The sequence below is a fragment of the Lactiplantibacillus sp. ME-2 genome, from assembly GCF_022549155.1.
GTDB classification, from domain to species: domain Bacteria; phylum Bacillota; class Bacilli; order Lactobacillales; family Lactobacillaceae; genus Lactiplantibacillus; species Lactiplantibacillus plantarum.
In genome coordinates this window covers 1-57,671 of the sequence record NZ_JAKZEQ010000016.1, presented here as the reverse complement: position 1 = coordinate 57,671, position 57,671 = coordinate 1, and the positions used below count along the sequence as shown (strand labels likewise).

General features: G+C 42.2%; 53 protein-coding genes, 1 tRNA gene and 2 pseudogenes (1 of these 56 running past the window's edge). 49 read left to right on the top strand and 7 right to left on the bottom strand.

Going from position 1 to position 57,671, the window contains the following annotated elements:
* From ligA to MMY95_RS07625, 13 genes are all read left to right on the top strand, one after another.
* Positions 1-540 carry the 3' end of an NAD-dependent DNA ligase LigA gene (gene ligA, locus MMY95_RS07685; RefSeq protein ID WP_202861310.1) on the top strand. 1,500 nt of this gene lie to the left of the window's left edge, so the window shows 540 of its 2,040 coding nt (coding positions 1,501-2,040); its start codon lies off the left edge, out of view; the stop codon is at positions 538-540.
* Positions 537-1,712 (top strand): CamS family sex pheromone protein, encoded by a 1,176-nt coding sequence (locus MMY95_RS07680; RefSeq protein ID WP_003641340.1) that lies wholly within the window; start codon positions 537-539, stop codon positions 1,710-1,712. The genes ligA and MMY95_RS07680 overlap by 4 nt, the downstream gene beginning before the upstream one ends.
* 40 nt (positions 1,713-1,752) lie before the next feature.
* A complete protein-coding gene (gene gatC, locus MMY95_RS07675; RefSeq protein WP_003641341.1) occupies positions 1,753-2,073 on the top strand; it encodes an Asp-tRNA(Asn)/Glu-tRNA(Gln) amidotransferase subunit GatC in 321 nt (106 codons plus the stop codon).
* Positions 2,073-3,536, top strand: a complete 1,464-nt coding sequence (gatA, locus tag MMY95_RS07670) for an Asp-tRNA(Asn)/Glu-tRNA(Gln) amidotransferase subunit GatA (protein WP_104795609.1) — start codon at positions 2,073-2,075, stop codon at positions 3,534-3,536. The genes gatC and gatA overlap by 1 nt, the downstream gene beginning before the upstream one ends.
* Positions 3,536-4,960, top strand: a complete 1,425-nt coding sequence (gene gatB, locus MMY95_RS07665; protein ID WP_003641343.1) for an Asp-tRNA(Asn)/Glu-tRNA(Gln) amidotransferase subunit GatB — start codon at positions 3,536-3,538, stop codon at positions 4,958-4,960. The genes gatA and gatB overlap by 1 nt, the downstream gene beginning before the upstream one ends.
* A 104-nt stretch (positions 4,961-5,064) precedes the next feature.
* Positions 5,065-6,087 carry a diacylglycerol kinase gene (locus tag MMY95_RS07660; RefSeq protein ID WP_003641344.1) on the top strand — a complete coding sequence of 341 codons (1,023 nt, stop codon included), beginning with the start codon at positions 5,065-5,067 and terminating at the stop codon, positions 6,085-6,087.
* Between the two features lie 333 nt (positions 6,088-6,420).
* Complete coding sequence (rlmD, locus tag MMY95_RS07655; protein WP_104795610.1) at positions 6,421-7,794, top strand: 23S rRNA (uracil(1939)-C(5))-methyltransferase RlmD; 1,374 nt, start codon at positions 6,421-6,423, stop codon at positions 7,792-7,794.
* A 453-nt stretch (positions 7,795-8,247) separates the two neighbouring features.
* On the top strand, positions 8,248-8,826 hold the full coding sequence (locus tag MMY95_RS07650) for a TetR/AcrR family transcriptional regulator (RefSeq protein ID WP_003641346.1): 579 nt from the start codon (positions 8,248-8,250) through the stop codon (positions 8,824-8,826).
* 266 nt (positions 8,827-9,092) lie between these two features.
* Positions 9,093-11,432: a cation-translocating P-type ATPase gene (locus tag MMY95_RS07645; RefSeq protein ID WP_202861311.1), complete on the top strand. Its 2,340-nt coding sequence runs from the start codon at positions 9,093-9,095 to the stop codon at positions 11,430-11,432.
* Between the two features lie 240 nt (positions 11,433-11,672).
* On the top strand, positions 11,673-12,989 hold the full coding sequence (locus MMY95_RS07640; protein WP_104795612.1) for a PTS transporter subunit EIIC: 1,317 nt from the start codon (positions 11,673-11,675) through the stop codon (positions 12,987-12,989).
* Entirely contained in the window at positions 12,982-13,866 is an 885-nt protein-coding gene (locus MMY95_RS07635) for an alpha/beta hydrolase (RefSeq protein ID WP_003641349.1), read from the top strand. The genes MMY95_RS07640 and MMY95_RS07635 overlap by 8 nt, the downstream gene beginning before the upstream one ends.
* Positions 13,867-13,990: 124 nt before the next feature.
* A complete protein-coding gene (locus MMY95_RS07630; RefSeq protein WP_003644133.1) occupies positions 13,991-14,869 on the top strand; it encodes a MurR/RpiR family transcriptional regulator in 879 nt (292 codons plus the stop codon).
* 24 nt (positions 14,870-14,893) lie between these two features.
* Positions 14,894-15,670: a GH25 family lysozyme gene (locus tag MMY95_RS07625; RefSeq protein ID WP_003641351.1), complete on the top strand. Its 777-nt coding sequence runs from the start codon at positions 14,894-14,896 to the stop codon at positions 15,668-15,670.
* Positions 15,671-15,825: 155 nt separating this feature from the next.
* On the opposite strand, the gene MMY95_RS07620 is transcribed toward MMY95_RS07625, so the two are convergent.
* The gene (locus MMY95_RS07620) at positions 15,826-16,191 is read right to left on the bottom strand and encodes a DUF4828 domain-containing protein (protein ID WP_003641352.1); all 366 of its coding nucleotides are present in this window, start codon (positions 16,189-16,191) and stop codon (positions 15,826-15,828) included.
* 343 nt (positions 16,192-16,534) lie between these two features.
* Between MMY95_RS07620 and MMY95_RS07615 the strand changes: the two genes are divergently transcribed.
* From MMY95_RS07615 to MMY95_RS07600, 4 genes are all read left to right on the top strand, one after another.
* Positions 16,535-16,735, top strand: a complete 201-nt coding sequence (locus MMY95_RS07615; protein ID WP_003638174.1) for a cold-shock protein — start codon at positions 16,535-16,537, stop codon at positions 16,733-16,735.
* Positions 16,736-16,921: 186 nt separating this feature from the next.
* Entirely contained in the window at positions 16,922-17,929 is a 1,008-nt protein-coding gene (locus MMY95_RS07610; RefSeq protein WP_003641353.1) for a Gfo/Idh/MocA family oxidoreductase, read from the top strand.
* Positions 17,930-17,941: 12 nt separating this feature from the next.
* The gene (locus MMY95_RS07605) at positions 17,942-19,276 is read left to right on the top strand and encodes a DEAD/DEAH box helicase (RefSeq protein ID WP_128536566.1); all 1,335 of its coding nucleotides are present in this window, start codon (positions 17,942-17,944) and stop codon (positions 19,274-19,276) included.
* A gap of 47 nt (positions 19,277-19,323) precedes the next feature.
* Positions 19,324-19,396: transfer RNA gene (locus MMY95_RS07600), tRNA-Arg, on the top strand.
* A 162-nt stretch (positions 19,397-19,558) separates the two neighbouring features.
* Here the strand turns inward: MMY95_RS07600 and MMY95_RS07595 are convergent.
* Complete coding sequence (locus MMY95_RS07595; protein WP_003643301.1) at positions 19,559-19,999, bottom strand: universal stress protein; 441 nt, start codon at positions 19,997-19,999, stop codon at positions 19,559-19,561.
* A 133-nt stretch (positions 20,000-20,132) separates the two neighbouring features.
* Here MMY95_RS07595 and MMY95_RS07590 point away from each other — a divergent pair, with 133 nt between their 5' ends.
* On the top strand, positions 20,133-21,440 hold the full coding sequence (locus MMY95_RS07590; protein WP_072535020.1) for a PTS transporter subunit EIIC: 1,308 nt from the start codon (positions 20,133-20,135) through the stop codon (positions 21,438-21,440).
* A complete protein-coding gene (locus MMY95_RS07585; RefSeq protein ID WP_016511261.1) occupies positions 21,433-22,299 on the top strand; it encodes an alpha/beta hydrolase in 867 nt (288 codons plus the stop codon). The genes MMY95_RS07590 and MMY95_RS07585 overlap by 8 nt, the downstream gene beginning before the upstream one ends.
* Positions 22,300-22,448: 149 nt before the next feature.
* On the opposite strand, the gene MMY95_RS07580 is transcribed toward MMY95_RS07585, so the two are convergent.
* Positions 22,449-22,649, bottom strand: a complete 201-nt coding sequence (locus MMY95_RS07580) for a hypothetical protein (protein WP_016511262.1) — start codon at positions 22,647-22,649, stop codon at positions 22,449-22,451.
* 199 nt (positions 22,650-22,848) lie between these two features.
* On the opposite strand from MMY95_RS07580, the gene MMY95_RS07575 reads away from it, so the two are divergent.
* Both MMY95_RS07575 and MMY95_RS07570 read left to right on the top strand, forming a co-directional pair.
* Positions 22,849-23,289: a hypothetical protein gene (locus MMY95_RS07575; RefSeq protein WP_003643305.1), complete on the top strand. Its 441-nt coding sequence runs from the start codon at positions 22,849-22,851 to the stop codon at positions 23,287-23,289.
* Positions 23,290-23,722: 433 nt separating this feature from the next.
* The gene (locus tag MMY95_RS07570) at positions 23,723-24,286 is read left to right on the top strand and encodes a hypothetical protein (RefSeq protein ID WP_003646269.1); all 564 of its coding nucleotides are present in this window, start codon (positions 23,723-23,725) and stop codon (positions 24,284-24,286) included.
* Between the two features lie 93 nt (positions 24,287-24,379).
* Here MMY95_RS07570 and MMY95_RS07565 read toward each other — a convergent pair whose 3' ends face one another.
* The 3 genes and pseudogenes from MMY95_RS07565 to gdhA form a co-directional block, all read right to left on the bottom strand.
* Entirely contained in the window at positions 24,380-25,534 is a 1,155-nt protein-coding gene (locus MMY95_RS07565; RefSeq protein ID WP_316043122.1) for an IS3 family transposase, read from the bottom strand.
* 174 nt (positions 25,535-25,708) lie between these two features.
* Positions 25,709-25,903: pseudogene (locus MMY95_RS16080) on the bottom strand (helix-turn-helix domain-containing protein); the annotation flags it as partial.
* 175 nt (positions 25,904-26,078) lie between these two features.
* Positions 26,079-27,434, bottom strand: a complete 1,356-nt coding sequence (gdhA, locus tag MMY95_RS07560; RefSeq protein WP_241277578.1) for an NADP-specific glutamate dehydrogenase — start codon at positions 27,432-27,434, stop codon at positions 26,079-26,081.
* Positions 27,435-27,692: 258 nt separating this feature from the next.
* On the opposite strand from gdhA, the gene MMY95_RS07555 reads away from it, so the two are divergent.
* The 21 genes from MMY95_RS07555 (at position 27,693) to MMY95_RS07455 (ending at position 50,244) form a co-directional block, all read left to right on the top strand.
* Positions 27,693-28,868: a serine hydrolase domain-containing protein gene (locus tag MMY95_RS07555; protein WP_104795616.1), complete on the top strand. Its 1,176-nt coding sequence runs from the start codon at positions 27,693-27,695 to the stop codon at positions 28,866-28,868.
* 188 nt (positions 28,869-29,056) lie between these two features.
* A complete protein-coding gene (gene wecB, locus MMY95_RS07550; protein ID WP_003646267.1) occupies positions 29,057-30,175 on the top strand; it encodes a UDP-N-acetylglucosamine 2-epimerase (non-hydrolyzing) in 1,119 nt (372 codons plus the stop codon).
* Positions 30,176-30,560: 385 nt separating this feature from the next.
* A complete protein-coding gene (locus MMY95_RS07545) occupies positions 30,561-31,490 on the top strand; it encodes a YihY/virulence factor BrkB family protein (RefSeq protein ID WP_003644143.1) in 930 nt (309 codons plus the stop codon).
* A 189-nt stretch (positions 31,491-31,679) separates the two neighbouring features.
* On the top strand, positions 31,680-32,396 hold the full coding sequence (larD, locus tag MMY95_RS07540; protein WP_003643315.1) for a D/L-lactic acid transporter LarD: 717 nt from the start codon (positions 31,680-31,682) through the stop codon (positions 32,394-32,396).
* 153 nt (positions 32,397-32,549) lie between these two features.
* Complete coding sequence (gene glf / locus MMY95_RS07535; protein ID WP_063490106.1) at positions 32,550-33,665, top strand: UDP-galactopyranose mutase; 1,116 nt, start codon at positions 32,550-32,552, stop codon at positions 33,663-33,665.
* A gap of 55 nt (positions 33,666-33,720) precedes the next feature.
* Positions 33,721-35,142: a flippase gene (locus MMY95_RS07530; protein ID WP_202861312.1), complete on the top strand. Its 1,422-nt coding sequence runs from the start codon at positions 33,721-33,723 to the stop codon at positions 35,140-35,142.
* A gap of 39 nt (positions 35,143-35,181) precedes the next feature.
* The gene (locus MMY95_RS07525; RefSeq protein WP_222843754.1) at positions 35,182-36,297 is read left to right on the top strand and encodes a hypothetical protein; all 1,116 of its coding nucleotides are present in this window, start codon (positions 35,182-35,184) and stop codon (positions 36,295-36,297) included.
* 24 nt (positions 36,298-36,321) lie between these two features.
* Complete coding sequence (locus MMY95_RS07520; RefSeq protein WP_063490109.1) at positions 36,322-36,921, top strand: hypothetical protein; 600 nt, start codon at positions 36,322-36,324, stop codon at positions 36,919-36,921.
* The gene (locus tag MMY95_RS07515) at positions 36,921-38,105 is read left to right on the top strand and encodes a hypothetical protein (RefSeq protein ID WP_241277577.1); all 1,185 of its coding nucleotides are present in this window, start codon (positions 36,921-36,923) and stop codon (positions 38,103-38,105) included. The genes MMY95_RS07520 and MMY95_RS07515 overlap by 1 nt, the downstream gene beginning before the upstream one ends.
* A complete protein-coding gene (locus MMY95_RS07510; RefSeq protein WP_063490111.1) occupies positions 38,102-39,259 on the top strand; it encodes a DUF1972 domain-containing protein in 1,158 nt (385 codons plus the stop codon). Before MMY95_RS07515 ends, MMY95_RS07510 begins: the two co-directional genes overlap by 4 nt.
* A gap of 3 nt (positions 39,260-39,262) precedes the next feature.
* Positions 39,263-40,429: a glycosyltransferase family 4 protein gene (locus MMY95_RS07505; protein ID WP_202861316.1), complete on the top strand. Its 1,167-nt coding sequence runs from the start codon at positions 39,263-39,265 to the stop codon at positions 40,427-40,429.
* A gap of 4 nt (positions 40,430-40,433) precedes the next feature.
* A complete protein-coding gene (locus tag MMY95_RS07500) occupies positions 40,434-41,363 on the top strand; it encodes a glycosyltransferase family 2 protein (RefSeq protein ID WP_202861317.1) in 930 nt (309 codons plus the stop codon).
* A gap of 21 nt (positions 41,364-41,384) precedes the next feature.
* Positions 41,385-42,254, top strand: a complete 870-nt coding sequence (locus MMY95_RS07495) for a glycosyltransferase family 2 protein (RefSeq protein WP_241277576.1) — start codon at positions 41,385-41,387, stop codon at positions 42,252-42,254.
* Positions 42,255-42,386: 132 nt separating this feature from the next.
* The gene (locus MMY95_RS07490) at positions 42,387-43,373 is read left to right on the top strand and encodes a hypothetical protein (RefSeq protein WP_202861319.1); all 987 of its coding nucleotides are present in this window, start codon (positions 42,387-42,389) and stop codon (positions 43,371-43,373) included.
* Entirely contained in the window at positions 43,339-44,469 is a 1,131-nt protein-coding gene (locus tag MMY95_RS07485) for an acyltransferase family protein (protein WP_241277575.1), read from the top strand. The genes MMY95_RS07490 and MMY95_RS07485 overlap by 35 nt, the downstream gene beginning before the upstream one ends.
* 31 nt (positions 44,470-44,500) lie before the next feature.
* Entirely contained in the window at positions 44,501-45,175 is a 675-nt protein-coding gene (locus tag MMY95_RS07480) for an SGNH/GDSL hydrolase family protein (RefSeq protein WP_063490117.1), read from the top strand.
* A 166-nt stretch (positions 45,176-45,341) separates the two neighbouring features.
* Positions 45,342-46,211, top strand: coding sequence for a glucose-1-phosphate thymidylyltransferase RfbA (rfbA, locus tag MMY95_RS07475; RefSeq protein ID WP_021730701.1), 870 nt, complete (start codon positions 45,342-45,344; stop codon positions 46,209-46,211).
* Between the two features lie 3 nt (positions 46,212-46,214).
* On the top strand, positions 46,215-46,796 hold the full coding sequence (rfbC, locus tag MMY95_RS07470; RefSeq protein ID WP_015825387.1) for a dTDP-4-dehydrorhamnose 3,5-epimerase: 582 nt from the start codon (positions 46,215-46,217) through the stop codon (positions 46,794-46,796).
* A gap of 9 nt (positions 46,797-46,805) precedes the next feature.
* Positions 46,806-47,834, top strand: coding sequence for a dTDP-glucose 4,6-dehydratase (gene rfbB, locus MMY95_RS07465; protein ID WP_202861321.1), 1,029 nt, complete (start codon positions 46,806-46,808; stop codon positions 47,832-47,834).
* Positions 47,835-47,903: 69 nt separating this feature from the next.
* Positions 47,904-48,746, top strand: coding sequence for a dTDP-4-dehydrorhamnose reductase (gene rfbD, locus MMY95_RS07460; protein ID WP_202861322.1), 843 nt, complete (start codon positions 47,904-47,906; stop codon positions 48,744-48,746).
* Positions 48,747-49,548: 802 nt separating this feature from the next.
* Positions 49,549-50,244, top strand: a complete 696-nt coding sequence (locus MMY95_RS07455; RefSeq protein WP_202861323.1) for a hypothetical protein — start codon at positions 49,549-49,551, stop codon at positions 50,242-50,244.
* Positions 50,245-50,281: 37 nt separating this feature from the next.
* On the opposite strand, the gene MMY95_RS07450 is transcribed toward MMY95_RS07455, so the two are convergent.
* The gene (locus tag MMY95_RS07450; RefSeq protein ID WP_202861324.1) at positions 50,282-50,875 is read right to left on the bottom strand and encodes a tyrosine-type recombinase/integrase; all 594 of its coding nucleotides are present in this window, start codon (positions 50,873-50,875) and stop codon (positions 50,282-50,284) included.
* Positions 50,876-51,231: 356 nt separating this feature from the next.
* Here MMY95_RS07450 and MMY95_RS07445 point away from each other — a divergent pair, with 356 nt between their 5' ends.
* The 7 genes and pseudogenes from MMY95_RS07445 (at position 51,232) to MMY95_RS07415 (ending at position 57,413) form a co-directional block, all read left to right on the top strand.
* Positions 51,232-52,002, top strand: coding sequence for a Wzz/FepE/Etk N-terminal domain-containing protein (locus MMY95_RS07445; protein WP_202861325.1), 771 nt, complete (start codon positions 51,232-51,234; stop codon positions 52,000-52,002).
* A gap of 11 nt (positions 52,003-52,013) precedes the next feature.
* Complete coding sequence (locus tag MMY95_RS07440) at positions 52,014-52,742, top strand: CpsD/CapB family tyrosine-protein kinase (RefSeq protein WP_062689130.1); 729 nt, start codon at positions 52,014-52,016, stop codon at positions 52,740-52,742.
* Positions 52,729-53,502, top strand: a complete 774-nt coding sequence (locus MMY95_RS07435) for a CpsB/CapC family capsule biosynthesis tyrosine phosphatase (RefSeq protein WP_241277574.1) — start codon at positions 52,729-52,731, stop codon at positions 53,500-53,502. Before MMY95_RS07440 ends, MMY95_RS07435 begins: the two co-directional genes overlap by 14 nt.
* A gap of 49 nt (positions 53,503-53,551) precedes the next feature.
* Positions 53,552-54,208: a sugar transferase gene (locus MMY95_RS07430; protein WP_241277573.1), complete on the top strand. Its 657-nt coding sequence runs from the start codon at positions 53,552-53,554 to the stop codon at positions 54,206-54,208.
* Between the two features lie 215 nt (positions 54,209-54,423).
* Complete coding sequence (locus MMY95_RS07425; RefSeq protein ID WP_202861327.1) at positions 54,424-55,293, top strand: glycosyltransferase; 870 nt, start codon at positions 54,424-54,426, stop codon at positions 55,291-55,293.
* A 24-nt stretch (positions 55,294-55,317) separates the two neighbouring features.
* Positions 55,318-56,565, top strand: a complete 1,248-nt coding sequence (locus tag MMY95_RS07420; RefSeq protein WP_202861328.1) for a hypothetical protein — start codon at positions 55,318-55,320, stop codon at positions 56,563-56,565.
* A 45-nt stretch (positions 56,566-56,610) separates the two neighbouring features.
* Positions 56,611-57,413 (top strand): annotated as a pseudogene (locus MMY95_RS07415) (sugar phosphate nucleotidyltransferase).
* The last annotated feature ends 258 nt before the right edge of the window (positions 57,414-57,671 follow it).

Sequence of the window (57,671 nt, the reverse complement as noted above, 5' to 3'; positions counted from 1 at the left end):
GCAATTGACCGTAGCCGTGATAATTCACTTGAACGGTTATTGTTCGGTCTTGGTATTCGGCACGTTGGTGCTAAAGTGGCGCGGTTAATCGCGCAGCATTTTGGGACGATTGAGGCGTTGATGGCAGCTAGCCAAGAAGAGATTGCGGCGATCGACTCGATGGGCGATGTGATTGCGAACGCAGTGGTTCAATATTTTGAGAGCGACGAAGTTCATACACTCATCCGCGAATTGCAAGCAGTCAACGTGAATACCACTTATCAAGGCCCTAGTGCCACCGTGGCAGAAGATAGTAACAGTTGGTTTGCAGGCAAGCGGGTCGTGTTAACTGGTAAGCTGGAAAGCTTTACGAGGCCAGATGCGACTCAATGGCTACAAGCTCACGGCGCCACGGTTACGGGAAGCGTCTCTAAAAAGACGGATCTCGTGATTGCAGGTAGCGATGCCGGAAGCAAGTTGCAAAAAGCACAGCAGCTGGACATTACTGTATGGGATGAAGCCCGGTTCAGCGAAACAATGAGGGAGGATGCACAAGCGTGAATGTTAAACGCATACGCACGATTGGCTTAGTGGCAGTAGCTGCCATTGTTCTAGCCGCCTGCGGTAATTTAAAGAATTCGTCCTTTGGGTCGACTAGTAGTAGCACCACAACGACCGGAACGAAAACAACGACCACCACTGGAACTGCTGATAGTGAGTTCTATCAAGGCGTCATCAAAAATGGCCGTTATCGGACGAGTAAGTCGCGAGGCGTGGTCGTTTCGCAAAATGATAACGTCATGAACTTGAAGAGCTTCGAAAGTGGCTTATTGGACGTGTCTAAAAAGGTCTTTCCAACGAGTAAGTATGTCTTTCAAGAAGGGCAGTATTTGAGCTCATCGACAGTTGAAAATTGGCTCGGACGGAAATCAAGCAGCAATTCGGAGGGCTTGAACCCAGAGAATAACGGTAAGAAAGATCCGAATACTCGGAATCCGATTTACTTACAACAGCTTGAAGAACAGGATTATATGGTTCAAAATGGTAGTAAGTTATCGCTTGGCGGGGTCACGATTGGCTTGGGAATGAACTCGGTCGATTATTATACTAAGGTCGAATATGGGGCAACATACGAAACGGACATCTCAACGACTGAGTTAACGGCGCAAGGTAAGAAGATGGCGAATACTGTCTTACAACGGTTGCGGCAACGCTCAGCTTTGAAGAATGTGCCGATTGTCTTGGCACTCTATAAGCAGTCTTCGAATGATAGTTTAGTTGGGGGCGACATGATTGCCTACGCGGTCTCTAAGAACGGCTCCACTTCGATCTCAAACTGGACGTCGTTGAATTGGAAGAATTATGTCTTCCCAGCGACCTCTGAGTCAAAGAACTCAGGTGCGAATAGTAATGATGAGTCGGACTTTAGTCAGTTTAAGTCCCACGTGCAGAATTTCTTCCCGAACTTGTCTGGCGTAACGGCGAATGCTCATTACAAGGACAAATCGTTGAGTAAATTAAGTGTCAACATCACGACTAAGTTCTACAGCGAAACGGAAATCATCAGTTTCACGCAGTACTTAGCAACGGCTGCTAAACGGTACTTGCCATCTGGTGTACCGGTTGAAATTACGGTTAAGAGTGCCAATGGTGACATTCAAAGCTTCTTAGCCAGAACGGCGAAGGGTAGTTCGTATTACACCCATGTCTTTAGTGACCAGGGCGACGATTAAACAATAATATTGAGTAAGATTTGAGAAAGAAGGAAATCTGATGGCTGAAGAACGAATTAATGCCGAACAAGTGCAACACGTGGCGAGCTTAGCCAAATTGGAGTTTACACCAGACCAATTAGCGATGTTCACACCGCAACTAGAAAAAATTATCGGCATGTTCGAAGAATTAAGCACAGTTGATACCACGGGTGTACCCGTTACGTCACGGATGAGTGATCATACGAATACGCTACGTGAAGACGTGGCAGTTAAGAGTGATGAAGCACTCCGGGAAGCATTGCTGAAGAATGCCCCAGAAACGGCCAATGGCTTGATCAAAGTGCCAGCAATTATTGATGAAAGTGGGGACGGTGAATAATGACTTATTTCGACCAAGATCTAACTAGTCTACACGCTGACTTGGTAGCCAAGAAGATCAGTGCCACGGAACTAGCGAAGGCCACTTTTGCGAATATGAATCAGGTTGACTCTAAGCTAGGGGCGTTCTTGAATTTAAATGAAGAACAGGCCTTACAACAGGCGGCTGCTTTGGATCAGAATGGCATCGACGCGAACAACGTTTTTGCTGGGATTCCGATGGCAGTCAAGGATAATATTGTGACGAAGGGCCTAACGACGACGGCGGCTTCTAAAATGTTGGAAAACTTCGTGCCGGTCTATAATGCCACGGTGGTTGACAAACTATTAGCAAGCAACGCGTTGATCGTTGGTAAGACCAACATGGATGAATTTGCCATGGGAGGGTCAACTGAAACGTCGGCGTTCCATGTCACTCGTAATCCTTGGGACATCAGCCGGGTGCCCGGTGGGTCTTCAGGTGGCTCAGCTGTCGCAGTGGCTTCTGGACAAGTGCCAGTTGCATTAGGTTCTGATACGGGTGGTTCGATTCGGCAACCATCATCATTTAACGGAATTGTCGGTATGAAACCAACGTACGGTCGGGTCTCACGCTGGGGGCTGATTGCCTTTGGATCTTCATTAGATCAAATTGGCCCAATGACACGGACAGTCAAGGATAACGCGGCCGCTTTGAATATGATTGCAGGTAACGATGTGCATGATACCACGTCATCCAAACAAACTGTACCAGACTTTACGGCTGGTTTGACGGGTGATATCAAGGGTATGAAGATTGGGTTACCAAAAGAATACATGGGCGACGGGATCGATCCTAAAGTTCGTGAAGTCATTCAACAAGCAGTCAAGCAGTTTGAAGACTTAGGTGCTACGGTTGAAGAAGTCTCCTTACCAAACAGTCGCTACGGTGTGGCTGCTTATTACATCATTGCGTCTTCAGAAGCTTCTTCAAACTTACAACGGTTTGACGGGATTCGTTATGGTTTCCGGGCTGACGATGTTAAGAATTTGGAAGATGTCTATGTCCGTAGTCGTTCCGAGGGCTTCGGTGATGAAGTTAAGCGCCGGATTATGTTAGGGACCTTCTCCTTGTCAGCTGGTTATTACGATGCGTACTTCCACAAAGCTGGTCAAGTTCGGACGATGATTATCAATGACTTTAATAAGGTCTTTGAAGATTACGATTTGATTATGGGACCAGTTGCACCAACACCGGCCTTTAAGTTGGGTGACGAATTATCTGATCCAATTACGATGTATATGAACGATGTCTTGACGATTCCAGTCAACTTGGCTGGGTTACCAGGAATGTCAGTACCAGCTGGGTTTGCAGACGGGTTACCAGTTGGCTTGCAATTAATTGGTAAGGCGTTTGATGAAAGCACAATGTATCGAGCGGGCTATGCCTTTGAACAAGCAACGCAAGTTTACAAGCAAACCCCGAAAGTCGGAGGTGCTAACTAATGAATTTTGTAACCACGATTGGTTTGGAAGTCCACGTTGAATTAAAAACGAACTCAAAAATCTTTAGTCCTTCACCCGTGCAATTTGGTTCCGAACCAAATGCCAACACGAACGTGATCGACTGGGGGTATCCGGGGGTATTGCCAACGCCTAACAAGGGCGTGGTCGAAGCTGGGATTAAAGCAGCAACGGCTTTACATGCTGAAATCGAACATCACACGTACTTTGACCGGAAGAACTATTTTTACCCGGATAACCCGAAGGCCTACCAAATTACGCAACATGAAAAACCAATTGCGCATGATGGTTGGATTGAAATCGAAGTTGATGGTAAAAAGAAAAAAATCGGTATCGAAGAGATGCATATTGAAGAAGATGCCGGGAAAAACACCCATGAAAACGACTATTCCTATGTCGATTTGAACCGGCAAGGGACGCCGCTAATTGAAATTGTTTCTAAGCCTGACATTGCCTCCCCAGAAGAAGCTTATGCTTACTGTGAAGCGTTGCGGCAACGGATCCAATTTACGGGCGTTTCGGACGTTAAGATGGAAGAAGGTTCAATGCGGGTCGATGTTAACATTTCAATTCGGCCGGCCGGTTCCGACAAGTATGGTGTGAAGACCGAAATGAAGAACTTGAACTCCTTCAACTACGTGCGCAAGTCGTTAGAATATGAAGAGCAACGCCAACAACAAGTTCTCATGGCGGGTGGCAAGATCCAACAAGAAACGCGGCGTTTTGATGAAACAACGGGCCAAACGATTTTGATGCGGGTCAAGGAAGGTAGCGATGATTACCGTTACTTCCCAGAACCTGATATTCCAGCAGTCGATATCGATGATGACTGGATTGCATCCGTTAAGAAGACCATTCCAGAAATGCCTGGTTCGCGGCGTGAACGTTACATCAATGAATTTGGTTTAACTGCTTATGATGCGGGTGTGTTGACCCAAACTAAGGAAATGTCTGACTTCTTTGATGCAACCGTTGCTGAAGGTGCGGATCCTAAATTAGCTTCAAACTACTTGCAAGGGGACGTTAACGCGTACTTGAACGAGCATAAAGTTGATTTGTTAGCGACTGACTTAACGCCAACTAACTTAGCTGGGATGATCAAGATGATTTCAGATGAAACCATCTCAAGTAAGATTGCTAAGAAGGTCTTTAAGGCCATTATGGCGGGCTCAGAACCTGTCCAATGGGTCAACGACAAGGGCTTAGTCCAATTGTCTGATCCGGCGAAGTTACAACCAATCGTTGACGACGTATTGGATAATAATCAACAATCAATTGATGACTTTAAGAACGGTAAAGACCGGGCCGTTGGGTTCCTCGTGGGTCAAATCATGAAGAAGACACGTGGTCAAGCTAACCCGAAAGTCGTCAACCAACTATTAATGACATCATTAAAAGCACGGTAGAAGCGTTGGTCGATAAGGTGTTGAGCCTCGATTGATGCATGTCCAGCGTTGGGGTAGAGATGAGACGCTGAACGCTTGACCGTGTGAGCGGAGGAATAGGAAACATGCGTAAACGGGCACGACTTATTTATAACCCGACTTCTGGACGTGAGGCATTGGCCCACGATTTAGTTGAAATTCTTGGTATCTTTGAACAAGCTGGTTATGAGACCAGTGCGTTCGCAACGACGCCCGCCCCTAATTCGGCGGCCGATGAAGCGCGACGTTGTGCCAAGGACGGGTTTGAACTGATTGTAGCAGCTGGTGGTGATGGGACCATCAATCAAGTAGTAAACGGGTTAGCCGGGTTAAAGCGGCGACCTAAGATGGCTATTATTCCGGCGGGTACGACCAACGATTATGCCCGGGCACTGCGGATTCCGCGCAATGATCCGGTTGCGGCGGCCAAGGTAGTCCTAAAGAACCAGACGGTTAAGATGGATATCGGTCAGGCTGGTGAACAGTATTTCATTAACATTGCGGCTGGGGGCATGTTAACGGAGCTGACCTATGACGTACCATCACAATTGAAGTCGATTTTTGGGTACGCGGCATACTTAGCCAAGGGTGCTGAGTTATTACCACGAGTAAAACCAGTTGAGATGGATTTGAAATATGATGGTGGTCATTATCAGGGCAAGGCTTCGATGTTTTTCTTAGCGCTGACTAATTCAGTTGGTGGCTTTGAGCAGTTAGTGCCGGACGCGTCATTAGATGATGGTAAATTTACCATGATTATTGTGAAGACGAGCAACCTTGCCAAAATGCTTCACTTAATGACATTAGTGCTCAATGGTGGCAAGCATATCAATGATCCAAGCATTATTTATGTGAAGACGAGCAAGGTCGTCGCCAAACCAGCTGATAAGGATCGCTTAATGATCAACTTGGATGGGGAGTACGGTGGTGATGCACCGATGACGTTCCGGAATTTGAAGCAACATATCGAAATGTTTGCCGATACGGATCGGATCCCCGATGAGGCAATCACGGATACGGATCCAGAGTTGGAAGACGCTGAGCGACACTTTGTCTCAGCCGTTGATCAGTTGCCAGCTGCAACTGAGGACGACGAAAAAACAGAATAACTTGCTTAAATTACCGTTTACCGATACAATGGTGGACGGTAATTTTTTTAAAAGTGTTACCGTCACAGGGACATGATTGAGCATTGCCTAACGATTTAATCGTTTGTCGGTTTAGCAATGATTTGTCAGTGGTGCAAAGCATGAGACAGCTCAAATTCGCGCGTTTTGACACTCACAGTAAACAACTTGAATAGCATGTTTAATCAGTAAATGTTAACGACACTGCCAAGTGTGGCAGTATTAATGGCCATATCACTCGCTGCCCGGAGCAGTGGCTACCAGGCAGTAACTAAAAAATAATAAGTCACTAACAAAGAAAGCAAGAGGAAACAAATGAAAGTTAATTTACCAGTGCACAAGGGTGAAGTTTTAGACGTCACTATCATGGATTTAACCTATCAGGGTATGGGTGTTGCTAAAGTCGATAATTACCCAATCTTTATCGAAAATGCATTGCCAGAAGAAAAAATTACGGTCAAGGTCACGAAGACGACGAAGAACTTTGCGTTTGGTGATGTGGAAAAGATTAACCAAGTGAGTCCTCACCGGGTTAATCCTAAAGGGCGCGTTTATCGTCAAACCGGGATTGCACCACTACAACACTTGGAATACAGTGAACAATTGAAGTTTAAACAGCACCAGGTGGCCGAATTATTTGCAAAGGTCCACATGGATGATGTCGAAGTCTTACCAACAATTGGTATGGTCAACCCGACGCAGTATCGGAACAAGGCCCAAGTACCCGTACGACAAGTCCAAGGACAACTAACGACTGGTTTTTACAAGAAGAACAGTCATCAATTGATGCCAATTGAAGATTATTATATTCAAGATCCTGCAATTGATAAGGCTATCGTGGTAGTTCGCGATATTTTACGGAAATATCACGAGGCAGCCTACGATGAATTCCATCATAGTGGGACGATTCGGACGATCATGGTACGGCGTGGGTATTACAGTCATGAGATGATGGTTGTTATTGTGACGCGAACGAAACACTTACCAATGGCTGACGTGGTCACACAAGAGATTCAAGCAGCGTTACCTGAAGTTGTCAGTGTGATTCAAAACGTTAATTCTAAGAAGACTAACGTGATCTTAGGGCCAGTTAACAACGTGTTAGCTGGTAAGGCCACTATCGATGATCAGTTACTGGGCCTGACATTCGCCATTTCAGCCCAGTCCTTCTATCAAGTGAACCCACAACAGACCGAAAAGCTTTATCAGTTAGCCATTGATCAAGCTGGTTTGACGGGGAATGAGACGGTGATCGATGCTTATTCCGGTATCGGAACGATTTCGTTAACGATGGCCCAACATGCCAAGCAAGTGTATGGTGTTGAAATCGTGCCAGCAGCCATCGATAACGCACGGCAGAATGCGGATAAGAATGGTATTACGAACGCGACCTTTGTTTTGGATAGCGCTGAAAAAGCCATGGCTAAATGGCAAGCAGATGGCGTTAAGCCGGACGTGATCGTCGTTGATCCGCCACGTAAGGGCTTGGACGCCGACTTTATCAAGAGTGCCGGTGAAATGGAGCCTAAACGGGTGGTTTACATTAGTTGTAACCCATCAACCTTAGTTCGAGACGTCCAACGGTTTGCAGAATACGGCTACCATATTAGTGCCCCGGTCCAACCCGTGGACCAGTTCCCACAAACACCACATATTGAATCGGTAACGGTGTTAGAACGCGAACAATAAGCATTTTAAAACTGGATTATTAATGAAATTATAAAAAGTGTGTTGGGTGCCTGATTATTTGTCGGGTAACCAACACACTTTTTTACTCAGCTTGAGGGCTAACTTTGAATTAGAAGCACAAAATAACCGTTTTTAAGCGCTGATATTGATTTGAATTCGTCCGATTTTAATAGACAGATCATTTAGAATCGGCTAATAAAACAGTTTATTGATAATTATAATTATTGCTTTAAATAATTTAATAAATAATGCGCTGTAATTGCTGTAAACTAGTTCACTGGAGCTGTTTGAGTCAAATTTAGCGTATTAAATTAAATAATTGTATTTATTGGTCAAAAAACACCCACAAAAACCATCAATTGTATTACTTTTGATAAAAGTATGTATTTCATCTCGGTTTTTGACCAGTTTGGGTTATAATGATAAGCGAAATAAACCGATAAATGGGGGAGCATGATGGTAAAGAGAAGAACACTGACACAGGCAAAAGTATTAGCAACAGCTAATCAGTTAATTGAAAGCAAGGGAATTAACGGATTAACAATTCGGGATTTAGCGTTAGTTTTGGATGTGCGGCCGCAATCGATTTATAATTATGTTGATAGCTTGAGTGATTTATTAGATCAGGTTGGCCTCCAATTTGTTCAAAATGTTGCGGATCGTTTAACTGAAACAATCTCAGACGTTGACGGTGATGAGGCTTTGATGGCATTTGCTCAAGAATTCCGGGCGGCCTGCAACCAGCATCGGGGGTTGGCACCGTTATTACTTGACTTAAATGATAACCTAAGAATCCCACGGTCTCGTAAAGCAATTGTGCAGTTATACCAGGATATGTTTAAACCATTACAACTGGATGATTCGGCGCGGGTGGAGAATACCTTGTACCGTTCCACGTTGTTCGGATTCATTATCCAAGAGATTGGCGGCTTCTTTAAGATGCAGGGGACTGAACTTGATGAACGGTTCACGAAGGTTATGCAGTTAGCGATTGACCAGACACACTTACCTGCTGATAAGACGAAAAAATAATTTAAGATTCAGTGCGGCTATCTTAGCAGATAGCCGTTTTTTTATAGGTTAAATTCGCCAATATTTAGCAGTAAATGGGGCGTAATACAATAATCTTTGTTAAGGCTGAAATCAAAATCAATAATGATTTATTGAAGTAGTTTTATGATCAATCGTAATGAAAATCTTAATTCTGCATGGTAAACGCTAAATTAGGGCGTTATTTTGGCCCCAGGCTTAAAAAATCGTTTACAATAAGGTTAAAGTTAATTTTAAGGGGGCCCACCATGTCGGAACGTTATTTATCAGCAATTGAACACGGGTTAACGACTAAGCAAGTTGACCAGCGCCTGACAGCGGGTCTAAAGAATGAGCCGTTACCGCCCTTAACGCGGTCTGTTAAACAGATTTTTCGTGATAATTTGCTAACACTTTTTAACTGTATCAATGTTTTGTTAGCCGGATTAGTCTTTTTGACGGGAAGTTATAAGAACATGCTGTTCTTATTCGTGGTCATCGTCAACACGGCTATCGGTATTTTTCAGGAGATTCGTGCCAAGCGCCAGGTCGATAAGCTGGCATTATTATCGGCCACTAAGGTTCAAGTCCGCCGTAACGGTCAAACGGTGGCGATTGGTCAGGACGAAATCGTTCAGGATGATTTACTATTAGTGACTCGTGGCGAGCAGATTCCTGTGGACGGGCTCGTGCGGGCGACCGCTGGATTAGAGGTCGATGAGTCGCAGATTACTGGTGAGGCTGATCCGGTTGTTAAGGGGCCGGGTGATGAGCTGGTTTCTGGGAGTGTCATCCTTGGTGGTCACGGAATCGTGCAGGCAACGCAGGTTGGTCACGGCAGTTTTATCAAGCAGATGGCACGAGCAGCTAAGCAAAAACGGCGGACGCCAAGTCAACTGTTAACGATTATCAATCGAATTATCAAAATTTTGACTTTTACGATTATTCCACTAGGTGCTGGACTGTTCATTTCCACTATGATGCGGGGTGAAAGTCAGAACCGGGCAATCCTCGGGACGGTGGCCGCGATGGTCGGGATGATTCCGGAAGGACTGGTGCTGTTAACGTCAGTCGCTTTAGCTGCTGGGGCGTTCACTTTAGGCCGGCACCAGGTATTGGTGCGGGAGCTACCCGCCATTGAAGCACTGGCCCGGGTCGATACGTTGTGCCTCGACAAGACTGGAACGATTACTAGTGGCAAGTTAGTTTTTGAACGCGTTGAGCCGTGGAACCAGCATGATTTGACAGCAGTGGAGCACCGGTTAGCTGCGTTAGTCACTGCCATTGATGATGATAATGAAACGGCCCGGGCCATCAAGACTGCTTTTGGTCAGCCACCAGTGCAAGCGACAGAAGTTCTTCCCTTTTCTTCAAGTCGTAAGTGGAGTGGGGCTGCGTTTGATGGTCACGCTTACGTTATGGGCGCACCGGAATTTATTTTTACCACGGTACCCGGCGAGTTACAGTCTCGCATCAAAACGCTCGCGCAACAAGGTTACCGGGTATTAGTGTTAGCCGAAGTGGCTGCCTTAACGACGCCCAAACCGACTCGACCGATGACTTTGGGATTAATTCTGATCACGGATGAGTTGCGGCCACACGCTAAGACGACGTTTGGTTTTTTTGCTAATCAAGACGTCGCCCTAAAAGTTATTTCTGGTGATAATCCGGTGACGGTCGCCAGTATTGCACAACGGGCTGAGATCAAGGACGCTGATCGGCTGGTTGATATGAGTCAAGTGGGGACTACCCCCGACTATGATCAGCTAGTGACAAATTATACGGTGTTCGGTCGAGTGACGCCGCAACAAAAAGAGCAACTAATTAAAGCCTATCAGCGCAACGGCCATACCGTAGCGATGACTGGTGACGGCGTTAATGATTTGTTGGCGCTGAAACAGGCGGATTGTAGTATCGCGATGGCGAGTGGGAGTGAAGCCACGAAGAGTTTGGCTGATTTTGTCTTAATCGATTCGAACTTTGATGCGATGGTGCAAGTGCTGAACGAGGGTCGCCGCGTTATCAATAATATTGAACGGGTCGCCGCGCTCTACTTGATTAAGACGATGTATTCGGTCGCTCTGACGTTGATTTTTATCTTCATGAGCCACAGCTACCCGTTTGAGCCCATCCAATTAACACCGATTTCATCGTTGATGGTTGGTATTCCAACCTTTTTCTTGGCGTTACAGCCTGATTATACGCGAATTACCGGGCGCTTTATGAAACAGGTGATGGAGATTGCCGTTCCCGCGGCGATCTGCGTGGTCGGCTATATCATGGTCATCATGGTGTTAGGTAATAAGTTCCAGCTGAATTTCGAAACGACCGCGACGTTGAGTGTGTTGATGACCGGGATCTTTAGTTTAAATGCGTTATTGATTGCAGCCCGGCCGTTGAACCGGTTCAAAATTGGGTTAGTCGTGTTAATGGCAACACTGTTCGTCCTAGTCTTTTTGTTTGCCGGCCGAATTTTCTCATTGGTTAATCTATTAGATTGGTCGTTAGCTGTGATTTACCTACCACTGATGATCAGTGCGTATCCGGTGTTCATTGTTCTGCAAAATGGCTTAGGAAAACGCGTTCTCAGCAAGATCAATTGGCGATAATCGATCAAATTTAGGTAACGGGGCCACGCTGCAATTACGGCGTGGCCTTTTTTGGTGTAATCAGATTGCTGTCTCAGCGTAAGCCACACCGTTGTTGACCAGTCAGATTAAATTAACAATCCGATATAAGTATGGTTGATACCAGCATAGCATGTAAATTTATAACAGATTTTAATAGGCAGCAGCGTCTAAAACGGCTTATAATGAAGTTCAGTAGATTACCGGAATGGGGGCGGTATTGTGTGGCTTGATGAACAACGGTTAATTCAACGGTTAGTGCCGCGCTTGTTGTGTTTTCGGCAAACTAACTTCTATCGGATTATTCAACGGACCTTGATGTTGACGTTCCCATTCATTTTGATTGGGACGTTCAGTCAAATCATTCAACTGACCGTGTTGACGAAAACGGGGTTTATTGCCAGTATCTTTCACCTGTCAAAATGGGTCCCATACTATCGTTACTTACACTATCCGTTTGATAGTTTAACAACCTTGACGCTCAACGGTGTGGCCGTAGTAGCAGCATTTGGTGCGGCAAAATACCATGCCAAACTCAATCAGCGCGATGACCAACTAGCGGGATTGACCGCCGCGATTGCGCTATTGATCGTGGCTTATCAGTATACGAATCAAAATCAAATTGGTGTTTTTAACACTTTATTGATCGGGACTAACGGTCTAACGGGCGCATTGATTGTGGGTGGTTTGACCGGCCTGCTCTTCAAATGGTTCAGCAAGCCGGTTCCGGCACAAAGTAGTCCGCATACGGCCGATATCTTGACACGGACTTTCAGTTCACTACTTCCAATGGCCTTAATACTAGTATTGGCCGTGCTAGTGAGCCTCGCTTTGAACTGGCTGATGATTATTACGTACTCTGCTGAAAGTTGGTCGGCATTTCAAAAGTACGCAACGACTAGTCACAGTCTGTGGCTGACCTTTGGCATGGCAGTTGTGACGCTGTTGTTAGAGATTCTTGGACTAGCTGGTCCGTACCAAGAACGCTTGGTGACCAATAGTGCGACAATGACGGCCAATTTGAATTATGCACTCACACATCATTCGGCGTATCACGTGCCGTATCCGTATACGGCCAACACGTTGTATCACGCATTTGGGACGTTTGGCGGAACGGGGATGTTGCTGGCCTTAGTGATTGCCATTTATATCGGCAGCAACAATCATAACTACCACGTAGTCGCGCGGTGGAGTCTATTACCTGCGCTCTTTAATAGTAATGGACCGCTACTGACAGGCTTACCAGTTCTATATAATCCAATCTATCTAATACCATTTGTGCTTGCGCCTGTCGTAAATATGGGACTGGCGGCGCTGGCAATTGGGTTTCATTGGATTCCACCCGTGGTTTATCCGGTTCCCGTGGGTACGCCGGGACCGTTGATTGCCTTTATCGGCACTAACGGTAACGTGGTGGCACTTTTACTTGGTATCGTTGATTTGGCACTATCAGTGGTGATCTATTTGCCGTTCATGCGGTTGGCGGAAACCATTGTGCAGGCGGCGCAAGCACAGGTGGGGGGTGCTAAGCATGTATAATCGACCTAATTGGCAGCGACGGCGGCGAAGTCTGTTAGTGCTTGTATTAGGCTTACTGTTTCTGGGCTTTTTGATTCAGCCCTCATACCAGTGGACGAAAACCAACGTGGCTGCGATGGCAGGACGCCATGATTCGCAGATGTCACCAATTATTATGATTCCCGGCAGTAGTGCGACCCAGAATCGGTTTGACACCTTAGTCAAGCAACTTAATAAGGCTGATCATCGTCGGCATAGTTTAATTAAGCTGACCGTGATGACGGATGATACGATTAAAATGACGGGGTCGTTGCGTGCCCGTGATAACGAGCCAATCATCGTCGTTGGCTTTCAAAATAATCGTGACGGCTATGATAATATTAAGCATCAGGCCCGTTGGTTCTCACTGGCCTTTAAGAAGTTGGCTGCCAAGTATCAATTTAATAATTTCAAAGCAATTGGTCACTCGAATGGTGGTCTGATTTATACGTACTACTTTGAACACTATTTTAATCGCGACGATATTAAGGTCAAACGAATTATGACCATTGGCTCACCTTACAATTTCTCAGAAGCTAATTTGAATCATAAGACACAAATGTTAGCTGACTTTATTAAGTACCGCGATCGATTGCCTAAGTCAGCGACAATGTATTCGGTCGCAGGTACCGAAAACTATGATTCGGACGGTCTTGTTCCAGCGCGGAGTGTCGAGGCTGGCAAGTATATCTATCAAGGGCAAGTCAAGCATTTTACAGAGATTACGGTTACTGGTACGAATGCCCAGCACTCCGATTTACCCCAAAATGCGCAAATTGTCACGTTGATTAGAACTTACATGTTGGATAAGCCGAAACAGACTCGTAAGGGCTTAGTATCGACGGGGACTGTCGAATGAGCGGCAACGAGGTTCAGTCGTTGTGGACTGGACAGTGTTCAAGGGTTTGTGACGGTGGCACCTGTGAGGAAGTTTAGGGTGTTATTAAGAATTGTGGTAAAATTTGGTCATGGAGGTGGCCGAAATGTCCACACAATCACCAGTACATCGCAATCGGGTCCTGACTTTAATTCGGTCTTATTATCCGAATTTAAGTGTGACGGACCGCAAGATTGCTGACTATATTATTGCCGACCCAATTAAAACGGCGGCTCAGTCGATTTCAGACTTGGCTGCCGCGGTTGGCGTTTCAACGGCCACGGTTTCACGGTTTGTCAAACGGATTAGTTTTAGTAGCTTCCGTGACTTCTCACGTGAACTAACGGCGGCCGAACCGATTGAACAAACTAATGCGGAAGCTTTTCAAGATGTCGAAAAACAAACGACTTTCAAAGGAATTGCGGAATCAACATTCAATAGTATTCGTAGTTCGCTAGATCAGACAAGTCAGGTAATGACGGAAGCAGATCTCAAGCGGGCGGTGGAATTATTGCTAAATGCTCGCTCGATTGGCTTTTATGGCCTCGGGGGCTCCGCAGTCGCTGCCTTAGATGGGTATCATAAGTTTGTGCGCACCGGTATTCCGTGTGCCCATAATAGTGACTATGATATGCAACTGATGCAAGCGGCTCAGATGAATGCCAGCGACGTGGCAGTGGTTATCTCACATACCGGGCGTAATCAGCAAACACTACAAGTGCTAGCCACCCTGACTTCACAAAGTGTGCCAGTGATCGCGTTAACTAGCTTCGGTAACTCGCCCCTGGCTAAGGACAGTACCGTTGCCTTTATTTCAGTTGCAGAAGAAATTAATTATCGTTCGGAAGGGCTGACTTCGTTGATTGCCCAGATGAGTATTATCGATAGTCTCTTCTTGATGACTGCTGTTCATGGCAATATCGAAATGGCAGAAAGTCTTGGCCGGGTTCGCGAGGCCATTAGTCAAACACGAACGGAGCTTTAAAGCTGTAGGCAAAGGATTGATGAGATGACAAAGCGGCAACATTATCGACCAGTATACGCAAAAACGCGGTGGGCGCGGTGGCGTTATCGACTGGGCTGGTTATTAGTTCTATTAGTAATCATTGGCAGCGTTTGGGGCGGCTTGGCTTGGTTACGTTGGCGTAGTGACGCTGTCGTGAGTGGGTTTGATGTCCGTGGGGTTGCTGTGTCACAAAATGACGGTTATTTAGATTTTGCGGCCTTGCAAAATGATGGGCTCAAGTTTGTCTATTTACACGCTACTCAAGGAGCTAGTTATACGGATGATAACTTTGCAAGCAATTATGAACGAATCGTCGGCACAAGTTTAGGTGTTGGCGTAATCCATACGTTTAGTTTTTCATCGACTGCTGCGGCCCAAGCGGCCTATTTCGAGAAAACGGTCGGGGATAGCATCGGCAATTTACCAATTGCGATTCAAGTGCAATACTACGGTGACTACACGGACCAGACGATTGCGGTTCGAAAAAGTCGTGCCAAGCTTAAGGCATTAGTGACCACGTTGACCCAGGATTATAATCGCTCCTGCGTCGTATGGTCAACGCCCGCAGTTGCCAAGCAGATCGTTAAGCCCGCACTAAAAGACACTGACTTATGGCTGGACACGGCGAAGACCCACCAACAGGGACGACGAGTGATGTTTATGCATTATTCCGATCGCGCCGTTTACCGCCAGAACGGGACTCGTCAAGAGTTCGCTGGAATTCTATTCAACGGTAGTGTGACAGCGTACAATAAAGTTGTGGCGCAGGGCTTAAATTAAGGCCTAATCCTTGAATAACTTATTTCGCAAATTAAATTAACAGCTTATTAGCTGCTAGGCTGACTAAAAATAAGTCGCAAGTTCAAGACTCTTCTTGAACTTGCGACTTATTTTGATGGCGACCTATTAAAATCCTTAGGACGTCACTAGCGTCATTAGGTATTTGGCGATAAGATGACATAACTGCGATCATCGGCTTCGTCAAAGAGGGTTACAGGTCGTTGCTCATTAGCCCGCACCTCAAGGTGAAATCCATATTGATCAAGTAAGACGAGCGCACTCGATGAGATGGATTCGACGGTGGCTGGTACCGAGCGCCCGTCGATGCGAATCATCATGTTGGGATCAATCTCCAACGTGTGGTCCCGGTGATGCGCCTCATCACGATATGTCCAAGTTCCCGCGTAGAAAACCGCTAAGTCACCGTCAGCAATCGTACTAGGGTGCCGTTTGTGGAGTAGTGTACTAGAAAGTCCTGCAAGTAATGATAAACCAAATAATATTGCGCCACGCCGCTTCACTGGATCAACCTTCTTTCTGAATAAATCTATAGTTAAAATATACCACTAAAACGGCGTTAACGTCACGTAATAAGTGGATTCTTATTAAAGCCTTTATGTCACTGTTACCTGCGGGTAATGAACGTAATATTTTATCAATTTCGGAAGGGCGGTAACTAATTTTTTTGAATTAATTTGTGTTCTGATTGGAAATTACTGGGTGAGTGTGTTAATCTATATAATGTGATTGGCATTTATGTGAAGTTTTAAAGTATCATTTAATTGTGTTACCGTAAATTCTTTATAGGTGTTAATAACATGTGTTAGTTACTTTTTATTTTTATATCCTAGGAGGATTTAGTTCATGAAAAATGGTACTGTAAAATGGTTCAATGCTGATAAGGGTTATGGCTTTATTACTGGTGAAGATGGCAACGATGTATTCGTTCACTTCTCAGCTATCCAAACTGACGGTTTCAAGACCTTAGAAGAAGGCCAAAAAGTTACTTTTGATGAAGAATCAAGCGATCGTGGCCCACAAGCTGCTAACGTTGTTCCTCAATAAGTTTAGCTTTTAAAAGGGCTGCCCGTGTGGCGGCTCTTTTTTTATGCGCAAAATAGCGGGTGACTTTTGATCCTTATGGCCCAACTTAACGGCGAAAACTGGTAAAATAGAATTATAAACTAAACGCACGAGTAAGCGCCACCAATCACGACTGGTTGACTAGCGCCGTTGAGAGGAGTCAAATCGATGTTAAAATTAGGAATTATCGGAACGAATTGGATTACGCAACAATTTATTGATGCTGCCGCTGCCTCTGGTGAATGGCAATTGACGAGTGTTTATTCCCGCCATGCTGAGACCGCGCAGGCTTTTGCCGCCAAGAATCATGCCGATGAGACTTTTACGGATTTAGATGCATTTTTCAGTCGGGGTAGTTTTGATACGGTCTACATTGCATCACCAAACAGTCTGCATTTTGCCCAGGCTAAACAAGCAATCGCCTATGGTAAGCACGTCATCGTCGAGAAGCCAGCCGTGGCGAACCAACAAGAATTTGAACAGTTAGATGCCGTTTTAAAGGCTCACCCTGATGTCCTATTATTTGAAGCAGCACGCCAGATTCACGAAGTTAATTTCCAACGCGTCAAGGATCAGATTAAAAAGTTATCCTTAGTTCAGGGGGCGACGTTGACTTACATGAAGTACTCGTCACGGTATGACGCCGTCTTGGCTGGTGAAGAACCGAATATCTTCTCGTTGAACTTTGCCGGTGGGGCGCTTCAGGATTTAGGCGTGTACCTGGCCTACGATGCGGTCGGCTGGTTCGGCATGCCGGAAGAGGTGGCTTACTACCCAACCTTGATTCGAACGGGCGTTGACGGTAAGGGTGTGGCTATTTTACGCTACGCTGACTTTACGGTGACCTTGAACGTTGGTAAGACTAGTAATTCGTTCTTGCCATCTGAAATCAACGGTCTGCGCGACGCTATTGTGATGGATAATCCTGCTGAACTTGGACAAATCACTTATCAAGATAAGGATGGTCAGGAGCATGCGATTGGGGCGCAACCCGATACCAATCCAATGCTGGCCGAGGCGCGCGACTTCGCAACCGTTATCAATGACCCAAGCAATCACCAGACGGAATACTTAGCTTGGCGGCAACTTAGTCGAAATGTTAATAAACTATTATTTAATTTGCGGCAGTCAGGGCACCTATATTTTACGGGTGAAGCCCCTGATACCGATAAATAGAAATGAGGCACTATGTTAGACGTATTTAAAACTAAATTTGCGGCGGCGGGGTTCACCGAGTTGTCGCCGATTCAAACGGCAGTGGCCGAGCCACTTGCAGCTGGTCAATCGGTGTTAGGACTCGCACCAACGGGGTCTGGTAAGACCCTAGCGTTTACGTGGCCAATGCTCGAAGCGTTGCGGGTCGGAGAAGGCACGCAGGCACTGATCTTAGCGCCATCACAAGAACTCGCAATGCAAACAACCAACGTGGTGCGCGAGTGGGGCCAGTTGATCGATGCCAAAGTCCTCGCGATTACCGGGGGAGCTAACGTTAAGCGGCAGATGGAAAAGCTCAAAAAGCATCCTGAAGTAATTGTTGGGACGCCGGGGCGGATTACTAACCTGATTGCGGATGGTAAGATCAAGCTTGGGCATTTGAAGATGATGATCGTCGACGAAGCCGATGAATTACTGACAGATGAAACCTTGGATCAGATTCGTGAAATTCTCGACGCTACATTTGCTGAAACGTTACAATTAGGCTTCTTCTCAGCAACCGAAACTAAAATTTTAGATGAGTTGCCACGCTGGTTTGGTCAGCATGTTGAAAAAATCGATGTGCGGGCCATTGATCAGACCCAGGGGGTGGTTCGGCACCGGACGATGCAAGTGGGTAATCGGCACCGGGTGGACTTACTGAAACGGATTAGTCGTGTTGACCATATGCGGGCCCTCGTTTTCTTCAATAAGATGCAGGAACTCCAACATGTCGCCTTAGAATTACGACACCAGCACGTGAGTTACGTTGCCTTGACCAGTAATCAACGTCAGGTTGAACGTGAAAAAGCGTTGCGGTTATTCCGGCAAGGCAAAGTCGGGCTGTTGTTGACCACTGATTTGGCGGCTCGGGGTCTAGACGTGCCTGAATTGCCAGCTGTGATCAACTATCAGCTACCTAAAGATGTCACGACTTATATTCACCGGAGTGGTCGGACAGGCCGCATGGGTGCTGATGGACTAGTCTTGACGTTCGGTGACGACCATGATGTCCGCGACTTTAAGAAGCTGATGGCGACGACCGACTATGAAATCAAGCCGGGTTACTTGGTTGATTATCATATTGTTGATACGAAACCAGATAAAGTTGTTCCACCGTTAACGTTCGACCATCCAGAAACGGCTGGCAACGCGGCTAACGGTCGGCACCGGGTCGTGAGTGCTGGTCACCCAGATGAGGTTAAACGAGTGGAGACGAGCCGGAAGCGGCCCGCTGCAGCAACACCTAAAAAGAATAAGGGTCACAATAAACATTCTAAGAAAAAAGGGATGCGCAAGAAAAATCGTGATCGCTTTAGCAATCAGTAATTGCCAAAATGCACAATCCGTGAGATGATATTTTACGGATTGTTAATGGCCTCATAGCACAACTGGATAGGGCACCCGCCTCCTAAGCGGTTGATCCCGGTTCGAGTCCGGGTGGGGTCAGTTGAATATTAGAAAGCACCGTTTCAGGGCAGCGTTTTAGTGACGTTACCTTGAAACGGTGCTTTGGTTTTAAGTAGCCACAAATGATATGAAATCGAAATGAATACTGTATTAGTCTAAACGCCCGCTACCAGTCCAAATGACTAGTAGCGGGCGTTGCGATTAACGAATGACGATGACGTTGCAAGGGGCGTGATCCACGACGTAGCTGGTCGTTGAACCAACGGCTACGCGATGGGGCGAGTTGGTACCAGTGGCGCCGAGCACGATCAAGTCAATTTCGGGATGTTGCTTGGCATAGTCCTCAATGGTGTGTTTTGGAATCCCGTAGCTGATTTCAGTTTTTAAATTCGGTGCGGACGTGGTGGCGACGAATTGTTGTCGCTGCCGCATGGCATCCTTTGCGTGAGCGGCTTCCGCGTCTAGTAATTCAGATAGAACCGGGTCGAGTGCGGGGGTGTGGTAGGCGCTGTCATCCACCACGTAGAGCGCAGTCAGGTTTGCTTGGTGCCGCTGGGCAATGTTGACCGCTTCGGTAAAAGCGGCTTGTGCAGCATCGGAACTGTCAACGGGTACTAAAATATTTGTGTAACGGCTTGGCATTATAACCACCTCCAGTTATCTTTACGATAATTATAATGGATTAGTGTTGGGCAATAAAATTAAACGCACCTAGTGGGCAAGGTCGATGAACTAGCGTATATTATAGACAGTAAATTTCTTTTGGGGGTTAGGTATGTTAAAGCATGTACAGAACAGCCTATTGACCTTTGAACGGGTCGTTGAGCGGCAACGTTATTGGCGCGCCTTACGTGATACGTTGACGCTGCTTTTTCCATTCGCATTAGTTGGGGCGTACGTTAGTTTTATGAACCAGGCAATCTTTCAGCGCAATGGTTTTTTGAATCATATTTATTATCTCAGTCACTGGCTGCCGGGGTTTAAACATTTGGCAACTTACACGACGATGCTTAATCTGAGTATCAATGGCATCCTTGCCGTGATTGCGGCTTTTTCAGCCGCTAATTTTGTCGCGCGGAGTGCCCAGCGTGATAATCTGTTAGCGGGATTAACGGCGGCAATTAGTTTTATCATGCTTAATATCAATTATAATTTTTTTAGTACCCAGGGTCAGCCTGCTGGCAGTCGGTTTTTAGAAGATAATTTGGGAACTCAGGGCATCTTCCTCGCACTATTGGTGGGCCTGTTGACTGGTTGGTTGTTCAGTCATTTGACACGGGATCCACACATCCACCAGGAGATCGAGACCCAGACCCACTTGCTAGCGCGGGCACACGCGAACTGGTTACCGATAGTCGCTGCTTTGCTGGTGTTCAGTGCCATCGGGTATGGTATTAGTTTTGTCAGTAAAGGGGGATTAAACGGCCTGTTTTACGCGGTCTTCACCTTACCATTCAGTAATCCGGGGGCGTCGCTACTAGCGATAATTGGCGTGGCATCACTCAGCAATTTATACTGGTTAATTGGGATTATCGGTCCGGTTGACTTTAGTGGTAACAGTACTACGAGTACGGTTCAAAATTTGGAATATGCGTTGCAACACGGTTCGGCGTGGGGCGCACCAAATCCAGTAACGCTCCATACGTTATTTGATGCGTTTGCGAACGTAGGTGGTCCCGGAATGACGTTAGCGTTATTGATTGCAATTTTGTGGCGTTCACGTAACCGTAATTATCGAACAGTGGCCAAGACCAGTGCCTTGCCAGTACTGTTTAATATCAACCAACCGTTGCTCGTCGGCTTACCGATTGCTTATAGTCCGATTTTAGCGATTCCGTTTCTGTTAGCGCCACTGGCTAGCATGGTCATCACGTGGTGCGCGTTGAAGCTTCAATGGATACCGCCGGTCGTTTATCCGGTTGGTAGAACGATGCCAGGCTTCTTGACCGGTTGGCTGGGAACTGGTGGCGACTGGCGGGCCTTCATCGTTAGTCTGATCAATATAGCGGTGGCCACAGCAATCTACTTGCCATTTGTCTTACTGGCAAACCAGGTTGAGGAGGAGGCGAAGGCGGATGCTTAAACGATATTGGTGGCGGTGGCTTCTTGGAATCGGTTTGTTAGTCGGGATCTGTTGGCCGGCCTACACGTGGACTCAAGCGAATATCAAGACGCTGAAAAACACTGGTCGGACGCGGATGGCACCAGTTATTATGGTCCCCGGATCGAGTGCGTCACAGAACCGGTTTGATAGTTTGATTACCGAGTTGGGGAAGGAAACGCCGAAAAAACACAGTGTATTGAAGCTGACAGTTCAGACGGATGGGACAATTAAGTATAGTGGTTCGATTGCTGCTAATGATAATGAGCCGTTCATCGTGATTGGCTTCGCGAATAATCGTGATGGTAAAGCTAATATTGATAAGCAAGCTGTCTGGTTGAATACGGCATTCAAGGCGTTGGTCAAAACGTATCACTTTAATCACTTTTATGCGCTAGGTCATTCCAATGGTGGCCTCATTTGGACCCTCTTTTTAGAGCGCTATCTAAAGGAAAGTCCGAAGGTTCATATTGACCGGTTAATGACGATTGCCTCGCCGTACAATATGGAATCGACAAGTACGACCGCCAAGACGAGCATGTTCAAGGAACTTTACCGTTATCGGACTGGTTTGCCGGAATCGTTAACCGTTTACTCGATTGCGGGGACGGAAAACTATACCAGTGATGGGACGGTGCCGTATAACAGCGTTAACTACGGTAAGTACATCTTTCAAGATCAGGTCAAGCATTTTACGGAGATTACTGTAACGGGGGCGAATACGGCGCACTCCGATCTACCACAGAATAAGCAAATCGTCAGCCTGATTCGACAGTACTTACTGGCTGAAACGATGCCTGACAAGGTTCGTCAAAAAAACGCACAACGGGTACAAAATTAGTTACGTTGTGTGGCAGTGATACTGCTGTTAAGACAACACTGGTGAGCGATCTGGTTAAGAAAGTTATACATGCAGTGAATAGAACGACAAAAACGATTAGCGTCCCGTAACCGGGACGCTAATCGTTTTTTAGTTAGATTTGCAATAAATTAATGATGATGCCTGGCGTTGTGTGAGCGGGCTGACCGTTTCGAGTAGTGGTGCTTCGACGGCTTCGCCCGGTGCTTGACTCGCATTGTGACACGGGTTCCCCGAACTCGCAAGGCTTGTGCATTGGTTGCCGGCAGGGTCAGTAAACCGCCACAGACGACCAGGATGACGAGCACTGGTAATCCTCGGTGGATCGACATGATAGAACGCCCCCCTTAACTAAAATCCTTATTTAGTGTATAAGTAATTCGAGTCAGCGTCAACCTAAGGTCCGTTACTGACTTTACAAAACGTTAACGGCATATTAACGGATTATTCACAAAAAGCCGGCAAATTTGATTGTATTTTGCCAAGTTTTCCTTTATGGTGGGAGTAATATATAAAAGGGAGTTTGGCTAAATGAATATTGAAATCTTAAACTCAGCAATCCAAGACTTACATTTCCAAATCGTTTATGATCGTTCTGAAGACGATGACAATCCTGGTCAGGGGCAATTCAGCTATACGACCGCCAATCCAGATGTTAAGAAGACGTTTGGCGATGACGTTGTGCAGGCTCAATTACAAGTGACCTATAAAGAAGAAATGTTCGACTTATCCGCGACCGTTTTTGCGATTGTACGCCTAAGTGGTGAGATGGTGGGAATTATTGAACGTCAATCTGACAACAAATCAATTGAAGACGACGAACAAGAAATGTTGAACAATTTGAATGGTGCCATCATTCCAGCGTTGTCTGCCAAAGTCCGGGCCTATGCAGCATTATTGTCAACTGAAGCTAGCAACTTTGCCATCATGCCAGCTGACTTTGATGATAGCCAGCCCAATGATGCTGAATAAGCGTAATCCAAGAGCTTGTCAAACTGGCAAGCTTTTTTTGATGACTTAAGGAATGAGTTCTAGCGTTGTGTAACCGTTAACAAAGGTGCTATAATAATGATGGTCAGAGTTGACTAGGCAACTGCGGTTGCAATGACGAGGTCAGAAGGTCTGATTGGTGACTTCAGCAATTATTACTTTGATCCAGGCTTATCGGAATGGTTCAAAGCGGGGGTGACCGCAAGTCGGTCAGCACACATAGGGGCAGTGAATATTGACACATAGTTTGAGCCAAGCTGGTAAGTATCGTGGTGGCCAAGTTACGCTGTAATTTGGCCGCTATTTTTATCTTATTTTCAGCCGAACACTGCGACAAAAAATGAAAACTGTCGTGATGAAATCACTGTAAATTGTCACATGAAAGCGTATACTGACGGTGAGAGGGGTGAGTGTTATGTTTAAACCAATGGCATCTGTTTTTACGAACCATCAAATTGCGGGTCATTATCGGGCCATTGAGCGGGCGCAAAAGTGCGTGGTCCCATTTCATTTTGAGATTCAGGGACAGGAGTATCCAAAGCCAAAACCAGAACGTAACTGGTTACGGCGCTTATCGGGGACGTCGAGCGAAAAGTACGCAATGGTCGAACTGACCCCGACAAAGGTCGTTTTGTGGTCACCAGAAGGACGCAATCTGGGTGAAATGCCACTGAGTGCGGTGCGGCGAATTCAGATCGGTGCGATTCGGTGTCACGTAACGGAAGGACTCGACCCACGCCACGCATTTCGGGCGACGATCTTTGTGCTGACTGATAGCGGTAATTATTATTTTGCTAATTCTGATATGGAAGTTTTACCGGCGATTTGTAAGTTCGCCCATGAACATCAAGTGCCGGTAGAAGACCCACTGCGGTTGATTCCGCTTTTGAAGGTCGGCTGGCGGGTCGCGGCCGTGACGTTACATGAAACCTATGCGCAACTGGTTGCGCACACGGGTTATCCGGCTGATAAGGTTTAACTTAATTTTATGATTAATAATAATGAAAAACGGACTGTCGATAATGACGGGGACTGCTCCGAGTCAAGTAGACAGTTCAAATAATTAAAATAGCTATGCAGTTTTTAGAATGGCATGATTCCGAAATTCTTTCGGGGTCATGCCATTTAGTGTTTCTTGGCGACGCTTGTAGTTATACCAGTTAATACATTTTTCGATAAGTTGAACCATTTCTTCTCGATTTAATGCATGGTGAAAATTAAAGAACTCGGTCTTCATATGACTCCAGAAGCTTTCCATAGGACTGTTATCTCCAGGGGTTCCTGGACGCGACATACTATGCTTAACCCCATTGCTAGCTAGATGTTTGTTAAATACTCCAGATGTATAGCTTGATCCCTGATCTGAGTGTAAAACCGTTGGTTTTGCACCATTGCTTATTGCTAATGCCTTATCAAATGTTCGAGTCACCAAATCGGCTGTCTCAGTTTCTTCAATGTCCCAAGCAATGATACTGTGGTCGTTCAGGTCTTTAATTGCACTAAGTCTCAAACGTTCACTGAATTTCCAACCAAAACATAGCTCTGTACAATCAGTTACCCAGACCTGATTTGGCTTGTCTGGCTTAAAATTATGGCCTTCATCTGAAAGGAGGAGGTTATTGCTGATGTGCTCTTTCCGTTGAGCTTTTCGATCATGCTGTGCCACGCGAATTGAAGCCACGATACCATTTTCACGCATGATCCGGCGCATTTTTCCAGCACTAGTTCGATATGTTGTATCGCAATGAAGATTCATCATTAACCTTCGTACTCCAAGGGTATATTCGTTCTCCTCTTCAATAGTTTTGACGTACTTTAATATCTCTTTATCTTCCAGAGCACGTTTGCTTGGGGTTCGGTGTATCCATTTGTAATATGCAGCACGTGAGACTTTCATAAAACGACACATAAAACTAATCCCATAAACTTGGTTTGTATCAGGGTTCACCGTAGTTGCTAAAGTTTGGATTGTTTCGTAGATGTGTGATGAGTGGCATCCAACCTTTCCAATTCTTGGAGCTTTTTTTAGAACTGCATTCTCTGTCGATAAATGTTCAATTCGGGCCTTTAGACGCTTGACCTCCAGGTCACGCTTCTCGTTATCTGTAAGCTGGTCATGCACAGTCTTTCCCTTACCACGACGATCGACAAGGGCTTCTGGTCCACCTTGTTTAAACTTCCGAGTCCACGAGTAAACCTGACCATATGACACGTTGTACTTATTCATGGCGCGTGAGTAATCCATATCGTTTGCTATAATCCATTGAACAATTTCTACACGTTCCAGCTGGGTTGTTTTCCGACCATCTTTCACTTGTTTCACACTCCTAGTGGTGAGTTGTTTACCACTAGTATACTGATGAACCCATTGATAGATAGTACTAACGTTAGGAATATTATATTTATCGCATAATCGAGGATAAGAACTGTGTCCTTCTAGGTACTCCAGAACTATTTTTAATTTCAATTCACTTGGATACTTTCCCATGAGTCGATGCCGCAGGCCATCGATCCCTTGTAATCCATAACGCTTTACCCATCGGCTTACTTGACTATGTTCAACTCCATATTTTCTTTGAACGGCATTAGGAGCCATTCCCTGAGTAACTAGACCAATGTAAAACAACTTCTCTTTAATCGTATAGCGAGAACCTTTTCTGCCCATAGGAAAACTCCTCCTTAGGTAGGCAAGCTTTGATTATTTGCTTGTCTACCCAAAGAGGAGTATATCCGACCAATCCGTTTTTTTGATGCGATTAAATGTAGTTGGCTTAAACTAAGCCTTGCGCTAACATGGCGTCAGCAACTTTTGTGAAGCCAGCAATGTTAGCACCACTCAGGTAATCACCGCTAACGTGGTATTCGTCGGCAGCGGCAACGGAGTGTGCAAAGATATCTTGCATGATTTGCTTGAGGCGATTATCGACTTCTTCAAAAGTCCAGCTCAAACGCATACTATTTTGGCTCATTTCAAGGGCGGAAACGGCAACGCCACCAGCATTGGCAGCTTTGGCCGGACCATATAGCAAGCTGGCAGCTTGGTATGCCGCAATGGCTTCTGGACTGCTAGGCATGTTAGCCCCTTCGGCAACGACCTTGGCACCATTGGCAATCAAGTTCTTGGCTTGATCACCGCTGATTTCGTTTTGGGTGGCGCAAGGTAACGCGATATCATAAGCTACTTGGGCGTCCCAGACGGAACCTTCGTAATAGCTGGCACTGGCCACACGGTCGGCGTAGTCCTTGATGCGACCGCGTTCAACTTCTTTGATCTGCTTAACGATCTTAAAGTCGATACCGTTTTCGTCAATAACGTAACCGTTTGAGTCGGAGCAGGTAATCACCTTGCCGCCGAGTTCTTCAACTTTTTGAATCGCGTAGATGGCGACATTACCAGCACCGGAAATGGCAACGCGTTGACCAGGGAAGGAAAGCTGGTTGGCCTTGAGCATTTCATTGGTGTAGTAGGCGAGACCATAACCGGTGGCTTCAGTCCGGGCTAACGAACCGCCATAGGTCAGTCCTTTACCGGTGAGCACGCCGCGGTCAGTGCCCCGGAGTCGCTTGTATTGGCCGTATAAGAAGCCAATCTCGCGGCCACCAACACCGATATCACCAGCAGGAACGTCAGTATCGAGACCAATGTACTTGCTCAGTTCGGTCATGAAACTCTGACAGAAGCGCATAATTTCGTTGTCTGACTTGCCCTTAGGGTCGAAATCAGCGCCCCCTTTACCACCGCCGATTGGCAGTCCGGTCAGGGCATTTTTGAAGATCTGTTCAAAGCCCAAGAATTTGACGATACTCAGGTTAACGGATGGGTGTAACCGTAAGCCGCCCTTGTAAGGACCGATTGCTGAGTTAAATTGTACTCGGAACCCACGGTTGACTCGTGCATGACCAGCATCGTCGAGCCAAGGAACCCGGAATTGAATAATCCGTTCTGGTTCGGTCAAACGTTCCAAAATATTGGCTTCGATATATTCTGGATGTTGTTCGAGGACTGGCGTGATCGTTTTGAAGACGTCGTTGATGGCCTCTAAAAATTCGGTTTGGTTCGGATCACGGTGTTCAATGACTTGGTAAACATGTTGGACATAATCGGTTGCTTGACTCAATATGATCATCCTTCCTTGAATAAGTTAACTATAATCTTCATTTTAATGGTCACGTTCGGAAATTGCACGAGTTAAATTAACTAAATTTTGATGAATTTTTAGTGATTGTGGTAAAACCGTGCTGTTGATAGCGCTTGCGATTTGGTTCGGCGGACTAACAATAATTCGCATTTTAATGCAAAGTCAGAAGCGAGGGCGTATGCTTGGGGCAATTAAATAGTAGTCAAGTCAGATTTGACGGGCGACTCATCAGAAACAGGGGGGATCATGATGAACAAACGGCGTTGGTTATTAAGTTTATTGCCAATCTTACTGGGGTTGATTGGCGTGGGTGTGTGGGGATCACAGCAATTAGGTCAAGGAGCACAGCAAGTGACACCAAAGACAATTAAAGTCCAGCAGGCAGCGTCAAAAATCAAATCCGCGACGAAAAAGCAAACGACGACTAAGCCTAAAGTGAAGCCCGGCCAGCTTACTGAGGCCCAGGCAATCAAGCAAATCGATCAGTTGATCAAAAGTCATCATATTATGGGGACACTATTACTGACCACGAACGGTCCGGCGGGGGTCCGGGTTCGAACGTATGGTTATGCGGATGATGCCAATCAAGTCCGCAATACTGCGACGGAGGCTTATCCATTAGCGTCATTACAAAAAGCTGTGACTGGCGTGATGATTCAAAAACTGATCAATCAGGGTAAGTTGAGTCTGACGACGAAGCTGAGTCACTTTTATCCGGAAATTCCGTACGCCAACCAGATTACGATGCGTGAACTATTAGACCATCGTTCCGGTATTCGGATGACTGAGATCACACCAAAGACGATTTTACCAACGGAGACGGCGCGGCTGAACTTTACACTGCAACATTTACGGTCGACGAATAATCATGCTTATGCCTATTCCAACGCGAACTTTACCCTATTGGCAGGGGTCATTCGCAAAGTGACGCATAAGTCCTATCAGGCGTCATTGACTAATGACATCATTCGGCCATTGGGATTAAAACATACCTATGAATATAACGATATTCCGGGCAATGTGATCAATCCGACTTCGTATCGTTTGGCTAATGGGTTTGGTCAGAGTGGCATCATTTCGAAACCGTTACAATCTAGTGAATTAGGCTGTGGTAGTCTATATATGAGTGTGGGGGATTATTATAAATTTATGTATGGGCTTCAAAGCGGCCAGCTAGTTGGCGAAGCCGGTTTAAAGTCACTTGCGGATAATTTTCAAATTAAATATTCGGCAGGCGTTTATTACCAGGCAGGCCAGTTGATTCGAGTGGGTGGCAATGACAATAATTTTCATAGCTACTATATGGGGTCACGAAATGCCAAAGTCGCCTTAGTCTTATTTGAAAATCAGGGTGTTTTTGGTGGTGACAACCAGGTAGCGTATAAGATTCGTGATATTTTATTGAAGACGGTACCTTTTTAGAAACGGTACGGGCTAAACATCATCTTAATTGCAGGAGAACGTGTGCCTGCAATCAAGGTGGTGTTTTTGCTTACCCGTCCGTTTGGCTGAATCCTTGAAAATAACTAAACTTTTACTCGAAATGATGGCGCCACGACGTAACTAACGCTATGATGAGATTAGAAACTAAATGATGCAGGTGAAAGTTAATGACAAAACCAATTAAGGTAATGACGATTTTCGGCACGCGGCCAGAAGCAATTAAGATGGCGCCCATCGTGTTGCAGTTGCAGCAACAGCCACAATTTGAACCGGTAACGGTGGTGACGGCTCAACACCGCGAGATGTTAGACCAGGTGCTCACGATTTTTCACATTACGCCGGACTATGATTTGAATATCATGAAGCCTAATCAGACGTTAGCTGGTATCACCAGCCGGGTACTGACGAAGCTAGATGCAATTATGGATACAGTCAAGCCTGATATCGTGCTGGTGCATGGCGATACAACCACGACGTTTGCAGCTAGTGTGAGTGCTTTCTATCATCAAATCCCAGTCGGACACGTGGAAGCGGGGTTGCGGACATGGCAGAAGTACTCGCCATATCCTGAAGAGATGAATCGGCAGCTGACCGACGTGCTGGCCGACATGTACTTTGCACCGACCGAATTAAGTCGGCAGAATCTATTGAAGGAAAACCATCCGGATACGGCCATCACGGTAACGGGCAATACGGCCATCGATGCCCTAAAACAGACGGTTTCGATGGACTATCAACACGCTGCGCTTGATTTGATTCAGCCTGGGCACCGGATGATCTTACTCACGATGCATCGGCGTGAGAATCAGGGCGCCCCGATGGAAGCGGTCTTTGTCGCCATCAAACGAGTGGTTGCTCAGCATCCCGATGTCGAAGTGGTCTACCCAGTACACTTGAGTCCGGCAGTGCAGACAGTCGCTAAACGTATCCTCGGCCATACCGATCGCATTCACCTCATTGACCCGCTCGACGTGCTTGATTTCCACAACATGGCGGCGCGCAGTTACTTCATTATGACGGATTCGGGTGGGGTGCAGGAAGAAGCCCCGTCACTGAATAAACCGGTGCTCGTATTGCGTGATACTACTGAACGACCGGAAGGGGTCACCGCGGGGACGTTACGATTAGTCGGCACTGATGGTCAGCAGGTTGCGGCAGCGATGACCAGCCTGTTAGATGATTCCGCAGCGTACCAACGGATGGCAGACGCTAAAAATCCTTATGGCGATGGTCATGCTGCGGAATACATCTTACAAGCGATTATGAAAAAAATTGGTACACATTAAAATTATTTACATTTTTGTATAAACAGTGTAATATTAAGCACTGACATAGTGATAAAAATTTTCACTTCTCCTGTAAAGATGTGAAATTAGTGAAGTAGCCGGAGATGGATGCCGCGGGGGTATCAATACCGGTTATTTTTTTGCGTTAAAATCTAGATGGCCCGGTACTACTGAGTGTCTAGGCAGCTACTTGATTTTGTCAAAGTGGCTGACGGCTGGGATATAAGCGGATTTTACTCGTCAGTGGTCAGGTATTGCCATCAATTGATCTGATTGGACCGACTAGTCTATTCGCTGAAAGCACTAATCCTAGTATAAAAGGTGTTTCCCGCGGCATTCCATTGTATAATTGTAAATACTATAAGTGAGCGTTGAGGATAAATGAATGAATTTAAAAGCCCGTTACCCTAAAATTGCGAAAAGCCTGGAAATTATTATTCGGCGGTATGGACAAGCCAATGTCAGCAATAATGCGATTGTGCTGGCCTACTACGCGTTAATGTCGATTGCCCCGATTATCTTGATTGCCGGAAACCTCATTGCCCGGTTCGATTTGAAGTCTGGGCAGATTTTAGCGTACGCTCAGGAAGTCATTCCTAGTAACGTCTACCAGACGTTTAAGCCGATTTTAGTTTCATTCCTGTCTAGTGGCAGCAGTAGTAGTTTGTCAATTGGGATTTTGGTGACAGTCTGGTCGGCGTCTAAAATTATTGCTGCGATTCGCAGGAGTCTAAATGAGGCGTACGGGGTTACAGATGCCCAAAATGCCGTTTGGACGCGAATTATTGCCTTTTTCTTAACGTTGGGACTATTACTCCTAATCGTAGGGCTGGCGATTTTCTTCACGTTGAGTCAGTTGATTCTAGATGTGATCTTGAATTTAACGAACCTCACGCGTGCAATCATTCCGAATTGGATTAATCAGTTGTTGGAAAACAAAAACTTGATTACCTTTGTTGGGATGTTCGTCGTCGCCATGTTGTTGTATTACTTTGTACCGAACGCCAAGGTGAAATTGCGTTACATTTGGACGGGGGCGTTAGTCACGACGATTGGCTGGATCGTGATCTCGCAAGGATTCCGGGTATACATCGAATTATTTGCTAAACGGATTACGACTTACCAAACGATTGGGAGTTTAATTGTACTGATGTTCTGGTTGAACTTTTCCGGGATTCTCTTGATGTTTGGTGGCGTCGTCAATGCGTCGGTGCAGGAATGGTTTGAGCATAAGATTGAGCCAAAGTCTCCACGGATGATTCGTCGCATTCGGCGACAATTCTTCAAACGCAAAAAAACGACTAAAAAAGAATAATCAGAACCTTTTAATTGAATCCGAACGTTTAATCCTGTAAAATCAAAACTTTTTGCGATTTACATATTAAACGATTCGGATTTTGTGTATAATGGTGTTCGTGTGAAAAAAGTGCCGGTGCTTTCTGAAAGTAAGTGGCGTCTATTTCAAAATAAACAGGCGTAACAACGCCACAGGAGGAGAAAGATAGTGATTCATCAGCTTTTGGCAGAGTTCATGGGAACCGCCTTGATGATTATTTTTGGTGTCGGTGTACATTGTAGTGAGGTTTTAAAGGGGACCAAGTATCGCGGTTCCGGCCATATCTTCGCAATTACAACATGGGGTTTTGGGATTACAATTGCCCTCTTCATTTTCGGCAATGTCTGCATTAACCCGGCCATGGTATTAGCCCAATGTATTTTAGGGAACCTTTCATGGTCATTGTTTATCCCGTATTCAGTTGCAGAAGTTTTGGGTGGGGTCGTTGGTGCCGTGATCGTCTGGATCATGTACGCGGACCATTTTGCCGCTTCTGCTGATGAGATTTCCCCAATTACGATTCGGAACTTATTCTCAACCGCACCCGCTGTGCGGAACTTACCACGGAACTTCTTCGTCGAATTCTTCGATACATTTATTTTTATTTCTGGGATTTTAGCTATTTCTGAAGTGAAGACGCCGGGGATCGTGCCGATTGGTGTTGGGCTCTTAGTCTGGGCCATTGGGATGGGTCTAGGTGGCCCAACTGGATTCGCCATGAACCTTGCACGGGACATGGGTCCACGGATCGCCCACGCCATCTTACCAATTAAGAACAAGGCTGACAGCGACTGGCAATACGGGATCATTGTTCCTGGGATTGCACCTTTCGTTGGGGCTGCTTGTGCGGCGTTGTTTATGCATGGGTTCTTTGGGATTGGGTAGATAATAAGCCATAAATTACAGGAAAAGCGACCATCTCTTGAGATGGTCGCTTTTTAACACTGTTAAAACGATAATCTTATAATTAGCCTTTTACATTCAGTTATTTTTGATATAATGATTTGATGAGACTTTATATACTTGGAGGAAAATAAATTGAGTAAGTATGATTATCTGGTTGTTGGCGCCGGACTATTTGGTGCTGTTTTTGCCCATGAGGCGGCTTTGCGTGGTAAACATGTTAAAGTGATTGAAAAACGGAACCATATCGCTGGTAATATTTATACAAAAGAAGTCGATGGGATTCAAGTACATCAATATGGTGCTCATATTTTTCATACTTCAGACAAGCAAATTTGGGAGTATGTTAATCAATTTGCCGAATTTAATCGTTATACAAACAGCCCAGTCGCAAATTATAAAGGACATATGTATAACTTACCCTTCAATATGAATACGTTTAGTGAATTGTGGGGAGTTCGGACACCTGCAGAAGCACAGGCAAAGATTCAGGAGCAAAAGGATGCCGCACAATTGAGTGGCGAACCTAAAAACCTTGAAGAACAGGCTATCTCATTAATTGGTACTGACATTTACGAAAAGCTAATTAAAGGTTATACCGAAAAACAATGGGGACAAAAGGCAACTGATTTGCCGGCATTTATTATTCGGCGGTTACCAGTTCGCTACACTTACGATAATAATTACTTCAATGATACTTATCAAGGGATTCCTATTGGTGGTTATACTCAAATCGTCGAAAAAATGCTGGATCATCCAGAAATCGATGTCGAGACTGGGGTCGACTTCTTTACTCACAAAGACCAGTATCTAGCTGACTATCCAAAGATTGTATTTACTGGAATGATTGACCAATACTTCGATTATCAACTAGGTGAACTAGAATATCGTTCACTTCGTTTTGAAACCGAAGAACGCGATGTCGACAATTACCAGGGCAATGCCGTCATCAATTATACGGATGCAGAAACGCCGTATACTCGAATCATCGAACATAAGCATTTTGAATTTGGCAAAGGTGACAAGGGTAAGACAATTATTACTCGTGAATATCCAGCTAACTGGAAACGCAGAGACGAACCATATTATCCAGTTAATAATACTCGCAATAACACGTTGTATAAGCAATACGCTGAACTTGCAAAGCAGGAGGGCAACGTGATTTTTGGTGGGCGCTTAGGACAATATCGGTACTATGATATGCATCAAGTTATTCACGCTGCATTAGTGACAGTTAAACAAGAGGTGTAATAAGTATAATATGGCTTTAATTAGGTTTAATGATTTGGTAAGGAGTTAACATAAAATGAAAGTTGTTCGTAATTATCTTTATAATGCTGGTTATCAATTATTAAATCTAATTGTACCCTTTATCACCGTTCCATATATTGCCCGTGTTTTAGGTCCTGAAGGCGTGGGAATCAATTCGTATACTAATTCAATTATTACGTATTTTTTGCTGATTGGGACACTTGGAATTACGGTTTACGGAAATCGTGAGATTGCTTATCATCGTGATAATGTGAATGAGCGGTCTAAGATTTTCTGGGAAATAGAACTTTTGCAGTTGATGACAATTGTGTTTGCATATATTTTATTTCTTGGCTTTGATTTTTTCCAAACTAAATATCGAACGTATTTTTTGCTTCAATCGTTATGGATAGTTGCTGGTGCATTTGATATTTCTTGGCTGTTTATGGGAATGGAAGACTTTAAGAAGACAGTTTTAAGAAATACTTTGGTTAAACTGGTTTCACTGGCGGCTATTTTTATGTTTGTGAAAAATGCTGGTGACGTTGGTGTTTATATATTTATCCTTGGTATTGCTCAAGTTCTTGGAAACCTTACATTGTGGCCGTATTTGCCAAGGGTCGTTAATTTTCCTAAATTTTCTAATCTGAATATTTGGCGTCATTTGGGACCAACTACAATGTTGTTTATTCCACAAATTGCTACCCAAGTTTATTTGCAATTAAACAAGACGATGCTGGGTCAGTTTGACTCAGTTGTTGCGTCGGGCTATTATGATTACGCTGATAAGCTAGTCAAGATGGCGTTGGCTGTTATTACAGCAACGGGAACTGTTATGCTTCCGCATATGTCAAACTTGGCGGCGAAAGGCGATATGAAACGTTTCGATAATGCTTTGTATAAATCTTTTAGTTTTGTAAGCTTTTTGGCAGTTCCACTGGCTTTTGGTATCGCTGCTGTTGCAACGACATTAGCACCATGGTATTACGGTGATGAGTTTTCGGTTGTTGGTCAATTAATAATTATTGAAGCACCGGTTGCAGTCTTGATCGGGTGGAGTAATGTAATTGGCCTGCAGTACTTAATGCCGCTAAAGCGAGTTAAAGACTATACAAAGTCAGTAACTTATGGTGCTGTAATTAATATTTTAATTAACGTCCCACTGATTCTAACTATGGGAGCGGGGGGAGCTACTCTAGCAACTGTAATTGCTGAAGTGGCGGTAACTGGTTATCAGTTTTGGGTTGTAAGGCATAATATTCATTTTGGAAGACTATTCAAAGATACAGAAAAGTATTTCATTGCTGCAATTGTAATGTTTGTAGTTGTATATGCTTTGAATGGAAGAATGATTATCTCAATAGGTAGTTTGATTGGGCAGATTGTTGAAGGTATTCTGGTTTATATAGGAATCTTGATGGTCTTGAATACCGACATTTTGACGGATGGATTGCAACTTTTACGCAAAAAGCGATAACAATGAGATAAATTTATGAAGTAAGCGGGGACAATGAAGATGCAACGGCGAATAAAGCGAAGCGTTTATTATAGTGCGTTGATAATTATAAGTATTATTGTTGTGATAATGGTATGGCGCGCTAACCTAACAGGTACTGTGATTATTAATTCTGTGGATGAAAATGGAACCCCATTGATTGCTGCAAAAAAAATAATTGCGCCTGTAAATACGGTGCGACATATTAAAGCAACAAAAGTTTCAGGATACACACCTGAAAGTAAAGTTATAAATGCTTCTTTCAGTACTACAGGTAATAGTTATAATGTCGTTTATCAACCTAATAAGGATGATTCATTCCAACATTTAGTTAATGCTAATTATGTCGGGGTATCATCACAGGATGTGACGACAAATAGTTTAAAAAGCATCCAAGCTGTTCCTTTTGGTAATACGATGAATCGTTTGCGAGTAGTTTATGGCAGGAATGGACATGATTGGAAGACATTAAATGTTAATTATCCAAACTTGGAGATTCAAGATCCAAGTATTACTAAATATGGTCAGTACTGGTTTATTACTTATACTGGTGGTGTATTGCGTACTGCAGATTTTATGAGTTGGCAAAGTTTTAAACAGCCTGCAGCAAAAAAATATGGTCAACTGCAGTCTCCTTCATTGATACACAATCCTAAGAACAAACTATCCATGGTTTTTACAACGAGCCGTGGTCATGGTAAGCATAAGTCTTATGTTGCGCCGTTTAATTATGTTAGTGCAATGCCTGATTTGAAGAAGACACATCATTTAAAGGGGTTGGATGATGCATCCTCTGTCAGCATATATGGTAATCATGATAAATATTACGCTCTTTATACAACGGAAAAAAATGCAGGAACCATTTATATTTCAACTACCAATAAGCTAACTGGTAGGTTTAAGAAAGTGAAAACAATCAGACCTGAAAGCGGCACGTACTACTATGCCCCGTCGTTTATTTTGAATCAAAATGCTAAGGCTGTCGGAATAACATATAGTTCATACTATTATGATGAATCGAATAATCTGTCATATTCAAGAGCATTCTACCAAAATAACATTATGGAAAAAAATAAGGCTGTACAGATAAAAGGACAGTTTGTATTTCAGAAGGTCAGTGCAATACAAATTAAATAAAGAGGCAAAAAGGATTAGTGTGATATGAAAACAATTTTTAGTTTTTTGCATAGCAATCGTAATAATTGGGAGATATATTTATTTCCGATTGTTATTTGTCTGGCATTTTCCGCGTTATTTATTAATAATGACAATTATGTGTATACAACAGAAATTCAAATTGCAAGTGGGGCAGGCCAGAAACAGTTGAAACGGTTTGATACAACATCCATTTCAGTTTATCAAACGATGTTGAAAAATCCTGATATAATAGCATCTGCACAAAGAGCGTTGAAGAAGGATTACAACGTTGACATATCGCAAAAGCTGTTGGTTAAAAATATTACTACAACTCCGGTGCTATCTGGAAATACGTTTATAATCAAAGCATCAAATTCAAATCCAGAGCTTGCCATAGCAATGGGAAAACAAGTCACTAAAAGTTTGTTTTATGTCTTGAAATCATATATACCTTCAAAACAAGTTAGTATTACAAGTATGTCTACTTTAAAAAATGTAAAAAAAGTGAGTGTTTCCTTCGCGATTCTGATTTCAGTTATCTTAGGAAGTGCAATTGGCTTAAGCATTCAAATGTTGGCAGAATATAAGGCGCGAAATCATTCTTTTGAAAAGAGGCACAAATAATGGTCACTACGCAGCACAAAAATACAAGACCACATGTAGTTCCGTCCACTATTCTCTATTATTTAGGACTTGTTTTCTATGTCTTTTATTCTTTCTTACAAACGACTTTGTTCTCAACAATCTTGCCAAATGCTTTGTTCTCTCTTTGTAAATATGCCTGTCTTTTGCTCTTTATCTTAAGCATTGTAACTGCAAAACTTTCTAAGCAGCAGGTACTGGTTGTGTTGTGGGGAGCATTATTAGCAGTGCTTATCTTTCACAGTTCTAGTGATAGTTCAATCTTAATATTGATTGCATTTTTATTGAGTAGTATGAATGCGCATCTCTCGTTAGTTGTGAAAATATATTTTGTAGTCGCTGGTCTGCTTACAGTTGGTACTATCAGTGCTGCGTTGCTTGGAATTGTTGATAACTATTCCTATATTGTTAATGGATCTACAAGGTGGGCCTTCGGGTTCTTATACACTACTGATTTTGCAGCACATGTTTTTTATCTGTGTCTTGTATTCGCTTATCTTTTCCGTAAACGAATCAATATAGTATATTCTTTTATTCCGACAATTCTTGCATTAGTTGTTTTTTCTGCTACCAGAGCTAAATTAGACACAATTTTAATGTTTTTGATTACCTTATTTATGCTATTTTATAAATATTCTAATTTAAAGATGCTTAAAAGCAGGCGATTAGTGGTTTCGACAGTACCATTTGTTATGGCACTAGGGTCAATTTTGTTTTCATTCATTTTCAATCCTAATAATCAAATATTTACAACTTTTGACAAAATTCTAACTAATCGACTAGCAATGGGGCATTTAGCACTTTATGAATATCCCGTTAAGTTTTTTGGACAATATATCTCGCAAAATGGGAGTGGAGGATTGAGTTTTGAAACTGGTTTAACGTCCAAAGGAACCAATCTGGCATATTTTTTCATTGATTCCTCATATATTAAGATATTGCTGGGATTCGGGGTTGTGTTCTTCCTGATATATCTATATGGTTTAAGCCGTTCAATGTATGTAAATCTTGGCAAGGAAAATTACATGTTACCAATTATCCTGACAATCATTTGTATTTCGAGTGTGATTGATCAGCATATGCTGGAAGTAGCGTATAATCCTTTTCTAATTTGCATTATTACAACACAGTTTTGGGAACATGAAAGGTTGGCAGTTATTAAATGAAAAATGTATACATTATTGGTTCCAAGGGTATTCCGGCACAGTACGGAGGTTTTGAGACTTTTGTCGAGAATTTGACGGCGCTGCAAAAGGATGATCAAATTAAATATTTTGTGTCATGTTTAAGTGATAAGGAAAAAAACACATTTGAATATAATGGTGCGACTTGTTTTAACATAAAAGTACCCAATATTGGTTCTGGAAAAGCTATTTACTATGATGTTCAAGCGCTCAAGTGGGCAATAAACCACATTGAGAAGAACAATATTCAAAATGCGATTGTCTATATTTTGGCTTGCCGTATAGGGCCTTTTATAGCACCATATGTGAAAAAGTTACACCAATTGGGAGCTAAGTATTATTTGAACCCTGATGGTCATGAGTGGCTGCGTGCTAAGTGGAGCAAGCCTGTGCGCGAGTACTGGCGTTATTCTGAGAAATTAATGGTTAAGCACACTGATCTTGCGATTTGTGACAGTGTCAACATTGAGAAATATATTCGAAAGAGTTATGATCGACCGAATTTAAAAACCTGTTTTATTGCCTACGGTGCGACAATTAAGAATGAAAAGACTCAAATTAGTAATGATCGTCAGAAGTGGTTTGACGAGTTTAATCTACGCCCTAATGGTTATTATCTAATTGTGGGGCGGTTTGTTCCCGAGAATAATTATGAAGTGATGATTACTGAGTTTATGAAGAGTCATACTGAGAGGCCTCTGGTAATTGTTACCAACTATGCCGAAAATAAGTTTTATAAAGCTTTGCTGGCTAAAACTCATTTCGATGAAGATTCTCGTATCAAGTTTGTTGGCACAGTGTATGATTCTGAATTATTAGCAGCTATTCGCGAGAATGCTTTTGCTTATATTCATGGACATTCTGTGGGCGGCACAAATCCTTCACTTTTAGAAGCATTGGCATCAACACGTCTCAATTTACTTTTTGATGTTGGCTTCAATCACGAAGTGGGTGAGGACGGTGCAAAGTATTGGAATAAAACTGATGCTCCTTTGTCAGTTTTAATCAACCAAGTCGATAAATGGCGTGAGAGTACACTTGACGACATGGAAAAACGTGCAAAACAACGAATTATAGAAGGATATAATTGGGATAAAATTATTACTGATTACGAAAATGTCTTCTTAGGGGAATAAACTATGGAAAAAATTTTATTTTTACATGCTGGTGCTGAGTTGTATGGCGCTGATCGAATTCTGATTAATCTAGTTTCAGAGTTGGATCGAACAAAATATATGCCCATCGTTGTATTGCCAGTAGATGGCCCATTGGTTCGTGAACTGAAAAAGAATCATGTAGAAACACATGTGATCAGTTATCCAATTTTACGACGGAAATATTTTAATCCAAAGGGTATGTTATCCTTTGCGTTAGATTATCGACGTAGTTGCCGTGCCATCTATCAGTTGTTTTCTCAGGATGATATCAGTATTATCCATGTCAATACGCTGGCCGTTCTGGAGGGGATTTATCTCAAATCACTATTCAAGGCTAAATTAATTTGGCATGTGCATGAAATTATTACCAGTCCTAAAATTGCATACCAAGTAACGGCATTCTTAGCTGGAAAATTTGCTACAAAAATTGTGGCTGTGTCAGAGCAGGTAAAAAAACACTTAGTAGATTCCAAAAGAGTGTGTCCTGAACAAGTACGGGTAATTTATAACGGCATTGATACAAATAGATTCCGACCGCATGAGGTTCCTAATAGTTTGTATCAAGAATTTGGATTGAGTTCTGATAATCTGGTTGTGGGAATGATTGGCCGTTTGAATTCTTGGAAGGGGCAGCAAGCACTTTTGAATGCAATGATCCCTTTGTTGAAGGACAATGATAATTTACGCTTGGTTTTCGTTGGTGGTGTTTTTGAGGGTGAAACTCATTTTCGTGATGAACTTGCTGCTAAAATTCAGGCAAGTGGGGTTGCCTCACAAATTGTTCTAAAAGACTTTCGAACCGATATGCATGATGTTTATCAATTGTTTGATATTTTCTGTTTGCCAAGTACAAGTCCAGATCCATTACCAACTGTGGTTTTAGAGGCAATGGCCAGCGGAAAGCCGGTAGTGGGATTCAACCATGGTGGTGTTACCGAAATGGTTGTTGAAGGGTATAACGGCTACTTAGTTAAGCCGGTGGAAATTCAAGCGTTGACTAAAAGAATTAGTGACTTAATTGTTGATCCTGAGTTGATTAAAAAGATGGGATTGGCTTCTAGAGAGCGAGCAGTAAAAGATTTTTCACCAAATCAGTTTATCCAGAATTTTGAACACGTCTATGATAAATCATTGAGAGGAGATGTTTGATTGTATGGATAAAATTACCATCTTGATGTCAACATACAATGGTGAAAAGTATTTGACAGAGCAAATTGATTCTATTCTGGCACAAACATATTCCAATTGGGAGCTTGTCATTCGAGACGATGGTTCAAGTGATGGGACGGTTCAGATTGTAGATGATTACGTTGAACAAGAAGAACGAGTGCGGTGGTTTGACGAAAATGAAGCTTCTTCAGAGAATTTAGGACCTATGAAGAGTTTTTTCTTAATGCTTGAAACAGTCGAGTCTCCGTACTATATGTTCTGTGATCAGGACGATGTTTGGCTACCCCAAAAGATTGAAATCACATATCAAAAGATGCTGGAAATTGAAGTCCAAACGGCGCCGTGTTTGGTGCATACAAATCTTATTATAACTGATTCAGAGCTTCATGAGCTTGAAAAAGGAACTCGCGAGGCGAAGGATAGTATGCGCTCCCTACTCCTTACCAATGATATTGTTGGATGCACTGTTATGATCAATAAAAATTTAAGATTGTTTGCATTGAATGATCTGGATTCAGTGAGAGTGATGCATGATATGTGGTTGGGATTGCTAGCTGCGCAGTTTGGAGTGGTTTCTTATATTGGAACACCAAGCATGCTATACAGACAGCATACAGGAAATGTAGTTGGCAAGACGACTGGCGTATTGGCAAAGTTACGCATTCTCAACTCTAATGGTGAACGTCAAAGAATCCAGATGTCAATTAATGCAGCGAGTTCTTTAATTCGGTTGCATGGTAGTAGGCTCAATAATGAAGAATTAGCATATTTAGAGACAGTTAAAGGATTTGGGACGGAAAAGTTTACTAGGAATTTAATAGATATGTATCGTAATAAGGTTCATAAGAATAGTCAGGTTGCAACGATTGCATTAATCGTTAAACTTGCTATTAATCATAATCATTTGAAATAAATGATATAGGAGGAAGTAATAGTGAATGCAACGGTCTGCGCAATTGTTGTAACGTATAATCGCTCTGAATTACTAAAAAAATGTTTGAGTGCCATAAAGAATCAGTCGGTGGGTGTTACTCATATTGTAGTTATTGATAATCATAGTACTGATGCAACTGAAACAATAATGAAGTCTATGGCTTCTGACCAAGTTTTATACAATCGACTAGATGATAATTATGGTGGTGCTGGCGGTTTTAAGAGAGGCATTTCGTATGCTTTAGATAATACCCATGATCAATATTTTTGGATTATGGATGATGATACGATGCCAACAAGCACAGCATTAGAGAATCTATTACATGCGACACTATCGTTAAGTGATTTCGGATTTTTGACGGCTAATACACATTGGAAAGACTGTACCCCAATGAATGTGCCACCAATTGCTCAAAATTGGTCAGTTGCCGCTGATAAAGGCCTAATCAGAGTTCAAGAGGCTACGTTTGTATCATTATTCGTTGAAAGAAAGAAAGTTGAAAAAGTGGGTTTGCCATTTGAAGAATTTTTCATTTGGCACGATGACACCGAATTTACAACTCGATTGTCTAAACTTGCTCCTGGATATTTTGTCACCAAGGCACTGGTAGTTCATGAATCTGCAGGAAACAATGCACCATTAATATATACAGATTCTAGTAATCGTATCTCACGTTATTATTATTTGTATCGTAACGAAATGTATATTTGTAAAAAGCATAAGGGGTCGGCCGTAACACTGATGACATTTTTGAGAGACTTATTTGTTGGGATTAAAGTGCTAATCGTAGCCCCAGATCACCGAGCAAAGCGCTCTTTTACAGTGCTCAAAGGTACTTTTTCTGGCTTAGTATTTCGACCACGGGGTTAAACATTGAGACGAATAAAGTGGTGCCTTTTAGTGCTGATTATAATAGGTTCATTAGTTGCTCTGACCTATTTCTTTTTCTGGCCATCTTCAACGATCGAAATTGTTAGATTGGATGCGCTGGGTACCAAAATAATGTCTAATAAAGTTGTCAACGGAAAACTTGGCTTTCCGGTCAAAAAGCAGTCTTTAAAGCTAAAGGGGTATCAGCTTGTACATGGAGAAAAGTTGAGATTCAGACATGATAAGTACCGTGTTAAGATCGCATACAAGCCAATTAAGTCGACTTCTCAAGTGAAAAGTTCAGTCAGCCAAGCACGCTATGTTGGTGTAACGTTTCAAGTTTTAAATAATGGATTGAATAAACGATGCCAAAACTATCAAAATTTAAAGAGTGAAGAAGATCGGCTTCGTATTATCCTATCTGATGATGGCATTCACTGGAAAAGACTAGCAACTAATTATCCTAATGTAGCTGTTCGTGATCCATCTATTATTAAGATAGGATCAAAGTGGTGGATTGTATATACAAATGGCGCGATGTGGACTGAGAACTTCAGAACTTGGCACCATGTGTACTTAAATTACAATCCTAATAATCATTTTCAGAAAGTTTGGGCACCTGAGTTTTATCGGTTGAAGAATGGTCAACTATATGTAGTTGCTGCTTGCTCAACTGATGGTGTTCATTTCAATTTATATCGGTTCCAATTTGATAGTAAGCATGGATCTGTATCCATGCCCGAAGCATTAAATATCGGAAATACTGCGCACAATAATTTAATTGATCCGCATATTACGACCAGTCGGGATGGATATGTACTTTGGGCGAAGGACGAGACAAGGCATTATTTAGTTCGTGCCACTTCTAAGAATGGTGTTAAATTTACTCAGTTTAAACATATAGGGATAAAGATGAGTTCCAATTTGATTCCTGAAGGACCTACCACAATTGATGAGAATAGCCATACTGGGTTGCTGTTTTTTGATTTGTATAACGCAAGCGAAACATTTTCAGGTGTACATGTGGTTAAGTTCAGGAATGATGAGCTAACCACAAGTCCGATAAGAATCAGAAGTAGCTTTCTTGTTAGGCATTTTGGTGTGTACAGAAATAAATAAAGTGGGAGAAATTATGAGAAAAAGAGTTATGTGGATAGATATTGCACGGGGAATTGCGATGCTATCTGTGATAGTTGGACATTCACTATTTTACTACGTTTCGTCTGATGTTGGTCGATACATTTACGCATTTCACATGCCAATATTCTTTATTTTGAGTGGCTACTTATATCGAGAAAAGGCTTATGCAAAGGAATTAAAAGGTGCAGCAAAAAATTTGCTACTGCCATACTATGCTACTTGTTTAGTAATGATTGCTGTTTTTTTTGTAGCGCAATTGAAGACTCCCTGGTTGGTGAATTATCCAGCTAGTTTTAGTGATTTAGTAAGTGCAATCTTTTATGGTATTGGTGCGGATTCAAGGTTGCCATTCCCAGCACATGTAGATTCCATTGGTGCAATTTGGTTTTTACTAGCAATGGCAATTGCGTTACAATTGTTCAATCTGATTATTGTGTTTACAAAACGGTTAAAATCCAAGCGACTTGTGCGAGTATTTATTATCTGTTTGTTGGCTATTTTAGGAAAGTTAATCGCGACTAACTGGTTATTACCGTTGTCACTAAATGCTGCCTTATTTTCGCTAGTATTTCTATATATTGGATACTTATTACAGGAACAACAGTTGTTAGAAGATATTTCGTGGAAGATCTTTATTGTGGCTCTATTTTCATGGGGATTAGCGGCTTCTAATCAGATGTTTTTACTAGTTTCTGTGGGAGCATCAGATACGTTGTTGGCTATTTTAGGTGCAGTCGGGGGTTCGATTGTGGTTATTAAATTATCACAATTGATTGCAACCAAAAAAGTGGTGGATAGTACATTGGGAACGTTTGGACGTCTATCCATCATTGTGTTGTGTTTTCATGATGTAGATTTAACTTATTCTCAGGTACCTCAAATGATAATGGCAGCGGATTTTACACAAAACCTTATTGTAAAGATTATCATTGTTAATCTTTATCGTTTAATTATCCCAGTACTTGCTGTATTACTTGTTCCTAGAATTCCCGGAGTTCGTTCATTGTATTTGAACCGTCAATATCCATTTTTGAAGAGAAAGCCGGATTTAGTTGTTAAAAAGAAGACAAATTAGTTTAAGTTTTGTTATAGGATGCTTGATCCTAATGGTATTGTCCGGTTGTGGAAATAGTGGCTCAAGAGTGACTACTCAGAAAACAAGCTCAGATACAATTCTGTTTGTAGGGGACTCAATTACTGCTGGATTATCTGGAACCAATCAACACGGTAAGAAAAGTTATCCTTGGTGGGTTGGTCATATATTAAAACAGCATATAATCAATAATGGACACGATGGTGGTACAATATCGGGCGGAAGTGCACGAGATTTAATTCCCAATCTGAAGTCGTCTAAGTATAAAAATGTGACAACAGTTGTGATTAGTTATGGCATTAATGATTACTTAAGTAATCGTGATTTGAATAAGGTAGTATTAAAATTGGCAAGTGCACTAAAGTATTTGCAGCAACAACATCCGCAGGTAAAGATAATCGGTATACTGCCTTTGAATGCGTTTATAACGCCTAACCCTAACCCTAACACGGCTGGTAATGCAATGGACGTCAAGAATAAGGTAAATTATGCAGAAAATGAGCTTTGTGATAATTTGAAAACAGTGTATAGTAATTATGGTGTTGCAGTGTTAGATTGGCGTTTGGATCCATTCTTTACCGCAACTAATGTTTCGGCGTTAAGTTGGGATGGTGTATTACATCCAAATGCAAAGGGATATAAGATTATGGGATTACGAGTTGCGGCGTTTATTTTGCAAAATAAATGAAAGTGCCACTTCTTGGAAGAATTAAGCGTGAATCCTAAAAATTGAAATTGTATTCATGATCGCAGCGCGTAATACGTTATTAACGTCAAATTAGTTTGGATTTATCATTGTATTTATAGTACGGTAGTAATGTCAAACTATCTCAAATATAAAAGGAGTGTTCTTTTTGAAGGGAATAATTTTAGCTGGTGGATCTGGTACACGGCTGTATCCAATTACACGGGCGATTTCAAAACAATTGATCCCGATTTATGATAAGCCAATGATTTATTATCCGTTATCGACGTTAATGTTGGCAGGAATCCAAGATATTTTGGTTATTTCAACACCTGTTGATACACCACGGTTCAAAGAACTGTTAGGCGATGGTCATGATTTGGGCTTGAATCTATCCTATGCTGTCCAAGAAAAGCCGAACGGTTTAGCTGAAGCTTTTATTTTGGGCGCTGATTTCATTGGAAATGATTCAGTCTGTCTTATTTTAGGTGATAATATTTATTATGGTGGCGGCTTATCCAAGATGCTTCAACATGCTAGCGCTAAGCCGAAGGGGGCCACGGTCTTTGGTTACCATGTCAATGATCCGGAACGGTTTGGTGTCGTTGACTTTGATGAAAATATGCATGCAAAGTCCATTGTTGAAAAGCCTGTACACCCAGCTAGTAATTATGCTGTCACGGGAATGTATTTTTATGATAATCAAGTCGTTGATATTGCGAAGAATATTCAGCCATCACCACGTGGTGAATTGGAGATTACGGATATCAACAAAGTTTACTTAGAACATAATGAGTTAGATGTTGAACTCATGGGCCGTGGTTTTGCTTGGCTTGATACTGGGACCCATGACTCATTACAAGAAGCAAGTAGTTTTATCGCAACCGTGCAAAAACGCCAGAACTTAAAAGTGGCTTGCTTAGAAGAAGTGGCGTATCGAATGGGTTATATTGATGCTGATAAAGTGTATGAATTGGCGCAACCATTGAAGAAGAATGATTACGGTCAATACTTATTAAGATTAATTGGGAGGGCTTAAATTTTGGGCAAATTAAAGGTAACAACGACTAAGTTACAAGATGTTAAGATTATTGAACCAGCAGTTTTTGGTGACAAGCGCGGGTTCTTTACGGAAACTTACTCTGACCGTGATTTCAAAGAAGCTGGAATTGATTTTGATTTCATTCAGGATAATCAATCATTGTCAGCGGAAGCGGGTGTTTTGCGGGGACTGCATTTTCAACGTGGCAAGGCAGCGCAAACTAAATTAATTCGCGTGGTGACTGGTGCCGTGCTCGATGTTATTGTGGACGTTCGTGCTGGCTCACCTACTTACGGTGAGTGGGAAGGCTACATTATCTCTGAAAGTAACCACCGTCAATTGTTAGTCCCCCGTGGTTTTGCCCATGGCTTTGTGACATTGACTGATAATGTTAATTTCTTATACAAGTGTGATAACTACTACAACGCTGAAGCCGACGGTGGTATTACCTTTATGGATAAAGATTTAAATATTAACTGGCCTATTGACTACGATCAAGCTATTACTTCTGAAAAGGATGCTAAACAACAGACCTTCAAAGAATTTGAACAGAATAATCCGTTTGTTTACGGCGAAATTTAAGGAGACGTCATGGAAAACTTATTAGTTACCGGTGGTGCCGGCTTTATTGGCTCTAACTTTGTTCACTATGTTTATAATCATCATCCCGAAGTCAAGATTACCGTATTAGATAAGTTAACTTACGCTGGTAATCGGGCCAACTTGGAAGAAATTCTAGGCGACCGGGTTAAATTAGTTGTGGGTGACATTTGTGATGCGCCCTTAGTTGATGAATTAATGCAACAAACTGACGCGGTTGTCCATTACGCCGCTGAAAGCCATAATGATAATTCATTGAAGGATCCATGGCCATTCATCGAAACGAATATTATTGGGACTTATACGCTGATTCAATCCGCACATAAGTTTAACAAACGCTTCCACCATGTTTCCACCGATGAAGTATACGGTGATTTACCATTACGGGAAGACTTACCGGGCCATGGTGAGGGTGTTGGCGAGAAGTTTACACCAACTAGTCGGTATAAGCCTTCCAGCCCATACTCTTCATCTAAGGCCAGCAGTGATCTCTTAGTTCGGGCTTGGGTGCGTTCGTTTGGCTTACAAGCCACTATTTCAAACTGTTCAAATAATTATGGTCCTTATCAATATATTGAGAAATTTATTCCACGCCAAATTACCAATATATTAAGTGGTATTCGGCCAAAATTATATGGTAGTGGTAAAAATGTTCGTGACTGGATTCACACGAACGATCATTCTGCGGCCGTTTGGGATATTTTAACCAAGGGTAAGATTGGTGAGACCTACCTGATTGGTGCCGATGGTGAAATGAACAATAAGGACGTCTTGGAAATGATTCTTGAATTAATGGGTCAGCCTAAAGATGCTTATGATGTTGTTAAGGATCGTCCCGGCCATGATTTACGTTATGCAATCGATTCAACTAAGTTGCGCACGGAATTAGGTTGGCGGCCAGAGTTTACTGACTTCCGGTCTGGTTTGAAAGCAACGATTGATTGGTATACTGACCATCAAGACTGGTGGCAAGCAGATAAGAACAAGGTTGAATCAAACTACGCCAAGAACGGGCAATAAAAACACAGAAGATTTTGAATAAGCGGAGTGTCGATTGACAGTTCGCTTATTTTTTAGGAGGAAATGAAAATGGCTAAAGTAATGATTGTTGGTGCCAATGGTCAGTTAGGTCATGAGTTACAACGACTATTAAATGAACAAGGAATTGCATTTGACGCGCTGACTGAAAAAGAATTGGATATTACAGACTTAGACGCAGTCAAAGCTAAGATTGCAGAATTACAACCAGCGGTCTTATATGATTGCGCGGCTTACACAGCAGTTGATAAGGCCGAAGATGAAGGCAAAGCCCTCAATTGGCTGGTCAATGTTGATGGAACAAAAAATTTAGCCCAAGTAGCAGCTGAACAGGGTGTTAAATTGGTTTATGTTTCTACTGACTACATTTTTGATGGCACTAATAAAGGTGAATATTTAGAAGATGATCCAGCCAACCCCAAGAATGAGTATGGGCGTGCTAAGTGGGCTGGTGAAGAAGCCGTTCGTCACAGCGGTGCTGATTACTATATTGTTCGGACTAGCTGGGTTTTCGGCGAATTTGGACATAACTTTGTCTTCACAATGCAGAATTTAGCAAAGACGCATGACAAGTTGACAGTCGTCAATGATCAACTTGGACGACCAACCTGGACGCGAACATTAGCAGAATTTATGGCCTACCTGGTGAAAACTGAAGCCGCTTCAGGGACCTATCAATTAAGTAACGATAATACAGCTACTTGGTATGACTTTGCGAAGGAAATTTTGAAGGATACTGATGTTGAAGTAGCACCAGTTACTTCTGAACAATTCCCACAAAAGGCTTACCGGCCACAGCATTCAGTGATGAATTTGGATAAAGCCAAGGCAACTGGTTACCATATTTTGACTTGGCAGGAAGCGCTCAAGCAATTTTTGTTGAGTATCAAGTAAGTGTTGCTGTATAAAAAAGTTTAAGCAATATAACAATTCTCCTTTAAAGTTGGCAAATAGTTTGTATTTGCAATTTGGAGGGGATTTTTTTATGTTGATTGATGTGTTTAGTAATAAAGATATTATCCAAACTAATATTTATTGGTACACACATTGAGGTAATATTCTGATATAAATTTAGAGGTGATGTTAATGGGACAGATAAAGTGGCCATTGATTCTTTTGTTAAGCATTGGTTTTGTATTCATTTTGAACTCAAATATATTAGTTGAATGCTCAGTATAAGCAAGTGTAACAACAAAGAGTTCCACTCGTTCTCATAATACAAAGAAATTAATACCATTATTAGGAACGGCTAAAGTGACAAACGATTTTTATGGGCAAATAAGGGAAATGTTAATACCCGGACCAGTCAAACAGAGTTATTTGGTGGTAAATAAAATTCAACAGCAAGATGCCATAAGAAATCCAAATACAAACCATACTTATGCATCATTATATAATGGTGAAATAATTAAGTAGTAGGGAAGGCAAAATTAGTGATACATCTTCGTATACAATGACTAAAGAAATTCAAACACAAGCAGATACGTTGCATCAGAGCAGTAGTTATGGTGAATGTTACTATTTTAGAACTAAATTGTATTTGCCATTATATTTGGGAAATAGAAATTTGACTGATCCGCAAAGTGCTGCCTTTTCTGAAGATAATCATTTTCTGTATGTGATGTATGTAGATGGTACACAGCCAACTAGTGCCTCACAAACAGGATGGGTAGTACGATACGATTGAAAAAAATTAATGGCTTTAGATGCAAGTAAATCTGGAGGAATGGCCCTTCTGAGAACTGCTGCGGCACACCAATTATTGAACCGTATCACTGAATTTGATAGAAAGGTGTTAAATACTGTTGAGGTTGGACCAGAGTTTAATACTGGGCATGCACAATCTTTAGCACTTAATCCAAAGACCAATGAGTTGTGGTATATCCAATCTTACGGACATACAGCCCAGAATATTGTTGCTCGATTAGATGCTAAAACATTGACTGCAGATGCTAAAGTTACCTTTTCGATGAGTCGTTTTGGGATGGGATCAGTGCTAACTTTTGACCGTCAAGGAGAAGCCCATTATTGGATAGATGGTAAAAATCCACTAGCAACAAGTACTGGGGGAAATGTGACGTTATATCACGGAAAAATTACGACGAACTCGGTTTATTTTACAGCATTCGAGCAGGGTATCGCCACAAATCCAACATTTACTGCACAGTCGATGGGCTTTAATGAAGTATTAAAGCAATTTTATTTAGTTGCCGATGAAGGAGTAATTTCGTTTCCACAATCTGCTTTGGGAAAATTAGCGACAACTCAGATTGGAGAAGTTGGATTTTCAGGTCGACGTGAGTTAGAAGGACTTGTATTCATGCATAATAGTAATACTGGATTTTTACTGACTAACCGTGGACCAGAACTGATGGAGTTGATACCAGATTGAAAGATCATTTTGCAGAGTTCTTCGTGCAGTAAAGTAGTTAATTAATTTTCGGCTTTTCCTTATTAAAGGTATCAATACCTAATGAAAACCCAGCCATCTGCTTCAAAATAACATCCTGATTGAGCCCAATATACCGTTTCGTAATTGCTTCACTAGAATGATTGAAAATCATCATTAAAGTTCCAATGTCGTGGGTTTGCTGATAATAATGGTAACCAAAAGTTTTACGGAGCGTATGGGTACCAATATCCGTTCGGTGCATTTTACGGGCGATGGTTTGGAAAAGTTTATAAACGGCATTAACACTTAGTGGCTGATGTTGTCGATTGGTAAAAAGATATTCATTATCTGGTAAATCTTTAATATAGTGATTGATTTGTGGACGTAGGCGTGTGAGTAAAATCACACGCCTCTTTTTGGTCTTTTTTTCAGTAATGTGGACAATATCGTGATAGCGAATCTGTCCGACCTTTAAGTTAAGAATATCGCTCATTCGAAGTCCAGTATTTAAACCAATTAGAATTAACAACGTGTTACGCTCACCATGCGTACCGTTCCAAGCCTTATTAACGAAGTCAGTGATTTCTTCTTTGGAACGTAAGGGCTCAACATTGTAGTAAATATTAATCACACTCTTTCGTGGGACGTACTAATTATGACTATTAAGCATTAATTATAAACCATATTAATTAATAAATATAATCAAACATCTAGTACAATACTCGATTAAACGAATAAACGGCACTATTTAAAAAAAATAGTGCCGTTTATCCATAATCTGTAGTTAAATATAACATCACATAAACATTTGTCAATATAATATGAATTTTTTTGTATAAAAACGGCTGTTATTAGTCCAATTCATACAATCTTAAACTCATTTTATAAAAATTAACGTGAAGCATTGATGTAAAAGGAATCTTTCTTTTTTTTTTTTAATGACGTTACATAAAATGTGGTTTTAATCTAGTTAATTTTGGAGAGTGAATGATGGATCAAGCAGTAAGTTTTGACTTTTTTATCCGGCTTGTCCGTAAGTACTGGCGTGCAATTGTCAGTTTTACGGTGGTGGGATTGATAGTTGCCGCAGGATTGACCTTCTTTGTAATTACGCCTAAGTACCAATCGAGTGTTCAGATTTTGGTTAACCGTAAGAATACTAATGCCGCTACTGAGTACGCTGGGCAGCAGGCTGACGTTCAGATGATTACGACCTACAAAGAATTAATTGCTGGACAGGTGGTTTTAAAACCAGCTAAGCAACAATTAAGTAAACGTTATGGTATTGAGCGCTCACTGAACTCATTGAAAAGTGAAGTGAGTGTGACAAGCACGACCAACTCACAGGTTTTCTCGATTGCAGTGACTGATGCTGATGCAAAAGCTAGTGCGACGATTGCTAATCAAATTGCTCGTAGTTTTAAGAATCAAGTACAAAAGATTATTAAGGTCAACAACGTCACGATTGTTGCTCCGGCCGAAACGCCAAATGGCGCAGTATCACCGAAGAAGCCGCTGAATATGTTGATTGGGCTAGTTGTTGGCTTGCTATTAGGATTTGCTTATGCAGCGATTCGGATGCTCACTGATCGCCGCGTTCACGACGCTGATTTCTTAACTGATGAATTAGGATTGACTAGTTTAGGCTTGGTTAACCATCAACATCACCATTCAATGAAGAAACAGGCCTTGAATCTGAATGGTGGCTATCATACGCATAATGATCGAACATCGTCGCAAGCGATGAAACGAGTTTAGGAGGGTGTTAGATGTTTAAACGTAAAGAACAGAATATAACGACTACGGCCCCAATTAATCTCACGACGATTAATGAACCTATGTCGGTCATTACTGAGCAGATTAAAACAATTCGAACGAATATTAATTTTGCGGCTACTGACCATAAGCTACGAACTTTGATGGTGACTTCGGCCATGCTTGGCGAGGGCAAATCGACAGTAAGTGGTAACTTAGCAGTGGAGTATGCCAAGGAAGGCATGCAAGTCTTACTGGTCGATGCTGACTTGCGACGACCAACGATTCATAAGACATTTGGCCTTAAAAACCATAAGGGATTAAGTTCATGGTTAGCCAATCAGATGGACGATGTGAATGATGCAATTCATCCAGTCATTGGCAATCTATTTGTGATGACGAGTGGTCCGAAGCCACCTAACCCGGCCGAACTGTTGGGTAGTAACAAAATGACCGAGTTTTTAACTTCGGCAACACGTAAATTAGATTTGGTGATCGTTGACGCACCACCAATTTTGCCAGTGACTGACTCACAATTGCTTGCTAATAAAGTTGATGGCACGGTCTTAGTTGTTCGCCAAGGTGTAGCCCAAAAAGCAGCGGTTCGCGATGCTGTTAATTCATTAAAGAAATCACAAGCTAACATTTTGGGTACAGTGTTGAACGATGTTCGTGATGGCTCTCATCACGGATACTATGGCTATAACAGTGGCTACGGGTATTACAGTGATGAAGATAAATAATTTAGTTGACTTACATTGCCACATCTTACCGGCCATTGATGATGGTTCACCTTCCTTAGAAGCGTCATTGGAATTAGCACGACAGGCGGTGGCTGACGGGATTCGCTATATTTTAGCGACACCACACCATATGGATCGGCACTATCTCAATCATGCCGGTGATGTGGCGGCAGCGGTTAAGACATTTCAAGAAGAGCTAGATGCAAATGATATTCCGTTAACCATTTTTCCTGGTCAGGAGGTACATCTGAATGGTCAGTTGATGGAAAATATTGATGATTTGTTGGGAATAGATACCAGTAGACACTATTTACTATTAGAACTTCCCCACGAAATGGTACCAAGTTACTTGGATGAGATGATTTTTCAATTGTCTTGTGAGGGGATTACCCCGGTCATTGCACACCCTGAACGGAATGCTCAAATTATTGCCGAACCGCAGCGATTATACAAGTTGGCTGAGGATGGGGTCTTGGCACAGGTTACGGCCACGAGTTTAGTTGGCACTTTTGGGGAACAAGTCCAACGAACCGCAAAAGAATTTGTTAAGTGCGGTTTGGTGCAGGTGGTCGCGTCGGATGCACATACGCTGAAAAATCGGGGCTTTGCTATGACGAAGGCCTATCAAGTCTTAAATGAAATGAATCCCGAATATCCTGAACGTTTTGCAACCAACGCTCGGGATTTGTTGAATGGTGAACAGATCGATATTGGCAAGATTGAGATGCCCAGAAAGAAGCGAAAACACTGGTTGTTTTAGACCTTGCAAAAGATAGAAAAGTCATTTAATTTACGAGGAGCTCAGAGCTATGGAAATTTCTAAAAAAAAGGGTAGTATGCGTCAAAGTATGCGAGTCTATATGGTGTCAAAGCGTATTTTGGATATTGTGCTTTCTTTATGTGCATTGTTAATTCTAAGTCCAATTTTTTTGGCTGTTTTCATGATTGATTGTTTTGGGGAGAACAAAGGGCCCATTTTTTACAAACAGGTCCGAATTGGTCTCCATGGAAAACCATTTAAAATTATCAAGTTTCGCTCAATGATTATTGACGCTGATAAAAAATTGCGTAAAGATCCAAAACTTTATCATGAGTACAAAAAGAATAATTATAAACTTCCTGAGGGTAAAGATCCACGTGTTACAAAGGTCGGTAGCTTGCTGCGGAAATCATCTTTGGATGAAATTCCTCAATTTATAAATGTACTAAAGGGTGAAATGGCACTAATTGGACCACGACCGGTTGTCAGTGAAGAATTGTCCGAATATGGTAAGCGCACATCTGAACTTTTATCAGTCAAACCTGGAGCAATGGGTTATTGGCAAGCGACAGGCCGCTCTAATATTGGTTATCCAGAGCGGTGTGATATTGAACTTTATTATGTGGAAAACCAGTCGTTTTTGTTTGACTTTAGGATTTGCTTTAAAAATATAATTAGTATTTTCAAGAGTGATGGAGCCTTCTAAAATATTTAAGAGCAGGCGGCGAAACAAGCGTAGTTGTCTTATATTAAGGAAAGTATTTTATGTGCCGTAAGTTACTGGGATTTAGGTGCTATCCTATCTTTAAAACTGATATATGATTTTGAATGGGTTGAAAAATACCTTAGATTTTTATTCTGAAGCAAGCACCCATCAGAAACTGTTTTTTTTTGTGTTTTCTAATTACGTGGAGGATTAGTATGGTTATTGAAGAACCAAAAGTTGGATTAATGATACCAACACTTAATGCAGGTAAATGTTTTGAAACGATGCTAAATTGTATTGAAAATCAAAAAATGACTAATTTGCGCAAAATCATTATTGATTCTGAATCGGATGATAATACGAGGATGATTGCAAAGAAACATGGTTTTGAGGTTTACAACATTAATCGTAACCAATTTACTCATGGTCTTGTAAGGCGACAGGCTGTTGAGATATTAAGTGATTGTGATTTTATTTATTTTATGACACAGGATGCATATGTACATGAGTTGGCCTTCTCTAACTTGCTTCATTTTATGATTCTGCATCCACGAATGATGGTTGCATATGGACGTCAAGTCGTTGACGTACCAGGCGAGAATTATTTTGATCAAAAAGATAGAGAATTTAACTATCCAGAAGAAAGCAGAGTCAAAGCCAAAAAAGATATTCCACGTCTTGGAATTAAAACAGTCTTTTCATCTGATACATTTTCAATATATCGTCGTGAATACTTGGAAAACGTTGGCTGTTTTCCAAAAGATGTAAGGTTTGCAGAGGACATGTATATAGCGGCACGAGCAATTAATTCTGACTACGAGGTCGGATACTGTGCAGATGCAGTTGTAACCCATACTAATGGATTGAATTTTCGCGAACAATTTAATCGATATTATAATATGGGGAAATTTCATGCTCAAAATAAATGGATTCAAAAGTCATTTGGCTCAAATGAAAAAGATGGAATTACATTGGTTCTTACACAAACCAGAGAGTTGCTGCATAGCAATAAGCTTTTTAAGATTCCAGAGTTATATATTCGTAGCTTTATTAAGTACAGCGGATATAGAATTGGAAAGTTATAGAATAGTAAGGAATAGGTGAAATCGTTGGAAAACAATGCAAAATCGCGTAAAGTTTACAGCAATATAAATCCTTACTTCTTCTTTGTTATGACGTTTCTTATAACGGTTGTACTCTATAGTTTTGATTTTTCGGAGTTTAACGTTTCGTTAGGCACAAAGGTTATTACCTTTCTGATTATTGCAATGGTATTGAACTTCATACTTTACTTGTGTTTCAGGAAACAATGGTCAGACGCTGCACTTAAAGCACAAAAAAATAATGGTGGGCAGTCAGTAAACACATATACTTTGTGGGCCATTGTATTTTTAGGATTAGGCATTGCAGATATACTGTACTCACATGGAATGCCGTTGTTAGGTCAAGTTAATTACAAAGAATATGGTTTTCCAACCATACATGTACTGATGGTTGTTTGTGATTCATTTTTGTTGCTTAGTATTGCGAAAACCTTTTTTTTAACTAAAGTTCGTAGATTACAGTTATTATGTGCAGCCGGGATTGCATTGCTTCCGTTGTTGTTTGGACTCTCGAGAGGCACAATTGTTATTTTACTACTTGGTATACTTATGCTGTTTTTACTGACTCTGCGAAAAAAGATAACGATTAAAGTCGGGGTAGTGATTGGATTGCTATTGTTATTTGGGCTTTATTTATTTGGAATTACAGGTAATTATCGAATGAATCATGATTATGGACACACCGAAAATCTTACAGAATCAAGTTTGATTCTCTCAATCGGAAAGGCAACTAATAAATTTACTGATTCGAATATTCCTAAACCGTTTTATTGGACTTACATTTATGCAACTTCACCAATTGCAAATTTTCGCTATAATACAGAGCTCTCTAGTCCTACAGCAAGTACTGCAAACATCGGGGAGTTTTTAGTCACCAACTTTTTTCCTGATTTTATTTCAAAACGAATATATCCGACATATGAGGACGATTATCAAGCATGGTTGATGACTAATGAGTTTACCGTCACTACGGCATTTACATTACCATATACTTTTTTAGGATGGATGGGAGTATGTGTGTTCTTGATTTATGTACTATTGTTTCCAATTGTCTATTTAGAATTGATTCGAAAATTTGCACCTGGATATTTTGATTTGGCACTTGTGTTGACATCGACTATTTACGTGTTGATGCCATTTTCAAATTTCTTTTCGTTTAGTGCGTTGTCTATGCAATTGTTTCTTCCTTTTATCTGTGGCTTGTTTTCTCAAAAAAAGAGTATCAAACAAAACTATGAAAGAGAGGAAGCATGATTAATGCGTAATCAAAAGCAGGCCGTTTTGATTGTTATTTATGAAATGAAGCTGAGTAACAGTCCAGCATTTCAGAGTGTAATTCGGCAAATTTCGAGCGGTATACACTTAATTGTGTATGATAATTCGTCCTCTGTAATGTGCGACGTTCCAACTAATGATTTTCTTTACTTTCATGATTCGGAGAATAAAGGGCTAAATATGTCCTATGCAGTTCAAGAGAAACCTAATGGCTTGGCAGAAGCATTTATTCTAGGATCTGAATTCATTGGTGATGATTCAGTCTGTCTTATTCTAGGGGATAATATCTATTATGGTGGCGGGTTATCGAAAATTCTCCAACACGCTAGTGCTAAGACAATAGGCGCTACTGTTTTTGGATATCATGTCAATGATCCTGAACGGTTCGGAGTCATTGAATTTGATGAAGGCATGCATGCAAAGTCAATTGTTGAGAAGCCAGAATATCCAGCTAGTAAATACGCGGTCACTGGTTGTATTTTTATGACAATCAAGTCGTGGAGATTGCAAAGAATATTAAACCATCATCTCGTGGCGAGTTGGAAATTACCGATATTAACAAAGTGTACTTGAAGCGCCATCAATTAGACGTTGAGCTAATGGGGCATGGATTTGCTTGGTTGGATACTGGAACACATGATTCTCTTCAAGAGGCAAGCAGTTTTATTGCAACGGTTCAAAAGCGACAGAATCTCAAAGTTGCATGTTTAGAAGAAGTCGCTTATCGGATGGGCTATATCGATGCAGACAAAGTTTATGGACTTGCGCAACCGTTGAAGAAAAATGATTATGGTCAATACTTGTTAAGACTCATCGGGAGGGATTAATCCCTTGGTAAGTTAAGATGAAAATGGCTAGAGCTACAAAATGTCGAAAAATATTGAATCAACAGCTTTGGGTGATTGGAAGTTTAATCTTTAGCGGAAAAAGACAACCCAAATCAAGTTTATTTGCGAGATGCTGGCTACGATGTTTGAAGTAATTGAAGATGCTTGAGATGTTTTAACAACTTACGGTGAATAGAAAAACTCGCAAATTGCAATAGTAAGTTAGCCAGTACCGATAAAGCACACAGACGAAAGGGC

What these genes read in the sequence shown, in the direction of transcription:
- gatC (WP_003641341.1), top strand. Translation starts at nt 1,753, where the DNA reads ATGGCTGAAGAACGAATTAATGCCGAACAAGTGCAACACGTGGCGAGC.
- gatA (WP_104795609.1), top strand. Translation starts at nt 2,073, where the DNA reads ATGACTTATTTCGACCAAGATCTAACTAGTCTACACGCTGACTTGGTA.
- gatB (WP_003641343.1), top strand. Translation starts at nt 3,536, where the DNA reads ATGAATTTTGTAACCACGATTGGTTTGGAAGTCCACGTTGAATTAAAA.
- MMY95_RS07660 (WP_003641344.1), top strand. Translation starts at nt 5,065, where the DNA reads ATGCGTAAACGGGCACGACTTATTTATAACCCGACTTCTGGACGTGAG.
- rlmD (WP_104795610.1), top strand. Translation starts at nt 6,421, where the DNA reads ATGAAAGTTAATTTACCAGTGCACAAGGGTGAAGTTTTAGACGTCACT.
- MMY95_RS07650 (WP_003641346.1), top strand. Translation starts at nt 8,248, where the DNA reads ATGATGGTAAAGAGAAGAACACTGACACAGGCAAAAGTATTAGCAACA.
- MMY95_RS07645 (WP_202861311.1), top strand. Translation starts at nt 9,093, where the DNA reads ATGTCGGAACGTTATTTATCAGCAATTGAACACGGGTTAACGACTAAG.
- MMY95_RS07635 (WP_003641349.1), top strand. Translation starts at nt 12,982, where the DNA reads ATGTATAATCGACCTAATTGGCAGCGACGGCGGCGAAGTCTGTTAGTG.
- MMY95_RS07630 (WP_003644133.1), top strand. Translation starts at nt 13,991, where the DNA reads ATGTCCACACAATCACCAGTACATCGCAATCGGGTCCTGACTTTAATT.
- MMY95_RS07625 (WP_003641351.1), top strand. Translation starts at nt 14,894, where the DNA reads ATGACAAAGCGGCAACATTATCGACCAGTATACGCAAAAACGCGGTGG.
- MMY95_RS07615 (WP_003638174.1), top strand. Translation starts at nt 16,535, where the DNA reads ATGAAAAATGGTACTGTAAAATGGTTCAATGCTGATAAGGGTTATGGC.
- MMY95_RS07610 (WP_003641353.1), top strand. Translation starts at nt 16,922, where the DNA reads ATGTTAAAATTAGGAATTATCGGAACGAATTGGATTACGCAACAATTT.
- MMY95_RS07605 (WP_128536566.1), top strand. Translation starts at nt 17,942, where the DNA reads ATGTTAGACGTATTTAAAACTAAATTTGCGGCGGCGGGGTTCACCGAG.
- MMY95_RS07595 (WP_003643301.1), bottom strand. Translation starts at nt 19,999, where the DNA reads ATGCCAAGCCGTTACACAAATATTTTAGTACCCGTTGACAGTTCCGAT.
- MMY95_RS07590 (WP_072535020.1), top strand. Translation starts at nt 20,133, where the DNA reads ATGTTAAAGCATGTACAGAACAGCCTATTGACCTTTGAACGGGTCGTT.
- MMY95_RS07585 (WP_016511261.1), top strand. Translation starts at nt 21,433, where the DNA reads ATGCTTAAACGATATTGGTGGCGGTGGCTTCTTGGAATCGGTTTGTTA.
- MMY95_RS07580 (WP_016511262.1), bottom strand. Translation starts at nt 22,649, where the DNA reads ATGTCGATCCACCGAGGATTACCAGTGCTCGTCATCCTGGTCGTCTGT.
- MMY95_RS07575 (WP_003643305.1), top strand. Translation starts at nt 22,849, where the DNA reads ATGAATATTGAAATCTTAAACTCAGCAATCCAAGACTTACATTTCCAA.
- MMY95_RS07570 (WP_003646269.1), top strand. Translation starts at nt 23,723, where the DNA reads ATGTTTAAACCAATGGCATCTGTTTTTACGAACCATCAAATTGCGGGT.
- MMY95_RS07565 (WP_316043122.1), bottom strand. Translation starts at nt 25,534, where the DNA reads ATGAATAAGTACAACGTGTCATATGGTCAGGTTTACTCGTGGACTCGG.
- gdhA (WP_241277578.1), bottom strand. Translation starts at nt 27,434, where the DNA reads ATGATCATATTGAGTCAAGCAACCGATTATGTCCAACATGTTTACCAA.
- MMY95_RS07555 (WP_104795616.1), top strand. Translation starts at nt 27,693, where the DNA reads ATGATGAACAAACGGCGTTGGTTATTAAGTTTATTGCCAATCTTACTG.
- wecB (WP_003646267.1), top strand. Translation starts at nt 29,057, where the DNA reads ATGACAAAACCAATTAAGGTAATGACGATTTTCGGCACGCGGCCAGAA.
- MMY95_RS07545 (WP_003644143.1), top strand. Translation starts at nt 30,561, where the DNA reads ATGAATTTAAAAGCCCGTTACCCTAAAATTGCGAAAAGCCTGGAAATT.
- MMY95_RS07530 (WP_202861312.1), top strand. Translation starts at nt 33,721, where the DNA reads ATGAAAGTTGTTCGTAATTATCTTTATAATGCTGGTTATCAATTATTA.
- MMY95_RS07525 (WP_222843754.1), top strand. Translation starts at nt 35,182, where the DNA reads ATGCAACGGCGAATAAAGCGAAGCGTTTATTATAGTGCGTTGATAATT.
- MMY95_RS07520 (WP_063490109.1), top strand. Translation starts at nt 36,322, where the DNA reads ATGAAAACAATTTTTAGTTTTTTGCATAGCAATCGTAATAATTGGGAG.
- MMY95_RS07515 (WP_241277577.1), top strand. Translation starts at nt 36,921, where the DNA reads ATGGTCACTACGCAGCACAAAAATACAAGACCACATGTAGTTCCGTCC.
- MMY95_RS07510 (WP_063490111.1), top strand. Translation starts at nt 38,102, where the DNA reads ATGAAAAATGTATACATTATTGGTTCCAAGGGTATTCCGGCACAGTAC.
- MMY95_RS07505 (WP_202861316.1), top strand. Translation starts at nt 39,263, where the DNA reads ATGGAAAAAATTTTATTTTTACATGCTGGTGCTGAGTTGTATGGCGCT.
- MMY95_RS07500 (WP_202861317.1), top strand. Translation starts at nt 40,434, where the DNA reads ATGGATAAAATTACCATCTTGATGTCAACATACAATGGTGAAAAGTAT.
- MMY95_RS07490 (WP_202861319.1), top strand. Translation starts at nt 42,387, where the DNA reads ATGTCTAATAAAGTTGTCAACGGAAAACTTGGCTTTCCGGTCAAAAAG.
- MMY95_RS07480 (WP_063490117.1), top strand. Translation starts at nt 44,501, where the DNA reads ATGGTATTGTCCGGTTGTGGAAATAGTGGCTCAAGAGTGACTACTCAG.
- rfbB (WP_202861321.1), top strand. Translation starts at nt 46,806, where the DNA reads ATGGAAAACTTATTAGTTACCGGTGGTGCCGGCTTTATTGGCTCTAAC.
- rfbD (WP_202861322.1), top strand. Translation starts at nt 47,904, where the DNA reads ATGGCTAAAGTAATGATTGTTGGTGCCAATGGTCAGTTAGGTCATGAG.
- MMY95_RS07455 (WP_202861323.1), top strand. Translation starts at nt 49,549, where the DNA reads ATGGCTTTAGATGCAAGTAAATCTGGAGGAATGGCCCTTCTGAGAACT.
- MMY95_RS07445 (WP_202861325.1), top strand. Translation starts at nt 51,232, where the DNA reads ATGATGGATCAAGCAGTAAGTTTTGACTTTTTTATCCGGCTTGTCCGT.
- MMY95_RS07440 (WP_062689130.1), top strand. Translation starts at nt 52,014, where the DNA reads ATGTTTAAACGTAAAGAACAGAATATAACGACTACGGCCCCAATTAAT.
- MMY95_RS07435 (WP_241277574.1), top strand. Translation starts at nt 52,729, where the DNA reads ATGAAGATAAATAATTTAGTTGACTTACATTGCCACATCTTACCGGCC.
- MMY95_RS07430 (WP_241277573.1), top strand. Translation starts at nt 53,552, where the DNA reads ATGGAAATTTCTAAAAAAAAGGGTAGTATGCGTCAAAGTATGCGAGTC.
- MMY95_RS07425 (WP_202861327.1), top strand. Translation starts at nt 54,424, where the DNA reads ATGGTTATTGAAGAACCAAAAGTTGGATTAATGATACCAACACTTAAT.